The 43072-nt window shown below is 64.1% G+C and carries 44 protein-coding genes; 19 read left to right on the forward strand and 25 right to left on the reverse strand.

Annotated elements, in window-relative coordinates; all coding sequences use genetic code 11:
- The first annotated feature begins 151 nt into the window (after positions 1-151).
- Complete coding sequence (locus tag ADADO0_RS12225) at positions 152-583, forward strand: ANTAR domain-containing protein (protein ID WP_511305423.1); 432 nt, start codon at positions 152-154, stop codon at positions 581-583.
- Between the two features lie 54 nt (positions 584-637).
- Here the strand turns inward: ADADO0_RS12225 and ADADO0_RS12230 are convergent, their stop codons facing one another.
- The gene (locus ADADO0_RS12230) at positions 638-955 is read right to left on the reverse strand and encodes a cupin domain-containing protein (protein ID WP_511305424.1); all 318 of its coding nucleotides are present in this window, start codon (positions 953-955) and stop codon (positions 638-640) included.
- Between the two features lie 155 nt (positions 956-1110).
- Here ADADO0_RS12230 and ADADO0_RS12235 point away from each other — a divergent pair, with 155 nt between their 5' ends.
- Entirely contained in the window at positions 1111-2490 is a 1380-nt protein-coding gene (locus ADADO0_RS12235) for a M20/M25/M40 family metallo-hydrolase (RefSeq protein WP_511305425.1), read from the forward strand.
- Between the two features lie 80 nt (positions 2491-2570).
- Positions 2571-3554, forward strand: a complete 984-nt coding sequence (locus tag ADADO0_RS12240; RefSeq protein ID WP_511305426.1) for a zinc transporter ZntB — start codon at positions 2571-2573, stop codon at positions 3552-3554.
- 69 nt (positions 3555-3623) lie between these two features.
- Here ADADO0_RS12240 and ADADO0_RS12245 read toward each other — a convergent pair whose 3' ends face one another.
- Both ADADO0_RS12245 and ADADO0_RS12250 read right to left on the reverse strand, forming a co-directional pair.
- Positions 3624-5246 carry an ArnT family glycosyltransferase gene (locus tag ADADO0_RS12245; protein WP_511305427.1) on the reverse strand — a complete coding sequence of 541 codons (1623 nt, stop codon included), beginning with the start codon at positions 5244-5246 and terminating at the stop codon, positions 3624-3626.
- A 328-nt stretch (positions 5247-5574) separates the two neighbouring features.
- Complete coding sequence (locus ADADO0_RS12250; RefSeq protein WP_511305428.1) at positions 5575-6171, reverse strand: superoxide dismutase; 597 nt, start codon at positions 6169-6171, stop codon at positions 5575-5577.
- Positions 6172-6361: 190 nt separating this feature from the next.
- On the opposite strand from ADADO0_RS12250, the gene ADADO0_RS12255 reads away from it, so the two are divergent.
- Positions 6362-7174 (forward strand): hypothetical protein, encoded by an 813-nt coding sequence (locus ADADO0_RS12255; RefSeq protein WP_511305429.1) that lies wholly within the window; start codon positions 6362-6364, stop codon positions 7172-7174.
- A gap of 108 nt (positions 7175-7282) precedes the next feature.
- Positions 7283-8899, forward strand: a complete 1617-nt coding sequence (locus tag ADADO0_RS12260; RefSeq protein WP_511305430.1) for a hypothetical protein — start codon at positions 7283-7285, stop codon at positions 8897-8899.
- Positions 8900-8911: 12 nt separating this feature from the next.
- Here the strand turns inward: ADADO0_RS12260 and ADADO0_RS12265 are convergent, their stop codons facing one another.
- The 3 genes from ADADO0_RS12265 to msrB form a co-directional block, all read right to left on the reverse strand.
- A complete protein-coding gene (locus ADADO0_RS12265) occupies positions 8912-11821 on the reverse strand; it encodes a DUF4114 domain-containing protein (protein ID WP_511305431.1) in 2910 nt (969 codons plus the stop codon).
- 372 nt (positions 11822-12193) lie between these two features.
- Positions 12194-14287: a S9 family peptidase gene (locus ADADO0_RS12270; protein ID WP_511305432.1), complete on the reverse strand. Its 2094-nt coding sequence runs from the start codon at positions 14285-14287 to the stop codon at positions 12194-12196.
- The gene (gene msrB, locus ADADO0_RS12275; protein ID WP_511305433.1) at positions 14277-14720 is read right to left on the reverse strand and encodes a peptide-methionine (R)-S-oxide reductase MsrB; all 444 of its coding nucleotides are present in this window, start codon (positions 14718-14720) and stop codon (positions 14277-14279) included. Before msrB ends, ADADO0_RS12270 begins: the two co-directional genes overlap by 11 nt.
- A 442-nt stretch (positions 14721-15162) precedes the next feature.
- Here msrB and ADADO0_RS12280 point away from each other — a divergent pair, with 442 nt between their 5' ends.
- The gene (locus ADADO0_RS12280) at positions 15163-15576 is read left to right on the forward strand and encodes a Ros/MucR family transcriptional regulator (protein WP_511305434.1); all 414 of its coding nucleotides are present in this window, start codon (positions 15163-15165) and stop codon (positions 15574-15576) included.
- Between the two features lie 22 nt (positions 15577-15598).
- On the opposite strand, the gene ADADO0_RS12285 is transcribed toward ADADO0_RS12280, so the two are convergent.
- On the reverse strand, positions 15599-15919 hold the full coding sequence (locus tag ADADO0_RS12285; protein WP_511305435.1) for a hypothetical protein: 321 nt from the start codon (positions 15917-15919) through the stop codon (positions 15599-15601).
- Between the two features lie 286 nt (positions 15920-16205).
- Here ADADO0_RS12285 and ADADO0_RS12290 point away from each other — a divergent pair, with 286 nt between their 5' ends.
- The 3 genes from ADADO0_RS12290 to ADADO0_RS12300 are packed head-to-tail and all read left to right on the forward strand — an operon-like array spanning position 16206 to position 17521.
- A complete protein-coding gene (locus tag ADADO0_RS12290; RefSeq protein WP_511305436.1) occupies positions 16206-16508 on the forward strand; it encodes a helix-turn-helix domain-containing protein in 303 nt (100 codons plus the stop codon).
- Positions 16505-17086 (forward strand): DUF6456 domain-containing protein, encoded by a 582-nt coding sequence (locus ADADO0_RS12295; RefSeq protein ID WP_511305437.1) that lies wholly within the window; start codon positions 16505-16507, stop codon positions 17084-17086. Before ADADO0_RS12290 ends, ADADO0_RS12295 begins: the two co-directional genes overlap by 4 nt.
- Positions 17087-17146: 60 nt before the next feature.
- On the forward strand, positions 17147-17521 hold the full coding sequence (locus ADADO0_RS12300; RefSeq protein WP_511305438.1) for a DUF805 domain-containing protein: 375 nt from the start codon (positions 17147-17149) through the stop codon (positions 17519-17521).
- Between the two features lie 14 nt (positions 17522-17535).
- On the opposite strand, the gene ADADO0_RS12305 is transcribed toward ADADO0_RS12300, so the two are convergent.
- Both ADADO0_RS12305 and ADADO0_RS12310 read right to left on the reverse strand, forming a co-directional pair.
- Entirely contained in the window at positions 17536-17958 is a 423-nt protein-coding gene (locus tag ADADO0_RS12305) for a SufE family protein (protein WP_511305439.1), read from the reverse strand.
- 76 nt (positions 17959-18034) lie between these two features.
- Positions 18035-18457 (reverse strand): DUF5330 domain-containing protein, encoded by a 423-nt coding sequence (locus ADADO0_RS12310; RefSeq protein ID WP_511305440.1) that lies wholly within the window; start codon positions 18455-18457, stop codon positions 18035-18037.
- A gap of 234 nt (positions 18458-18691) precedes the next feature.
- On the opposite strand from ADADO0_RS12310, the gene ADADO0_RS12315 reads away from it, so the two are divergent.
- A complete protein-coding gene (locus tag ADADO0_RS12315; RefSeq protein ID WP_511305441.1) occupies positions 18692-19099 on the forward strand; it encodes a DUF983 domain-containing protein in 408 nt (135 codons plus the stop codon).
- Between the two features lie 6 nt (positions 19100-19105).
- On the opposite strand, the gene ADADO0_RS12320 is transcribed toward ADADO0_RS12315, so the two are convergent.
- Positions 19106-19591 (reverse strand): cupin domain-containing protein, encoded by a 486-nt coding sequence (locus ADADO0_RS12320; protein ID WP_511305442.1) that lies wholly within the window; start codon positions 19589-19591, stop codon positions 19106-19108.
- Between the two features lie 69 nt (positions 19592-19660).
- On the opposite strand from ADADO0_RS12320, the gene ADADO0_RS12325 reads away from it, so the two are divergent.
- The gene (locus ADADO0_RS12325; RefSeq protein ID WP_511305443.1) at positions 19661-20251 is read left to right on the forward strand and encodes a TetR family transcriptional regulator; all 591 of its coding nucleotides are present in this window, start codon (positions 19661-19663) and stop codon (positions 20249-20251) included.
- A 9-nt stretch (positions 20252-20260) separates the two neighbouring features.
- Here ADADO0_RS12325 and ADADO0_RS12330 read toward each other — a convergent pair whose 3' ends face one another.
- The 3 genes from ADADO0_RS12330 to purE all read right to left on the reverse strand — a co-directional run bounded on the left by ADADO0_RS12330 (position 20261) and on the right by purE (position 22635).
- Positions 20261-20965: an SDR family oxidoreductase gene (locus ADADO0_RS12330; RefSeq protein ID WP_511305444.1), complete on the reverse strand. Its 705-nt coding sequence runs from the start codon at positions 20963-20965 to the stop codon at positions 20261-20263.
- A gap of 90 nt (positions 20966-21055) precedes the next feature.
- Entirely contained in the window at positions 21056-22144 is a 1089-nt protein-coding gene (locus ADADO0_RS12335) for a 5-(carboxyamino)imidazole ribonucleotide synthase (protein WP_511305445.1), read from the reverse strand.
- 5 nt (positions 22145-22149) lie between these two features.
- The gene (gene purE, locus ADADO0_RS12340; RefSeq protein WP_511305446.1) at positions 22150-22635 is read right to left on the reverse strand and encodes a 5-(carboxyamino)imidazole ribonucleotide mutase; all 486 of its coding nucleotides are present in this window, start codon (positions 22633-22635) and stop codon (positions 22150-22152) included.
- A 339-nt stretch (positions 22636-22974) separates the two neighbouring features.
- Between purE and ADADO0_RS12345 the strand changes: the two genes are divergently transcribed.
- The gene (locus tag ADADO0_RS12345) at positions 22975-23943 is read left to right on the forward strand and encodes a GGDEF domain-containing protein (RefSeq protein WP_511305447.1); all 969 of its coding nucleotides are present in this window, start codon (positions 22975-22977) and stop codon (positions 23941-23943) included.
- 15 nt (positions 23944-23958) lie between these two features.
- Here ADADO0_RS12345 and ADADO0_RS12350 read toward each other — a convergent pair whose 3' ends face one another.
- From ADADO0_RS12350 to ADADO0_RS12395, 10 genes are all read right to left on the reverse strand, one after another.
- The gene (locus ADADO0_RS12350; RefSeq protein ID WP_511305448.1) at positions 23959-24897 is read right to left on the reverse strand and encodes a lipid A biosynthesis lauroyl acyltransferase; all 939 of its coding nucleotides are present in this window, start codon (positions 24895-24897) and stop codon (positions 23959-23961) included.
- A gap of 23 nt (positions 24898-24920) precedes the next feature.
- Positions 24921-25943: a zinc-binding dehydrogenase gene (locus ADADO0_RS12355; RefSeq protein WP_511305449.1), complete on the reverse strand. Its 1023-nt coding sequence runs from the start codon at positions 25941-25943 to the stop codon at positions 24921-24923.
- Positions 25944-25957: 14 nt separating this feature from the next.
- Complete coding sequence (locus tag ADADO0_RS12360) at positions 25958-26710, reverse strand: SDR family oxidoreductase (protein WP_511305450.1); 753 nt, start codon at positions 26708-26710, stop codon at positions 25958-25960.
- A 31-nt stretch (positions 26711-26741) separates the two neighbouring features.
- Positions 26742-28025, reverse strand: coding sequence for a beta-ketoacyl-ACP synthase (locus ADADO0_RS12365; RefSeq protein ID WP_511305451.1), 1284 nt, complete (start codon positions 28023-28025; stop codon positions 26742-26744).
- A gap of 117 nt (positions 28026-28142) precedes the next feature.
- Positions 28143-29318 (reverse strand): beta-ketoacyl-ACP synthase, encoded by a 1176-nt coding sequence (locus ADADO0_RS12370; protein ID WP_511305452.1) that lies wholly within the window; start codon positions 29316-29318, stop codon positions 28143-28145.
- Positions 29319-29322: 4 nt separating this feature from the next.
- On the reverse strand, positions 29323-29796 hold the full coding sequence (locus ADADO0_RS12375) for a 3-hydroxyacyl-ACP dehydratase FabZ family protein (protein ID WP_511305453.1): 474 nt from the start codon (positions 29794-29796) through the stop codon (positions 29323-29325).
- 15 nt (positions 29797-29811) lie between these two features.
- A complete protein-coding gene (locus ADADO0_RS12380; RefSeq protein WP_511305454.1) occupies positions 29812-30093 on the reverse strand; it encodes an acyl carrier protein in 282 nt (93 codons plus the stop codon).
- 196 nt (positions 30094-30289) lie between these two features.
- Positions 30290-31348 (reverse strand): histidinol-phosphate transaminase, encoded by a 1059-nt coding sequence (gene hisC / locus ADADO0_RS12385; RefSeq protein ID WP_511305455.1) that lies wholly within the window; start codon positions 31346-31348, stop codon positions 30290-30292.
- A gap of 380 nt (positions 31349-31728) precedes the next feature.
- On the reverse strand, positions 31729-32484 hold the full coding sequence (locus ADADO0_RS12390; protein WP_511305456.1) for an SDR family NAD(P)-dependent oxidoreductase: 756 nt from the start codon (positions 32482-32484) through the stop codon (positions 31729-31731).
- Positions 32481-33404 (reverse strand): beta-keto acid cleavage family enzyme, encoded by a 924-nt coding sequence (locus ADADO0_RS12395; RefSeq protein WP_511305457.1) that lies wholly within the window; start codon positions 33402-33404, stop codon positions 32481-32483. The genes ADADO0_RS12390 and ADADO0_RS12395 overlap by 4 nt, the downstream gene beginning before the upstream one ends.
- Positions 33405-33489: 85 nt before the next feature.
- Here ADADO0_RS12395 and ADADO0_RS12400 point away from each other — a divergent pair, with 85 nt between their 5' ends.
- The 5 genes from ADADO0_RS12400 to ADADO0_RS12420 all read left to right on the forward strand — a co-directional run bounded on the left by ADADO0_RS12400 (position 33490) and on the right by ADADO0_RS12420 (position 39138).
- Positions 33490-34239 (forward strand): TetR/AcrR family transcriptional regulator, encoded by a 750-nt coding sequence (locus tag ADADO0_RS12400; protein WP_511305458.1) that lies wholly within the window; start codon positions 33490-33492, stop codon positions 34237-34239.
- A gap of 89 nt (positions 34240-34328) precedes the next feature.
- Positions 34329-35303, forward strand: a complete 975-nt coding sequence (locus ADADO0_RS12405; RefSeq protein WP_511305459.1) for a cyclase family protein — start codon at positions 34329-34331, stop codon at positions 35301-35303.
- 197 nt (positions 35304-35500) lie between these two features.
- On the forward strand, positions 35501-36511 hold the full coding sequence (locus ADADO0_RS12410; RefSeq protein WP_511305460.1) for a Bug family tripartite tricarboxylate transporter substrate binding protein: 1011 nt from the start codon (positions 35501-35503) through the stop codon (positions 36509-36511).
- Positions 36512-36620: 109 nt separating this feature from the next.
- Entirely contained in the window at positions 36621-37643 is a 1023-nt protein-coding gene (locus ADADO0_RS12415) for a Bug family tripartite tricarboxylate transporter substrate binding protein (RefSeq protein ID WP_511305461.1), read from the forward strand.
- Positions 37644-37716: 73 nt separating this feature from the next.
- Positions 37717-39138 (forward strand): FAD-binding oxidoreductase, encoded by a 1422-nt coding sequence (locus ADADO0_RS12420; RefSeq protein ID WP_511305462.1) that lies wholly within the window; start codon positions 37717-37719, stop codon positions 39136-39138.
- 3 nt (positions 39139-39141) lie between these two features.
- Here ADADO0_RS12420 and ADADO0_RS12425 read toward each other — a convergent pair whose 3' ends face one another.
- Both ADADO0_RS12425 and ADADO0_RS12430 read right to left on the reverse strand, forming a co-directional pair.
- Positions 39142-40299 carry an enolase C-terminal domain-like protein gene (locus ADADO0_RS12425; RefSeq protein ID WP_511305463.1) on the reverse strand — a complete coding sequence of 386 codons (1158 nt, stop codon included), beginning with the start codon at positions 40297-40299 and terminating at the stop codon, positions 39142-39144.
- 4 nt (positions 40300-40303) lie between these two features.
- The gene (locus tag ADADO0_RS12430) at positions 40304-41152 is read right to left on the reverse strand and encodes a fumarylacetoacetate hydrolase family protein (protein ID WP_511305464.1); all 849 of its coding nucleotides are present in this window, start codon (positions 41150-41152) and stop codon (positions 40304-40306) included.
- A 177-nt stretch (positions 41153-41329) separates the two neighbouring features.
- Between ADADO0_RS12430 and ADADO0_RS12435 the strand changes: the two genes are divergently transcribed.
- Positions 41330-42208 (forward strand): polysaccharide deacetylase family protein, encoded by an 879-nt coding sequence (locus ADADO0_RS12435; RefSeq protein ID WP_511305465.1) that lies wholly within the window; start codon positions 41330-41332, stop codon positions 42206-42208.
- A 9-nt stretch (positions 42209-42217) separates the two neighbouring features.
- Positions 42218-42934: a GntR family transcriptional regulator gene (locus tag ADADO0_RS12440; RefSeq protein WP_511305466.1), complete on the forward strand. Its 717-nt coding sequence runs from the start codon at positions 42218-42220 to the stop codon at positions 42932-42934.
- Positions 42935-43072: the final 138 nt, after the last annotated feature.

Here is a 43072-nt window from a genome sequence, read left to right on the forward strand (position 1 = left end):
GACCCTGGTAACGGTTGCTTCGCGGGGACTATGACGTTAATCTTTAGTCGCGAGTCGAACGTGATTTCGGGGGGTTGCGTTCGGTCGGAGTCGCTCAATCAGCGGCCCGGCCGATTAAATGGCCGGTGCCGCTCTCAATCAGGAGCGCCCCATGAAGGTGTTGCCAACTGCCCGTATTCTAATCATCGATGCCGACGCTGATCGGCGACAGATGACTCGCCTGGGGCTCACCGCCCTCGGTGTCGGAGCTGTGACCGAGGTGTCCTCGGTGGCAGAAGCCCGTGATCTTCCGCGCGCATTCGATGTGCTGGTGGTCCAGGCAAGCTCCGCCGATGAAGTTCCCGATCATCCCTTCAGGGACACGGGCGATGCCATCCCCGCCGTGGTGGTGGCAGACGGAACGGCTTATGCGCTCGCTCGCGTCGCCGGCCGCGGCGGCTATGACGCCGCTGTGGGAATGCCACTTCTTCCACGCCTTCTCTATCGTCGTATCGGTTCGGTGCTTCAGCGCGCCCGCCGTGGGCAGCGCCCTGCCGTGGGCACCGCCGCCAGTGCCGCCGAAGGCGCCGTCGCAGCCAACTGAACGCGGCGTCGTATTCGATGTTTATTTCACCGTCCGGGCCGCATCCCGGACGGTTCAATCCATCGCCAGGGCAGACGTGCGCTTGACCTCGATTTCCACGAACGCGATGGGATGGTCGGAGCCGTTCATGACGTCATGCTCGACGCCCGCCTTGCGCAGATAGGTCTGACCCGCTTTCAAAGCCGTGTCCTTGACGTTCGTGCCATCGTGCATGCGCAAAGTGCCGTCCGTCAGCATCACTACGAAGTACGACCAGCCGTGCCGGTGCCAGCCGGTGACTGCGCCGGGGGCGAAATCCCAGCGGGTGATGCGCACGTCCGCATCGTCCTGCTGGAGGGTCGGAATGGCGGGAATGGTGCAAGCGAATGCCATGAGGGGATCTCGCGGGGACGGGGGGAGCAATGCACAGCGAACCCGTATGGCGACGCGAAATAAACCCGCCACCTTGACGCATGCGCCGGAGTGTTCCCCAAGATGGCGCACGCCAAGCCGAGATGGCGCACGCGACGCGAGCAACAGAGGACATCATGGCCGCACTGGACGACGTCTTGAACCAGGTGGACGGGCAACTGGACGAGAGCCTGCAGCGGCTGTTCGCCTTTCTCCGCATTCCCAGCATTTCCACCGACCCCGCCTACAAGGCCGAATGCCGGCGCGCGGCGGAAGTCGCAGCAGAGACCCTCACCGAGCTTGGGTTTTCCGCTGCCGTGCGGGACACCACCGGTCATCCCGTGGTGGTTGGGCGCACCGACACCGGCGCGGCGCGGCGTGTGCTGTTCTACGGCCACTATGACGTTCAGCCCGTGGACCCGCTGGAATTGTGGGAGAGCCCGCCGTTCGAGCCCCGGCTGGCAGAAGGCCCAGGGGGGCGCAAACGAATCGTGGCGCGTGGTGCATGCGACGACAAGGGCCAGGTCTTCACCTTCCTGGAGGCGCTGAGGGCCCATCGCGATGTCACCGGTCGCCTGCCGCTTGATGTGACGGTCCTGCTCGAAGGCGAGGAGGAGTGCGGCTCGCCAAGCCTGCCGGCGTTTCTGGCGGCCCATGGCGGGGAACTCGCAGCCGACGTCGCGCTGGTGTGTGACACCGGCATGTGGGACCAGGACACGCCCTCGATAACCACGTCTCTGCGCGGCATCATCCATAGCGAAGTGACGGTGATCGGGGCTGATCGCGACCTGCATTCCGGCTTGTTCGGTGGTGCCGCGCGCAACCCCACCCATGTGCTGGCGAAGATCATCGCCGACCTGCACGACGAGACCGGCCGTGTCACCCTGCCGGGCTTCTATGACGATGTGCGCGAGCCGACACCCGAAGTGCTGAAGCAGTGGGAAACTCTTGGTCTCACCGCCGAGGCGTTCCTTGGTCCGATCGGGCTCTCTATCCCCTGCGGTGAGGCCGACCGGCTGCTGATTGAGCAAATCCAGTCCCGCCCGACAGCTGAGGTGAATGGCATGTACGGCGGCTATACCGGGCAGGGGAGCAAGACCATCATCCCCTCCTCCGCCACAGCTAAAATCTCGTTCCGCCTCGTGGCGGATCAGGACCCGGTTGCAATCAGGGATGCGTTCGTCGCCTTCGTCACAGAACGGGTGCCAGCCGATTGCAAGCTCAAGCTGGAAGGCGGCGAGGGCAGCCGTGCCTTCCGCGTCCCCCCCGAAAGCGCGGACCTTGCCAAGGCCGCCGCCGCCCTGACGGCGGAATGGGGCAAGCCGGCGGTTGAGGTGGGGTCCGGGGGATCGATCCCCATTGTCGGCCAGTTCAAGAAGATGCTGGGAATGGACACGCTGCTGATCGGCTTCGGGCTAGACGACGATCGCATCCACTCTCCGAACGAGAAATACGACCTTAACTCCTTCAGAAAAGGCACGCGTAGCTGGGTAAGGATCCTTCAGGCCCTTGCGTGAAGCTCGATGACCCCGTGCTTGGCGCTTTCCCGCCTGCCGGCTTTCTGGCAGGAAGGCTCAGCCCAAGCGTGGGGGGGCAGATGTTGGATCACAACAGCGAGGGTCTGCTGGAGGCCTGGGCGTTCGACGGGCGCGGAGGCGGCCGCCGTCTGACCTGGGATGAGGCGCGGGCTGTGGGGCAGCCGGAGGATGGCTTTCTCTGGCTGCATTTCCGCTCGGCGCCCCGCCTTTCCCAGGATTGGCTGCGCCACGAAAGCGGCATCGACCACATCATCCTCGAAGGCATGCTGGACGACGAGAGCCGGCCGCGCTGCTCACTGTTCAACGACAGCGCCTTTCTGGTCCTGCGCGCGGTCAACCTGCACCGCAATGCCCTGCCTGAGGATCTACTCGGGCTGCATATGTGGGTGGACGCGCGCCGGATCATCACGCTCCAACATGAGCCGATTTCCGCCATCGCGGACTATGTGGATGCCCTCGGGCGTGCCCGTTGCCCCAGGACCCAGGGCGAGATGGTTGCCGAACTTTCGCTGCGCCTGGTGGATCGCCTTGACGCCGTGATCTCGGCGCTGATGGACGAGGCGGACGAGTTAGAGGATGCAGTTCAGACAGCGGAAGCGTCGGCTCTTCTTCCCAAGCTTGCAATCCTACGCCGTGTCTCCATCAAGCTGCGCCGTCACATCGCGCCGCAGCGCGAGGCGCTGAATCACTTCTCCACCGAGGACGACCCCTGGCTCGGCCCAAAGGACCGCACCCGCCTGCGGGATGCGGCCGACCGGGTGGCGCGCTTCACGGAAGAACTGGATTCCATCCGGGAGCGTGCATCGCTCATCCGCGACCAGATGGTTGATCGACGCGCCGAGCAGATGAACAAATCCATGCTGGTGCTGGCGGTGGTGACGGTGTTGTTCGCACCGCTTACCTTCGTCTCAGGCCTGTTCGGCATGAATGTGGGCGGGATTCCCGGCGTGGATGACCCGGAATCCTTCTGGCTGATCTCGGTGCTGCTGGTGGTTTTTGCGCTGAGCCTCACCTGGCTGTTCAAGCGCCTGCGCTGGATTTGACCCGCCTCGCGGACGGCGGGACCCAATTTGAAAGATCAGGAGCGGGCCAAAGCCCGCTCCGATCCAATCTCAGTGGCCGACTGCGAACACGCTCGGGAAGCTGCGGCCGCGGGTGTCGTACACGCGGGCATAGACCACGCCGTCGCGTTCTACCTTACCGATCACCGGCGCCTGCACGTTGGCGCAGTAGAACTCGCCCAGCATCAGCGCGAAATCGGCGTTGAACGTGTCGTAGGTGGTCTCGAAGCGCGGCCCCAGTTCGACCGCCGCCGCGCGATGCGGCCCGCAGACCGCCACGCGGAACTTGCGGCCTTGCGGCAGCGAGCGGCGGTGTTCGTCCACATACTCGTCCAATTGGGCGGCCGCCTGCTTGAAGGCGAGGCCCCAGTAGTCGAGCATGAACTTGTCGTCGGCGCCCTTAACCCCGCCCACGAGGTGATTGTAGTAGGTGTACTGATAAGGGTGGAGTTGGGCCAGTTCCGTGGCCGGCAGGGCCAGCGCTGCGACGAAGGTCGCCATGGCGCCGGCACGCACCGCACGATGCTGGCGCGCCAGCCAGCCCCAGGCCCAGGCCCCTGCAAGGCCGCCCAGGATGGCGAGCGCCGGGGTAACGAACACGAAGTGGCGGATGCCGTTGTACATGGCCGGGCGCGTCACGACCGTAAGCAGGATCGGAAACAGCGCGGCCGAAACGATGAGCATCAACTGCGCGCGGTGGGTCGGCTTTCCCTTACCGAACAGCGCGCCCACCAGAGCGCCACCGGCGCCGGCGATGGAGAGGCCCAGGAACACCTCGGGCATCTGGACCGCGAACAGCGTCGGCACATAGGTGCGCGGCATGTTGGGCACCAGGATCGGCTGGCCCTCGTAAAGCTCACTCCACGGCACTTCCCAGAAGTGGGAGTAATAGGCGAGCGCCCGCAGCGGGTTCAGCGGTTCCACCACCGCCCAGGGCCAGACCAGGCCGAGCACCAGATAAGCCAGCGGCAGGCCCATGGCCATGAGCGCAAGGCAGCCGCCCATGCGTGAAATCGTGCGGCGAAAACCCATCTCGCGCCATTCCAGGCCGGCGAGCAGCATCAGGGCGAGGCCGGCATAGGCCACCGTTATGACGCCGAGCACCCGCGTGCCGACCGCGAGGCCGAGGCTGAGGCCAAACAGCGCCACCGTGCGCCATGTGGGGCGTGGGTATTCGTCGAGCGCGCGGACCAGTGTGTAGACCAGTGCCGCGACGGCCACGGCGAAGGGGGCATCCTTCGCGTTCATGAAGATGTGCCCGTAATAGAGCGGGCAGATCAGGAGCAGGCAGACTGCCACAAGGCCGCAGGCGGGGCCGGCGATACGCCGCCCGGTGCGCCACACGATCAGCAGGCCGACGATGCCGACGATGCCACCGAGCAGGCGGCGGACGGCAAAAACGTCCACCGGGAACCATTTGGCGATCGCCGAGGCCACGACATCGAAGCCGCCGCCGTAATAATAGAGATTTACGAACGAGAAGACCCGCTGGAAGACCAAGCCGGACTCAAAGTAGCGATAAAGCAGATCGCCATACTGGGAATGGGTGAAATCATCCCATCCAAGGCCGTAATCGTGAAAAGTAAAGAGTGCCAGAACGCCGGCCACGGCGATGAGCACAAGTGTGCAGCGGTCCGCGAGAGCCGCGGGCAGGGAGATACGGGCGAAACGCATTTGTTGTGAGATCCAACTCGAACACGCTGCATCAGCCCCCTAAACATGTCCCCCCGGCGGCAGCGTAACGGCAGCAGCTGGTCACATATCCGTGAGCATTCTTATCATCGCTTTAACCTGGGCGATTGCAAGAAAAATATGCATTGCGGCGCAGCAAGCGGCACCGCAGCATTGGGCGTCGCAGCGTGTATTCGCGTATAGCGCGATGCGTGTGCAGTCCTGAGATTCAGCTATTTTTGATTGTAAAAGAAAAAACGCCGAGCACGACCTTCGTGCCCGGCGTTAACCATCAGCGTAAGGACCCGGCCTAAGTTGTGCCGGGCAGATATCAGGATGCGTTGCCGTAGAGTTCGGCGACGTATTCCCAGTTTACCAGATGCTCGACAAACGCCTTGAGGTAGTCCGGGCGGCGGTTGCGATAATCGATATAATAGGAATGCTCCCACACATCGACGCCCAGGAGCGGGGTGCCGCCGTGAACCAGCGGGTTCTCGCCGTTTGCGGTCTTGGTGACCGAAAGCTTGCCGTCCTTCAGAGTGAGCCAAGCCCAGCCCGAGCCGAACTGGCCGACGCCGGCAGCCGCGAAATCTTCCTTGAATTTCTCGACCGAGCCGATGTCTTCGATGATCTTCTTTTCAAGCTCACCGGGAATCGCGCCGCCGCCGTTGGGCTTCATCCACTTCCAGAAATGGAGGTGGTTGTAGTGCTGGCCGGCGTTGTTAAAGAGCCCCGGATTCTTGCCGAAGGACCCTTTCACGATCTCTTCGAGGGATTTTCCCTCGAATTCAGTTCCCTTTAGGAGATTATTGCCATTATTGACGTAGGCGAGATGGTGCTTGTCGTGATGATATTCGAGCGTCTCGCGCGACATATAGGGTGCGAGGGCATCGTAGGAGTAGGGCAGGTCTGGCAGCGTGAAAGACATGAGGCGTCTCCGCGTTCGATCCGGGAGGAGTCCGGCGACTTTCATTCCGAAGATCGAAACGGGCCACCTGAACTGCGATCTAGATAGGCCGGGCGAGGGGATCGGACAACCGTGGCGGCACCGATTTCTGAGGTAACCGGTGATTGGGTTGAACCGGACCGGGCTTGCCGGTCGTGTGCGGAGTGAGGCGATGTGGCGGTTCCTGGTGGCACTTGGTTTATTGCTCGCGCTTGCGGGCTTGGTCGTCGTGGCGCTGGGAATGGCGATCTTCGTCTCGTCCTTCGGCAACACGCTGGTGGCGACCGGCGCGATCAGCTTCTCGAGTGGCATCATCCTTTTTGCGGTGGCCATGGTGCTGCGCGCGGTGAGCGAGCTTTCCGCGCGGCTTGACGCCTTCATCGCATCCGGCGCCCTGCCGAGCGGCGCGCCGTTCGCCTTACCCGCCGAGCCTGATCTTGGCCCCGAGCCCGATTTGGAAGACGAGGCGGACTACGAGCCTGACCTTCCGCCAGAGCCCGAGCCCGTTCTCGAAGTGCCGCCGGCGCGGCCGCTTCCCCCGCCGCCCGCCTTTTCCCGCCCGAGCAGCTTTGAGCGCCCGGCCGCCCCGCCGCCGTTCGAGCCCACTGCTGCGATTCCCGAGGCGCTGCGGCGCGGTCGGGTGCTGGGGCGCACCCCCGAGGGAGAAGGGTTCGCGGCGCGCATGCGTCCTTCCTCCGATCTGCCGCCCTCCGTGCCCCCGGCGCCAGAGCCTGAAAGTGTGCCGTTGCCCACGGAGCGCGCGCCCGCGCTTCCCCGTGGCTTCGCCCCCCTCGCGCGCCGTGCCGAGCCCGCCCCTCCGGCGGCGCCGGAGCCTTCGGTGCTGAAGTCCGGCATCGTCGGCGGAATGGCCTATACGCTGTATTCGGACGGCTCGATCCAGGCGGAGCTTCCGGACGGCACGCTGCGCTTCGCCTCGCTGCAGGAACTGCGCGACCACGTCTCACGCTCGAACCAGCCGGGCTAAGGCAGGCCTTTTCCGCGATCCCTGGAGCCGCATGGGCTCCAGGGCAATGACAACGGACATGCGCAGGCCGCCGGCCTGTTTGGGATTCCTAGAGGTCGGCGAGGCCGGATGTCGAAAGCCTGGGTTCGTACGCAGGCCGCATCACGCGGTCATCAAATCATCGCAGCCTTTTGCCTGATCTGCGTCTTCATCACCGGGGCGTTTGCATGCCGCCGGTCGATCTTCCAGGATGAAGGCGCGATCATCCTGAATTTCGCGGCCGGCTATCTCGGCTTTTTCTCGCCGCTGCCCTATTACGATCAAGCCGCCCCGCCGCTCGCCATGGCGGTCCTCTCCGTGTTTTACACGCTCGCGGGCGGCGACATTTTCTTCACCCGCTTCCTGCTTCTGCTTTTGTGCTTGGCGGGGTTTGTCGCGGCCACCATCGCCGCCTTCCGGACGAAGGATGCGGCGATCTATTACGGGCTGATGATCACGCTGGCGATCCGGCCCATCATCCTGAACGCCACCGAACTCAAGCAATACGTCTTCGAGTTCCTCTTCACGATCCTGTTCGTGATGATGCACATCGCCCGGCGGGGAAATTACAATTGGCGATACGCCGCGCTGTTCTTAGCGGTGGCGCTGGGCTCGATCCTGTTTTCCTTCTCCAGCCTGATCATCGTCGTCCCGGTGATGTTCGACATCTTCATCACGCGGGAAACCCGCGGCCAGCGCAAATGGTGGGCGCTAGCTGCGGCGCTGTTCTGCGCCGTTTGGCTTGTCACCTATCTGGTGATGGTCAAGCCGATGATCGCCATGCAGTTCATCAATTACGGCAAGGAATACGCCGGCCTCACCCTTCTGAACGTGGTGATGAACCGGGACATGACCTCGCTGGCCATTATGGCGCGGGAGGTTCGGGGCATCTTCCCGCATCTGTTCCTGGTGGTGGCGGTTCCTGTGCTGGTCATCGCCTATGTCCGCGCAGCCAAGCCCCTGGTGGAGCGCATCGTGCCGAACTGGCGCGACTGGCTGGCGGCGGAACACGCCCCGGCGCGCCTCATGCTGTTCATCTGCGGCGGCCTGCTGGCGATGAATATGGTCGGCGCCTATCCTTTCTCCACCACGCGCCAGCTTCTCTATGTCTCGCCGATCATCGGCTTCTTCCTGGGCTGGCTGGTGCTGCGTCTGCTGCGTGCCTACGGCCTCAAGCCGCTCGCGCAGGTGGCGCTGCTCTGGCTGATGATCGCTCCGGCCATGCTCTACAATCTCGTGGTCGCGGCGCAGACCTCGTATGTGAAGACCGATGTCTGGGATCTCTACCAGTTCATCAAGACGCACAAATACAAGCATGTGGTGTCATGGGTGATCTTCGATCCCACCATCCATGTCTTCTATGGCCGTGACCCTGACAAGAATTTCGAGCTGAAGGGCCTGTTGAATATGGCCTCCGCACCGAACCTTCCGGTGGACGAACTGAAGCGGCGGCTGCTCGCCGATGACGACGATCTGCCCAACCAGCTTTGGTCGGTGCTCAAGCGTGAAGAGGACTTCCGGCTCTATGTGGACTGGGTGGTGCGCCGCGTCACGCGCGATGACACCACGCTGATCGCGACCGTGGAGATCTTCCCCTACCAGGAAATCCAACTCGATGATGCGCTTAAGGCCGCCGGTTGCTCGGGCAAGGCGGTGTTCGAGGAGAAGGCGGTGAAGGCCTACGAGGTGCATTGCACCCCGAAATGAGCGCGCCGGCTGTCACACCAGATAGCCACTTCCGGCGGCGCTGGTGAAATCGAGCTGGACGACGAGGTCGTTGTAGTCCCGGTCGCCACCGCCGTAGAGGTCTTCCCAACCGAACGTGTTCAAGCCGTAGTTCCAGATGTGGCCGACGCTCTGGCCATCCACCGTCTCGTTCGCCTGGGCGAAGGCGTAATAGGTGTGGCCGCCGCTGGTGAGCATCATGGCGACGAGATCCCCGGCATCCACCCCGATCAGTTCGGTCTGGCTGTATTGACCATAGCCGTTGCCCTTCACGGAGGTTGCCCCGGTATCGGTATGGTAGGCGCGAGCAGCGATCGCAGCGGCATAGCCGGCATCGCCAGGGTGAAGGCTGTCGATGTCCCCGTTGAAATCGTCCACCTTGTAGAAGGTAACGGTGCTGCTGTTCGTGCCGTTCTGGCGCATGCGCACCACCACATTCTGATCGTCCAGCCCGCCGGCGGTCTCTGCGATGGCAATGGGGCGGGCCACCTGGATGGCGCTATCGCCGCCGTCCGAAACGAAATCGACGAAGCCGTAGGGCGAGGTGAGGTTGATCTGCGGCTGGGTGGTGGCCGTGCCGCCGATGGCGATGTTAAGGCTCGCATCTGCCGCGACCCCGGCCTGATAGACCGAGCCATGCGCGCCGGCATCGAACATCGTCACGAGGCTGGACGAGAAGTCGGACTGCATGACCTGCTGGGCGAACTGGTTGGTCCAGGCGTAGTTGGCAGAGGCATTTGCCGCGAAGGAGACGAGACTGCCGCCGATTTCCACCGACCAGTCGTCGCTTGACGCGAAGATCGGCTGGAAGAGCAGGTTCTGGGTGGTTCCGCTCAGGTTGATGGTGGGCGAGGAGGGTTCGCTCGGGTCGATCGGAACGGCGACGATCACGTCCGGCTCAGACGCGAAATACATCTCCGAATGGGCGATCACGGTCAGAGCCCGCGCCAGCAGACTGCCGTTCGGAGAGCCGAGACCCGAGACGAGATCATAGCCTGCGGATGCCGAGAAGCCGAAGCCGGTGGGCGTTATCGCCTGCCCGTCGGAGGTGTAATCACCGCCCTCCGAGAAGGAGGATATGTTGTTGCCGTAGGTGATGTCGTTGAACGAACCGGGTGCGATCGCCGAAGCGATATAGAGCAGGTCGTTCATGTAGCCGAGCTGGGGCAGACCTTGGTCGGCGAAGATGGTGTTGATCTGAACCGCCAGAGACGCCCAAAGCGGCGTTGCGGCGCTGGTGCCGCCTTCGCCGGTCAAGCCCACCATGTTGCCGTTCGGAGTCAGGTAGAACATGTTGCCGCCCGCATTGGCCGCGACATCCGGCAGGCCGCGCCCCTGGCCGGTGTAAGGGCTGTTGTCGGTGGTGGGCGTGATGCCGTAATCGAGCTGGTAGGTGGGCGTTGCCTGGGTGGTGTCGACCCCGCCCGAAGTGGCGTTGTTCTCCTGGTAGGGCTCGGTGAGTGTGGTGCCCTCGACGTAATATTCGTTCCACGCCGCCTCGATGAAGGTGTTCGTGGACACGCCGCTCACCGGCATGGTGTTGAGGCCGCCCTGAATGAGGCGCCACAGCACCGCCTGGTCGCCCTGCATCGCCAATTGGAGCAGGGAGGTCAGGGTCTCATCAGTGGCCGCGGTTGATGGGGTCGAAACAGAGGTGCCGCCCACCAGCGTGGAATAAGGGCTGGCGTAATTGTAGCTGACATTGGTCAGTCCATTGCCCTGTTCGTTGCCCGAGCCACCATCGCCCAAGGCGGTGAACACGCTTTGCTGCATCAGGGCTGCATCGACGAACAACTGCATATACGCGCGGTAGAAGGGCGAGTCCGGGGAGGGGTTCTGGTCATCGCCCCATGAGGAGGAGACCACTGCCGGCTTGGTCCAACCGCTCGGCGCGTCATCCGGATCCTGCCAGATCGCGCTCTGATAGGCGGTGAAGGTGGAGGCGCTTGCATTGCCGTTGTAGCCGGAGCCGGCATAAATTGCGATGTCGCTATTGGGATTGATGGCGGTTGCTATGCCGACATCAAGGGAGCGTTCGCCGCCGCCGCCGTCGGCATAGGACTGCCCATCCGCACCCTGCGTATAGACGACACCGGTGCCGCTGACGCCCACATGCGTCTGATACTCTTGCAGCAGTTCCTGGAATGTCTGTGTCTGCGACGTCGGTAAGGCTGAACCGATGCCAGGTTCAACGAACGCTATGGTCCCGGTCGGTACGCTCTGTCCGTCGAGAGGGAAGTTGTAAATATCCGACGCGACGTTCTGCGGCCTGACGTTAGGCGTGGTTTCGCTGTCGTTGCCGATGCTCTGGTTGCCCTGCGGCAGCGTGACGGAAGCGCCTCCGGCCTGGTCGCTGGGCGGGACAACCTCGCCGCCGTCGATCCAGAGCCCCTGGACGTTCCAACTGGCGGGGAGGTTGAGGTTGCCGTCCCAGAACACGAATTCGCCGGCGGTGGTGGAGTCGACAAGCTTCAGTGTCTTGTTGAATAAATCGGAAAAGGCGTTGGCGTCGAGTTGTACCCAAATGGTGCGCGATTCCGCCGAGGTGACATAGTCGCCGTTGTTTCCGGTGTCGCTGAGGACCGTGTAGTGGCGGCTCTCCGGGTTGGCCCCGTTCAGATAGGCCATGACCTCATTGTAATTATTGACGTCTGCGCCGTATTGCGCCCACAGCTCGGCCTGGGTCATGGACCCCAGTCCCTGCGCCCGGCTCGCCCAATCCCGTGCCAGAAACTCGGTGGGATCATTGGCGCGGTCGAGAACGATGGCGACGTTGATCTGCCAGCCGGAACCCGCGTCGAATATCTCAGAATCGGTGAGGCCCCACGCATCCTTGACGGTTGTCGCAGTGGTGTTGCCGTATCCCGCGAAGTCGAGATACGTGGAATTCTGGATTTCAGCCATCTGGCCCCCGCCACCCTGTCCGCCATCTCCTGAAAACCCGCGGCAAACAGATTGCTGCACAAGGTAATCAGAGTGTGCTTTTTGTGAGCGCACTCAAGCACTCGCGGCGGCTCCTGACAAGATATTGAATCAATTTGCTCAAGCACCGAATGCGGGAGCGTGGGTGAAACCTGCTTGGTCTTATCGCCTAGACGCGGCGTCCTAAGGTAAGGTTACCGAAGTCTCGCGATCCCTTAGCGTTGCTTCAGGTTGTAGCGCGCCCTCTGGGCGCGACTTTGGAATACACGCGGGCGCTCACTCCCATCTCACCAAGGGCGGTCTGGTCTTTGCCAGGCTGCCCTTGAGAGGTCGTTTGGGGCATCGTGGTCAAGCTTATCCCGTCGCGGCGGTGCGGAGCGCGAAGATAAAGACAAGCGCCACCTCTTCCAGCCGGTCAAAACGCCCAGCGGCGCCGCCGTGGCCCGCGTCCATGTTGGTGCGCAATAGCAGCGGCGCTTCGCCCTGGTTCGCCTCCCGCAGGCGGGCCATCCATCGCGCGGGCTCCCAATAGGTCACGCGTGGATCGGTGAGGCCGGCCAGGGCAAAGATCGCGGGGTATGCGCGGGGTGCCACATTATCCACCGGGGAATAGGAGCGGATGCGCGCAAACGCGTCCGCGCTTGCGATGGGATTTCCCCACTCCGGCCATTCGGGTGGAGTGAGGGGCAAGGTGTCGTCCAGCATGGTGGCGAGCACATCGACGAAGGGCACCTCCGCGACGATGCCTGCGAACAACTCAGGGCGCATGTTGGAGACGGCGCCCATAAGCATTCCGCCTGCCGAGCCGCCGTGGGCGACGATGCGGTCCGCACGCGTGATGTTCTCGGCCACCAGATGCTCGGCTGCGGCGATGAAGTCGGTGAAGGTATTGGTTTTCTTGTCGAGCTTGCCATCGGCATACCAGCGCCAGCCCTTCTCCGTGCCACCGCGCACATGGGCGATGGCATAGATGAAGCCGCGATCTACCAGCGAAAGGCGGGTGGTGGAAAAGCTAGCCGGAATGGTGATGCCATAGGCGCCATAGCCATAGAGCAGGCAAGCCGCGGTGCCATCAAGCGGAGTGTCGGCGCGATACAGCAGCGTCACAGGCACTTCGGCGCCATCCGGTGCTGCCGCGTAGATGCGGCGGGTGACATAGGCGGCGGGGTCGTGTCCGCTGGGGATTTCCTGCCGCTTCAGCAGGTGGCGCCCGCGCGAGTGCATGTCGTAGCCCCACATCTCAGTGGGCGTGGTCATGGAGGCATAGGTGAAGCGAAGCTCTCCGGTCTCGAACTGGAAGCCCCCGTCCATTCCCAGGGCGTAGGCCTCTTCGTCAAATGCGATCGAGTGCTCCTCGCTGGAAAACACCGCGCGGACGATGATGCGCGGCAAACCGTTCTCGCGCTCCAGCCGCACCAGAAAGCCGAGATAGGCCACCTGGCTCAAGATCATCCGCCCCGCCCGATGCGGTACCAAATCCTGCCAGAAGGCGCGGCTTGGCGTGGCGCTGGGGGTTGTGACGATCTTGAAGTCCTCGGCGCCATCCGCATTGGTGAGGATGACGAGGCTGTCGATGCCGCCAAGATCAGGGTGGTGCTCCACCTCATAGCGCACGCCAATCTCGCGGGACGCGACCACCCGCAAGGGCATATCGGCATCCGCCAGATTGATGAGGTGCACCTCGGATGTGTCGTGATCGCCGCAAGCGAGCAGTCCGAAGGCACGGGACTGGGTCTCTCCGAGCGAGACGAAGAAGCCTTTGTCCGGTTCCTCATAGACCAGAACGTCGCTCAGCGGATCGGTGCCGAGCCGATGACGGAAGACCATGGATGGGCGGTGCTCGGCATCGCGCCGGATGTAATAAAGAACTGTGCCGTCCTGCGACCATAGGATGTCGCCCGTGGCGCCCTCCAGTCGATCCGGCAGGTCCTCACCGCTCTCAAGATCTCGTATGCGGATGGAATAAAGCTCCGAGCCTTGTTCGTCTGCCGCGAAGGCGAGGCGGAGATGGTCCGGCGTGTGGCGGATTTGGCCGAGACGGAAATAGGCCTTGCCCCGCGCTTCAGCATCGCCGTCGAGCAGGATGGTTTCCTCGCCCTCGGGCAGGAGCTTGCGGCAGAACAGCGGATGCTGCCCGCCCTGGCGGTGGCGGGAGTAATAGGCATAAGCGCCGTCGGGCGAGGGAACCCCCGCATCGTCCTCCTTGATGCGCCCGCGCATCTCAGTGAGCAGCGTGTCCTTCAGCGCCCCATCCGGGGCGAAGAAGTCGTCGGAATAGGCGTTTTCCGCCTCCAGATATGATCGGATGTCGGTACCAAGAACGGTAGGATCGCGCATGACGTCGCGCCAGTTCTCAGCCTTGAGCCACGCATAATCGTCGCGCAACTCAACACCATGGAGAGTTTGCGTGCTCGGCCGGCGCGGGGCGCGGGGTGGTTCAGACCGCATCGCTTCCCCCGCTGCCCGGCGTGGCGCCGAGCTTAAGGGAAAGTGCGGTGCCATTCATGCAGAAGCGCAGCCCCGTGGGCGCCGGGCCGTCGGGAAACACATGCCCGAGATGGCTGTCGCAACGAGCGCAGCGGATTTCCACCCGGCGCATGCCGTGGGAGACATCCTCGTGGCTGGCGATCGCTTCTGCGGAGACCGGCGCGAAGAAACTGGGCCAGCCGGAGCCGGATTCATACTTGGTATCGGAGGAGAACAGCGGTGCATCGCAGGCGACGCAGCTATAGAGGCCGGCGCGTTTCTCATCCCAATAGGGGCCGGTAAACGCCCGTTCCGTCCCGTGCTCGCGGGCGACACGAAACTGCTCAGGCGTGAGACAGCTTGCCCATTCCGCTTCGCTTTTCACGATTTTGCCTGAGGAAACGTTATCGGCCATCGGGGCATCCTCTCGCTTGATAGAACGCTAGCGCCATGCGCGCCACCGGGCGGGACGCGGCGTGTTCGGCAAGGCTAGCAGCGTCAAAATGGGGCACGGTCTCAGGAGTTAAGCATTGCTCAGCGCCACTGCAAGGCGCTCCGGCGCCAGAAAGGTGCATTATGCGGCGCAGGCATACCCTATTCAACAATGGTATGGACTTGAATGACGCTAGTGCACGCGCGCCGTTCCATCAGATTGCCTAAGAGCAGGAAAGAAGAAGTGTGATTACCCTGACTATGAACTTGCAATTCATATCCGAACAACATAACTAGCAAATGCGGCTTGGTCAGAGAATCCCTATACCGATGCCGTCCGGTTGAAGATAAAGCGTTCGTATGGAATGTGGTCTCCAATCCGGACTGGCCGCTTCGGTTTTCATTTCAAACCTGAAGAAAGTCTCATGAGCGAAGCAACGGAATCGACCTCCTATATCGAGCTGGCTGCAGAAATTGTCTCTGCGTATGTCAGCAACAATTCGGTCGCGGCGGGAGATCTGCCGGGTCTCATCAATGAAGTGCATGCTGCGTTGCAGCGCGTGTCGAAGGGTGAAGTCGAGGCTTCGCCCGAGCCCCTGAAGCCGGCTGTTCCGCTCAAGAAGTCCGTGACACCCGACTTCATCATCTGTCTGGAAGACGGTAAGAAGTTCAAATCGCTGAAGCGCCACCTGCGCACGCAGTACAATTTGAGCCCCGAGCAGTATCGTGAGAAGTGGGGCTTGCCGCCCGACTATCCCATGGTTGCGCCCAATTATGCGGCCGCCCGTTCTGAGCTTGCCAAGCAGATGGGTCTCGGCCAGCAGCGCCGCCGCCGCTGATCGAATTCGCGAGACATTTTCATTAGATTTTGGACTGAGGTCCGATCGCGCAAGGCGCCACCTCAACAGGTGGCGCCTTCATTTTGTGCAATCTTAGAAGCGCCGCGTGGCGTATCGGATCATAGCCGGAGCCGCGGACATGGCTTGCCCGGCGCATGGCACGCAACGCGGCCTGGATTGCCGCCGGTTCTCCCGAGGTGAGAAAGGCGAGAGCAGGCACCCTGGCGTCGATCTCCTCCTCCCGGTTCACGCTGGAAAACCCCTGTATCCTGTCCCGTCCTGCCGACCGGCCGTGTTTGCGGTTTGTGCGGCCTCGCGCGGCGTATGCTGGTGTCGTGTTCATGGCTGGCCCTCCTTCGAGAGGGCTCAATCATCAAGCTACCGGCCGGGGTGGCGGAAAAATATCCTAGGAAATTTTGGTTTCGCCTAGTTTATCAGCTCTAATGTCCTCTTATTAAAAGCATCTTGCGCACCACAGCCCCAAAGTGCGACCATGGCTTGCCAATCAAAATTTCTAGATCTAGGATATAAATCCTAGATCGGAGATTTTCATGTGTGACCTTGCTCACGCTTCCGCCCGTCCCGTTCAAAAGCAATACATGCGGCCCGTTACCCGTGAGGAGGCGTGTTTGGCCAACCTTGCGCGGTCCCTCGCGGCAAGCTGGGCTGACCTCCCGCCTCAGGTTATTCTCGCCCCGGCGCGGGCATCCCGGCGGGTCTCCCGGGCGCGCCATCTCGCGTTTTATCTGGCCCATGTGACCTACGGCCTTTCGCAGAACGAGGTTGCGCGGCGCTTTGCCCGCCATCGCGCCAGCGTCGCTTACGGCTGTGCGCGCATTGAGGAGGCACGCGAGCGTCCGGCGTTCGATGCCCTCGTGGACACCCTGGAAGCCAGAGCGCGCAGCGCCATTGCCGATCGGGTGCAGGCATGAATGGCAAAGACAGTCTGAAGGGTCGGGTGCGGACCAGATCGGCGCGCGAGGCGGCGCGTAGGCCGCTTTTTACGTGCCGGGTGATGGTGGACGGGCAGGAGCGGGTTCTGGAACTTGATCTTGCCGAGAGCCCCCTGGCCTGGCTTGCGAACCGGCGGGGACGCGATGGCGCGCCGCTCATAGATCCGGCTCAGTTCATGGCAGGTGAGCGGCTGCGGCTCGATTTCACCCGCGCGGGCCTGACGCCGCGTGTCACCACCAATTGGGCGGCCGCTGGGTCGGGCGGAGGCATCGAGGCGTTCAGCGACGTGGTGCTTGCCGCCAAGGCGCGCGTGGATGCGGCAATCCGCGCGGTGGGGCCGGAGCTTTCCGGCGTGCTGCTGGATGTCTGCTGTTTTCTAAAGGGCCTGGAACTGGTGGAGCAGGAGCATTGCTGGCCTGCGCGAACCGCCAAAGTGGTGCTGGGTCTCGGTCTCGACCGGCTCGCGTCCCATTACGGTTACGCCCGCGTTGCGCGGGGCCGGGCGCGAGCACCACTCCGTTCTTGGCACGCCCCCGACGCGGAGGTGGGGGAATGATCGCGGGTGCGCTATGCGGGCGCGTGCCGGTGACTATACTCGGCGCGGGAGGCTGGAAACATGAATGCTTATCTTGACGCGATGCGTCACTACACGACCTTCACCGGGCGCACGTCCCGCGCAGGGTTCTGGTGGTTCATCCTGGCGGTACTGATCCTCGAGATTGCCGCCGGAATTCTCGACTACGGCCTGTTCGGGCGCTCAGCGGAAGATGGCGGGCCGATCGGCGCCCTGGTCCATCTCGTGCACTTGATCCCCGGCATTGCGATCGGCGTGCGGCGGCTGCACGACATCGACCGCACCGGCTGGTGGATGCTGGCTTACCTGACCCTCATCGGTGGTCTGGTGATCTTCATCTTCAATCTGCTGCGCGGGACGCCGGGCCCAAATCGCTTCGGGCCGGATCCGCTCACCTACAGCGCCAGCGTTGCCTGACAGGCGACGCCTCATCACACCTGCGCCAGCGCCGCCTGTGCGTCGGCGCGGATGCGCTTCACCATGGAATTGAGGCCATTGGACCGCTGCGGCGTGAGATGGCCCTCAAGGCCGATCTCGCGGAACAGCTTGAGTGCGTCGGTGGTCAGGATGTCCTTGGCACTTTTCCCCGAAAGCAGACTCAGTAGCACCGCCACCAAGCCGCGCACGATGTGAGCGTCGGAATCACCCTCGAAATCCAGCACCGGCCCATCAGGGCCGGTGCGCTGGTGGCTCACCAGCCACACCTGGCTGGCGCAGCCCTGAACCTTGTTGTCTTCAGTGCGCTCGGAGTCGGGGAAGGGCGGCAGCGCGCGTCCCAATTCGATCACGAAGCGGTAGCGGTCTTCCCAGTCGTCGAGAAGCTGGAAGTCCGCGATGAGGCTTTCTACGTCCATGGTTCCGGGCGGGTAGGGGCCGCAGGATGCGGCCGACCCTCGCCATATAGGCGTTTGCAGGCTCCGGAGAAAGCGTTCAGACCGGTTTGCGCGGCGGGAACGGCACGCCATTCGCCGGCAGCAGAGCGGGTTTCGGCATTTCGCTGACCTCGCCACCCCATGCCGGCACGAGATCCTGCGGGGTCAGGGCATGGCCGCCCGGCAGCTTGTCCAGCACGGATGCGGCGACATTCGCTGCATCCTGCTTGGTGCCGACATTCTCGAACAGCCACTTGATTCCAGCTTGAGCCTTGTCCCCTAGGTGGCCCAGAAGCTGCCCGCCCACCGCGCAGGCATCAGGCTGGCGCTGGCAGAAGCCGCTTGCATCGGAGAGCGCGGATTGAGCGGCGCTAAGGGCCTGCCAAGCGCCGATCTGGCGCGTGCCGTCTTCCGCCGTAGAGAGCGGGAGCAGCATCAGCACCAGTCCGATCCAGAAAGCCATGCGTATCAGGAAAAACATGGACCCTCGCACTGCCCGGCCAGCCTCCCTCGCCGGGCTCTGCGAGAATAACAAACGCGGCGCCGGATCGCAGCGTCCCGCGTCGGGGATTTAAAGACATCGTTAACGTTGGCGGGGAGGTCCCGCTGACCCTGACCGCGTGTCGCACCGTCTGCGACAAGTGCACATCTTGTGAGCAGGCTGTGGCGGTCCAATATGCAGCCCAAGAAAGATAATAAAAAATAGGAGAAAATGATGCCCAATCCCAAGATGGAGCGGCAGTGGCCTCCTCTGTCGCCGATGCAGACTGGTATTCGCGGTCGCTGCCCCAGATGCGGAGAGGGCCATCTGTTCAACGGCTTCCTGACACTCGCGCCGAAGTGTGAGGTTTGCGGTCTCGATTATTCTTTCGCCGATCCTGCTGACGGTCCGGCATTTTTCGTCATAACGTTCGGGTGCTTGCCGCCGACGGTGTTCGCCCTCTGGATGGAAGTGGTCTGGCAGGCGCCATACTGGGTGCATCTTGTAACCACCCTGCCGTTGCTGCTGCTGACCTGCATTCCGCCCTTGCGGCCCCTCAAGGGCTGGCTGGTCTGTAGCCAGTATTTCTACAAGGCCGAGGAAGGCCGGCTTATCTACAAGACAGAGAAGCCGGTGCTCTGAGCGGCCTTACGACGGCGGCAGCATGCTGATGCCGTGCGCGGTCGCCGCCGCGATGATTTTCGGCAGATCCGGTGCGGCGGATGCGGGGAACGCGTCAGGCGCGGACACCGGATCGCCGGCCGCCAGGAAGAACCGCTCGTGCAGCCCGCCGGGCACATTGATGGTGAGCATGCGCGCTGGCGCGGCTCCGACATTGCGGAAGGCGTGCGGGCAGCCTTGCGGCATGTAGACGAAGCTCCCCGGGCCATGGATTCCGGCCTTGCCGTTCACCACGAACTCGTAGCTACCCTCAAGCACATAGAAGGCTTCGGCATCGTCGCTGTGCACATGCGCCGGTGTGCCGGCGCCCGAAGCGGTCGTGGTGTCCACCAGCGAAAAATGCCCCTCGGTCTGCCCCGCTGTGGCGCGAAAGGTGATGATTGTGCCCAGAAGATGAACCGATGAACCGACGGTTGGCGACGGCAAGGTGGGAGAGGGCGAAGCGGCCTGCATGTTTGAGCTTCCGGAGATAAATGATACAAATGTCTCTTAATGAGATATATGTCTCATAAAAGGATCGAGATGGCAGGTCAACAAGGATTTGAGCGGGTGGCGCAGAAGCAGCGCACCCGGCAGGCGCTGCTGGATGCGGCACGGGCGCTTCTCGACCAGGGGCGGCAGGCGAGCGTTGCCGAGGCGGCGGACAAGGCGGGCATCTCACGCGCGACGGCCTATCGCTATTTCTCCACGCCTGAGGCGCTTGCGCAGGAGGCGGTGCTCGACAGGTTGGCGGGAGAAGTGGACGGCGTCGTCTACGCCATGCCGGAGGGCGGGGCGCCGGAGGAGGCCGCAGCCGAGGCGGTTTCGCGAATTCTCGCCATGGTGATGCGCAACGAAGCCCTTTTCCGAACCTATCTGGCGCTCGCCATGGGTGGGGAGGGCACTGCCACCCGTGGCGCGCGGCGCGTGCGCTGGCTGGCGGCGGCGCTGGCGCCGCTCAAGGCCGAACTGCCGCCGGCGCGGTTCGAGCGGCTGGTGAATGCGCTCTCGGTGTTGGCGGGTATCGAGGCGTTGGTGGTTCTGAAGGATGTCTGCGCACTCGATCCCACGCGCACCGACGAAACGGTGCGCTGGATGGCGCGCGCCTTGGTGAAGGCCGCGCTGGAGGAATGAGCCGGCCGGTCACACCGAGCGGGTGATGCCCCCGTCGACCCGCAGGTTCTGCCCGGTGATGTAGCCAGCGCCGGGGGAAGCCAGGAAGGCGATGGTCTGCGCGATCTCCGCGCTTTTGCCATAGCGGCCCATGGGGATGCGTGCGCGGAACTCTTCCTTTTCCGGCAGACTGTCGATGAAGCCGGGAAGCACGTTGTTCATGCGCACGTTGTCGGCGGCATATTTGTCCGCGAACAGCTTGGTGAAGGCGGCAAGGCCCGAGCGGAACACGCCGGAGGTGGGAAACACCGGATCCGGTTCGAAGGTGGCAAAGGTCGAGATGTTGATGATGGCCCCGGCCTTCTGCGCCACCATGATCGGCGTCACGAGCCGCGTCGGCCGGATCACGTTCATCAGATAGACATCGAGTCCCCGGTGCCAGTCCTCGTCGGTCAGGTCGAGGATCGGCGCGCGAGGACCGTGGCCGGCGCTGTTCACCAGCACATCCACCCGCCCCCAGCGGTCCATGGTGGCGTCCACCAAGCGCTTGATGTCGTCGTTGGATTGATTCGAGCCTGTGACACCGAAGCCGCCCAACGCCTGCGCCAATGCCTCGCCCTTGCCTGAAGAAGAGAGGATCGCGACCTTGAAGCCGTCGGAGGCCAATTGGCGCGCCGCGTCCGCGCCCATTCCGCTGCCACCGGCGGTAACGATGGCGACTTTCTCAGCGGACATAGGAAGCTCCCGGCAACAAACGGGGCGCACTTTAGCCGAATGCCGGATGGGCGCTACCGCGCTGTGAGATGTCGTGATCCGGTGGGGCGGTCAGCAGCCGTCCGGCTGCCGGTCCAGCAGGCGGTTCACATGGCCCATCTTGCGGCCGGGACGGGCTTCATCCTTGCCGTAGAGATGCAGGTGGGCGCCGGGCTCGGCGAGAAAGCGCGGCCAGTCGTTCACATCATCGCCGATGAGATTGAGCATCTCGACCCGCCCGAGGCGAGCGGTATCGCCCAGGGGCCAGCCCGCGATCGCCCGCACATGCTGCTCAAACTGGCTGGTGAGCGCGCCATCCATGGTCCAATGGCCGGAATTGTGCACCCGCGGCGCGATCTCGTTGACGATCATCCGCTCGCTGATGCCGCGTTCGGCCACGAACAACTCCACCGTGAAGACGCCGACATATTCCAGCGCCCCGGCGATCTGGCAGGCGATACCCCGCGCCTGCTTCTCCGCCTCGGGTGAAATCGCGGCGGGGACGGTGGAGACGTGCAGAATGTGATCTCGGTGTACATTCTCGGTCACGTCGAAGGCGGCGAACGCGCCATCCTCGCGCCGCGCCGCAACCACGGACACCTCGCGCCGGAATGATACAAAGCCTTCAAGGATAGCGCTCTGCCGGCCGATGATGTCCCAGGCCGCGCGGATGTCGTCGCCGGGACGGATCGTAACCTGACCCTTGCCGTCATATCCGAAACGTCGGGTCTTCAGCACCGCCGGCAGGCCGATCCGCGCGACCGCTGCTTCCAGGCCGGAAAAATCGTCCACAGGCGCGAACGGCGCGGTCTCAATGCCAAGATCCCGCACAAAGGATTTCTCCACCAGCCGGTCCTGCGAAACCGCAAGTGCACGCGCGCCTGGGCGTACCGGCACGCGAGCTGCCAGGAACTCGGCGGTGGCCAGCGGCACGTTCTCGAACTCGTAAGTGACCACGTCGCTCACGCGAGCAAGTTCAGCCAGCGCCGTTTCATCGTTATAGGCCGCGCGGATATGGCCGGCCGCCACCTGGAACGCGGGGCTATCCGGCTCCGGGCACAGGATGTGGGTGTTCAGGCCCAATTGGGCGGCAGACAGCGCAATCATGCGGCCAAGCTGGCCGCCGCCGAGGATGCCGATGGTGCCGCCTGGCTTAAGCATGGAGGTCAGGACGGGCGCTCCGCGACGCTTGCGGTCCGCGCAGCGCGCCAAGCTTCGAGCCGCGCCGCGAGGGCAGGGTCGTGAAGCGCGAGAACCGCAGCCGCCAGCAGGGCGGCATTGGTGGCACCGGGCTTGCCGATGGCAAGGGTGCCCACCGGAACGCCAGCGGGCATCTGTACGATGGAGTGAAGGCTGTCGACGCCCGAGAGTGCCTTGGATTCGACTGGCACGCCGAATACCGGCAACAACGTCAGCGCCGCCACCATGCCGGGAAGGTGCGCCGCGCCGCCGGCGCCGGCGATGATTACCTGGAAGCCGGCCTCTTTCGCGCCCTTGGCGAACGCGAACATCCGGTCCGGCGTCCGATGAGCCGAAACGATGCGCACGTCGCAAGGCACTTCCAACGCGTCGAGTATCTCGACCGCGTGGCGCATGGTTTCCCAGTCGGACTGGCTGCCCATGATGACGGCCACCGGCCGCGATACCATCATTTTCATCCCTGAAATCGGAAAGCGCGGCTTTATAGGATCGTGGCCGCGCCGGCAAGGACAAGATTTTGCGCGCTTTTTCTCAACGCGATCGCAAAGGCGAATTTTGCAAGGCACAAACTGCCCAGTTGCAGCCGGCGCGCCTTTCTGCTCTTTTTGTAAAGCTTAAGCGAATTAATCAAATCCTAGTTAAATCTCCGTGGTTTCCTGAGGGCGCCGATGAATATCAGTCCTCCGAACCGCGGGACGCTCGCCTTCACATCGCCTCTTCCCGAGGATTTTGAAGCTCGCTCCTATGCGAGAAATATCGGTCGCCTGCTCGGTGCTGTTCAAGAATTGTCCTTGGCGAAGTCGCTGGAAGACATCCAGGGTATCGTGAGCGTTGTGGCGCGGGAGCTGACGGGCTGCGACGGTGCGACAATCGTCCTCAACGATAACGATGGCGAAAACTGTTTCTACGCGGATGAAGACGCAATCGCTCCGCTCTGGAAGGGAAAACGTTTTCCGCAGAGCATGTGCATCAGCGGTTGGGTGATGCGGAACAAGGCCCATGTGGTCATCCCGGACATCTACGAGGATGACCGAATTCCCGCTGACGCCTACCGCCCCACATTCGTGAAAAGCCTCGTCATGGTGCCGATCCGCACCCTCTCTCCGGTTGGTGCCATCGGCAATTATTGGGCGACCCGCCACGAGGCGACGACCCAGGAGGTTCAGCTTCTCCAGGCGCTGGCGGATGCGACGTCCCTGGCCATGGAAAACATCCGCGTTCGCCAGGAGGCGGATGAGCAGATGACCGACCTCTCCTTGCTGGCTCAGGCGAAGGCGGCAATGGAGCGCCGGTCAGTGACCGACGAATTGACTGGCCTGTATAACAGACGCGGTTTCTTTGAATTCGCCGAGAAGGCGGTTCAGGAAGAAACCCGCGTGCAGGTTCTGTTCATCGATTTGGACGGGCTGAAAACCGTCAACGACTCGCAAGGCCATGCGGCCGGCGACGCGCTGATCCGCTCCGCCGCCGACGTGCTGAGGGTCGTGGCGCGGATCGGCGATGTGGTCGCCCGGCTCGGCGGCGACGAGTTCTGCATGCTCATCCGCAACCCGGTGTACAACGAGGCGGTCACGCGCCAGCGCATCCAGGATGCCATCTTTGCCTGCAACGCGGGGCGGTCCGACGCCTTCCCGCTATCCTTCAGCGTCGGCATGGCAGAAGGCATGGTCAGTTCCCAGACCGGCATTGCCGACCTCCTCGCGACCGCAGACCGCTTCATGTACGACAACAAGCGTGTGCGCCGTTCGACGCGTCGCTGAAACGGTGCGGAGCGTTCACCGCCAGCGGCGGTGCAGCCAAAGCCATTGCGCGGGATATTCCCGAACCCAATCCTCGATCACCGACGTCACTGTCTGCATCGCGCCCTGAACGTCGATCTTCCCGTCCACGTCGCGGGGTAAGGTCAGTTCTTCGGTGATCTCGATGCGGAAGCGGCCTCGGGGTAGGCGTATCACCCGCATCCCATGCACCGGACAGTCGAACTGCCGTGCGAGACGCGCCAGGGTGGGATTGGTGGGGCAGGGGCGGCCGAAAAAGTCCACCTGCACGCCCTGTCCCCAATACTGGTCCACCAGCATGCCGAGATGTTGGCCCTCCTCCAACATCCGCGCCATCTGCCGGCCGGCGTTCCTGCCGGCCTTCACCAAACCCGGCATGGTCTCGGCGCGCATCTGGGTGATCAGGTCTGCCGCCTTCTTGATATTGGGCGCGCGGTAGAGCACGCCGCCCTCCACGCCGAGCTTGCCGCCGGTAATGGCGTTTAGCTCCCAGTTCCCGGTATGGGCGGTAAAGAACAAGGCGGGGAGGCCGTCATCGCGCAGCCGGGCCATGATGTCGGTGCCGACGATCTCGATGCGCCCGTCATTGGGGTGGTCGGGGTTGTAATCCCAGATCCGGTCGAGATGGGCGAATTCGGCCGCCATGCGTCCAAGGTTGTCCCATACGCCGACCACGATCCACCAGATCTCCGAATTGCTCTTTTCGGGAAAAGCGGCACGTAGGTTGCGCCGCGCGGTGCGGCTGACCACGAAGAACGGTCCGAGCGTCTTGGCTAACGTGGCGATGATGGCCGACGACCAGGAGATCGGGAACAGGCGCGACCACCAGACCAGCCCCTGCAGGAGCCCGACGACCAGCGTCTCCCACAGCGGCGCGATCAGCATGCGCGCGCGGCGGACCAGCCGCACTCCATAGGCGTTCAGCGGCGACACCATCTATTCCTTGGCCCCAACGCCGGTCAGAAGCCGACGACGATCTTGCCGAACACGCGGCGGCTTTCCAGCCGCTCCAGCCCGTCGTTGAATTTTTCCAGCGGCACCACTGTATCGATCACCGGCAGGACGCCACGCCCCATCTTTTCGAGGCCGTCTGCCACGTTGCGGATGGTGGCGCCGAACGAGCCGAAAATCTTGTACTGGCGCTGGAAGAGTTGCATCAGGTTCATGTTCACCGACACGCCTGAGGTGGAGCCGCAGGTGACTAGGCGGGCGCCCGGCTTCATTGAGAGCAGCGAGCCGTTCCAGGTGTCGGCCCCGACATGCTCGAACACCACGTCCACGCCCACTTTCTTGGTGATCTTGCGGACCTCGTGCTCGAAGCGGTCGACCCGGTAGTTGATGACGTGGTCGGCGCCGAGCGCCAGGGCTTTCGCTGCCTTCTCGTCGTCGCCCACCGTGGTGATGACGGTGGCGCCCACATCCTTGGCGAGGCGGATGGCGGCGGAGCCGATGCCCGAGCCGCCGGCATGCACCAGGACGGTCTCGCCCTTCTCAAGCTCGGCATTGTCGAACAGCATGTGCTCGACGGTGGAGAAGGTGATGCCGGCGCAGCCCGCGTCCTCGAAGGAGACCCCTTCGGGCGCCGGGATAACAAGGCGCTCGGGCATGTTGACGATTTCGCGGGCGAAGCCGTCGATATGGAAGCCGAGCACCCCGCCGACGCTCTGGCAGAGATTGTCTCGGCCCTTCAGGCACTGCTTGCAATGGCCGCAGGTCATCGCGCCGTACATGGCGACGGTCTGGCCGACCTTGAGGCCCTTCACGTCCGCGCCGAGGGCGATGATCTGCCCGGCGGCTTCAGCGCCCACCACCAGCGGCATCTTGCGCTTGGCGAATGCCATGCCGCGCCAGCCCCAGACATCGATATGGTTGAGAGCGACAGCCTTGACGGCGATCTGCACCTCGCCGGCACCTGGAGCCTCGGGCTCCGGCAGGTCGACGATCTGGAGGTTGCGGTCGGAAACGAGCTGAAGGGCGCGCATTATTGTCCTTAAGGTCAGCGGTGGGCGGCGAGCTGTGCCGAAAGGCCCCCGTCCACCGGGATCACGGCGCCGGTGATATAGCCTGCCCCAGGGGAGAAAAGAAACGCCACCACCTGCGCCACGTCGTCTGGCGTCGCGAAGCGCCCGGCGGGAATGGAGGCCATCATCTTTTCGCGATAGTCCGCGAACTTGGCGAGCATGGCGGTGTCGATGAAGCCGGGCGCGACGTAATTCACTGTCACGCCGCGCCGGGCGCTCTCGACCGCAAGGCCACGCGCATGCGCCAGCAAGGCCGCCTTGGAGGCGGCGTAGGCGACGTTTCCCTGGTTTGCCAGCAATGCCGCGACCGAGCCGATGGCGACGATCCGCCCCTGTCGCGCCCGCGTCATGGGACGCACCAGCGCGCGGGCGATGCGCACGAAGGTGAAGTGATTCACCTGCATCACCGCCTCGGCCTTGTCCTGGTCCACCATCGCGGCAAGCGTGTCGTAGGATTGGCCCGCGTTGTGGCAGAAGCCGAAATAGGGGTCGTCCTCGGCCTCCAGCCCTTCGGCGAAGGCATCCACCGCCGCCCGGTCGGCAAGATCCACGGCATGGGCGATGGGGTTGGCATCCGGGCGGGCGGCGCGCAGTTCGTCCAGCAGCACCTGCGCTTCCGCGCCCGCGCTGCGATAGGTGAAGGTGACGTCGAAACCCGCAGCACTTACCGCGCGCACGATCGCCGCGCCCAGCCCACGTCCGCCGCCGGTGATGAGGATGCGCTTCATGACGCCGTCCGCCGCAAGCCTCTCCCCGTCATCACGCCGGCTCTGCCGCCAGCACGAGGCTGACATTCTGTCCGCCGAAGCCGAAGGAGTTGGAAATCACCCGCCGCACCTGCTTGTCGCGGGCGACGTTGGGGACCACGTCCAAGGGGATCGCCGGATCGGGGAAATGGTAGTTGATGGTCGGAGGAATGCGGCCGTTGGCGATGGTGAGCAGCGAGAAGGCTGCCTCGATGGCACCCGCCGCCGTCAGCGTATGGCCGATCATGGACTTGTTGGACGAGCACGGGATGCCTGCCAGCAATTCCTCACCGAACGCCGCCTTGAGGCCCACATATTCCATGCGGTCGTTCTCGGGCGTCGAGGTGCCATGAGCGTTGATGTAATCCACATCCTCAGGCGTGACGCCGGCATCCGCGAGGGCGTTCTTCACGCAGCCGATGATGGGCTTGCCGTCGGGACTGGAGCGGGTGCGGTGGAAATTGTCCGCCATCTCGCCGCAGCCTTCCACGACGCCGAGTATGCGCGCGCCGCGCGCGACGGCGTGCTCCATGCTTTCCAGCACCAAAGCAGCCGCGCCTTCGGCCATCACGAAGCCGTCGCGGTTCTTGGCGAAGGGTTTTGCGGCTTCCCCGGGCTTGTCGTTGGCGGTGGTGAGGGCAGAGAGCAGCGAGAAGCGGATCAGCGCCTCGGGGTGCACCGACCCGTCAGTGCCGAGCGCGAGCGCCACATCGCAATCTCCGCGTCGGATCGCCTCGACGCCAAGCTGAATGGCAGTGCCGCCGGACGCGCATGCGGTGGAAAGCGAAATCGGCTGGCCCTGGGTGCCGAAGCGATCCGCGAGCCGGTCCGCCACGGAGCCGAACAGGAAGCGCTCGTGCCAGGGGCGGAATTTGCCGGTGGCCGCGGAGGCGAGCAGGTCGTGATAGACCAGCGGCCGATCGGGCACGTTTTCCGCGAGCTTGAACTTTTCCGGCCATTCCATCTCCACCGGCGGTACGGCGGCGAACAGCGGGCCCGGGAATGACCCCTTGCCGCCTATGCCGGCTTCGCTGATGGCTTCCTCGGCGGCGAGTGTCGCAAGGCGCTCGGAGAGGTCCGGGGCGGCCACGCGCTCGTCGAACAGGAAATCGACGGTCCCGGCGATGGTGGTGCGCATCCCCTCGATGGGGAAGCGGGTAATGGTGTGGATACCGCTTTCGCCAGCGGTCAGGCGGCGCCAGTTCTCCGCCTTGCCCTGCCCGAGGGATGAGACGATGCCGATGCCGGTCACGACCACGATAGGCCGGCCGAACTTGTCCGTATGCGCCTGCGCCATGCGCTGCTCCTGATGCTGGGGCGCCCCGCCCGGCGCGTCTTTCCCGCTCTATGTAGTTTATCGCGCGGAAAACGCGACCGTCACGCAGTCGCGGAGGGACGTTTTGTCAGCGAAAGATCAGCCGATCTTCTCGACCAGACCAGCACCCTCGCCACGCCAATGGCCGACGCCGGTCACGAGCACGCGGTCCACGGACCCTTCGCCGGTCTCGACGGTGTCGCCCGGAAGGGTCGGGAACAGGGTGCCGTTGGATACGGAAAGTGCCGCCAGAGCGATTGCGGCGGGGAACTGCGCCTCAAAGCCGTGGCCTATGCGGTTGGCAATGGCGCGCACCGGCAGCTTCGCGGCGCGCAGCACCTGGGCTTCCGCCTCGGTGGCGCCGTGTCCGCCAGCCGCGCCGGAGAAGACGACTGTGCCGGACGCTTTGCCGGCCTTATCCACCAGCCCGGCAATCTTCTCGGCAAGCTTACCCGGCTGATTGCGCTGGGCACGCTCGGACCATACGCCCGAGAGCTTGGCGATGGGCTTGGCGCCGCGCGCGGTGGCATGCTCGGGAGATTCCAGCACCAGGAACGCCCCCATGGAGCCGGACGGGATGCCGGGGGCATCGCCTTCGCCGAACACCGGGCGGAACGTGCCGGTCATGCAGAAGTCGTTCAGCGCGTAAAGGAGCAGCATGTCCTCCCGCTCGGCGTTGTAGGCGCCGCCCACGAGGCCGATTTCGCTCTGGCCGGCGGCGATGCGGGAAAAGCCCACGCGCACCGCGTCTACGCCGGAGCTTTCCTCACCCATGAAGGTGCGCGAGGAACCGGTTACACCATGGACAATGGAAATGTTGCCCGCCAGCAGGTTGGAAAGCTGCGCCAGCGACAGGGTGGGACGCAGGTCCGCCAACAGGCGCTCGTTGAGCTGGCGCCCGACATCGTTGGAGTTCAGCAGATCGTTGAGGATCGCCGTGTCCACCTGATGGTCGCGCTCGCCGCCGCCCGCGCCGACAATCATGTCGGTGTGGCCGAGGATTTCCGTGTTCTTGGAGATGCCCGCGCTGTCCAGAGCGAGCCCAGCGGTATAGGTGCCGATGCGCTGCCACGCTTCCATCTGGCGCTGATCCCCTTTCTTGGGGATCTGGCTGTCGTAGATGAGCTTGACCAGAGGATGCACCACGTAAGGGGCGAAACGCTCGGCATCGGTTATCGGCGCGTTGCCGGCCGACAGGGCCTCCCAATGGGCGTCAGGCCCCTCGCCAAGCGAAGAAACCAGGCCGATGCCGGTAATCCAGACATCGCGCTTCATGCCCTCATGCATCCACATAATCCGCGACGGGGAACTGGACGTGCTCGGCCACCTTCATCACGGTCGCCTTCATGCGGCCTTCCGGCCAGCTGAGTACGCGGAAGGTCAGGTCGGCGTTGCAGATCGGCTTGCCATCGAGCATGGCGTGGGTCTTGGCGACCACGAAGCCGGAGCCCTCATGGATGATCTCGGAGTACAGGTCGAGATTCTGCCCCGGCACCACGAAGGTGCGCAGCTTCGCTTCCTTGACGGTGGCGAGGAAGGGCATCTTTTCAAAGCGGTTGCGCGCCAGGATCAGCCAGCCTGTGGTCTGGGCCATGGCCTCGATCAACAGCACGCCCGGCATTATGGGATAGCCGGGAAAGTGGCCCTCGAAGATCGAGCTTTCCTGGGGCACGAGGCCCTGGCAATGGATGGTCTTGAGACCAGGGTCGATTGCCACGACCCGGTCCACCATCTTGAAAACTTCGGGACGCATCAGCTCCGTCCGACCTCAGGCCGACTTCGCAGCGACCAGATCGTCGATGCGCGCGCAGAGGTTCTTGAGCACGAAATACTGCTCGGTGGTGGCCTTGCCGTCATTCACTTCCTGGGTCCACTGCTCCAGAGGCAGCTTGATGCCGAACGCCTTATCGATGGCGAAGGCGATATCCAGGAAGTCCAGGCTGTCGATGCCGAGATCGTCGATGGCGTGGCTCTCGGGCGTGATGGTGTCCCGGGGGATGTCGCACGTTTCGGCGATGATGTTGGCGACCGTATCGAACGTGGAAGACATGAATGCGCCTCTATGGTGCTCGGCCACCTTTCGCGCGACCGGCTCGCGCTTGCGAGGGCTGCGGACACGGCCGAGGGTTGGCCGACCGGCCACTTCGGATAATCGTGCGCCCCTATAGCGAAGGTGGCCACAGGTTTCAATGGCAAGCCAAACAGGCGGCGCCTGGAAACATTGCTTCCATGCGGATTTTCGCAGGTCAGCGCGTCAGGATGTCCACAAGCGCCTCCACCAGCCGGTCGCATTCGCGGTCCGTGCCGATGGTGATGCGCAGATAGTCCTCGATGCGCGGGCGCCGGAAGTGGCGGACCAGGATCGCCTTCTCCCGCAGCTTGGCCGCGAGTTCCCCGCCGGGCGTACCGGGGTGGCGGGCGAACAGGAAGTTTGCGCTTGAGGGTAAAACCTCGAAATCCAGTCCCTCCAAGGCTTTCGTCAGCCTTTCGCGAGATGCGATGACCCGCCCGCGGGTCTCGTCGAACCACACCTCATCCTCGATCGCAGCGGCCGCGCCCACCAAGGCGAGGCGGTCGAGCGGGTAGGAGTTGAAGCTGTCCTTCACCCGCACAAGGGCCTCGATCAACTGCGCCTGACCGACGGCGAAGCCGACCCGCAGGCCGGCCAATGACCGCGATTTGGAGAGGGTTTGCACCACCAGCAGGTTGGGATGGCGGGCGACGAGGGGGATCGCGCTTTCCCCACCGAAATCCACATAGGCCTCGTCGATCACCACCACCCGGTCGGGCTGGGCGAGGAGAAGTGCCTCGATTTCCGCCGGCGTGAGACTGATTCCCGTCGGCGCATTCGGGTTGGGGACGATGATGCCGCCGCACGGCCGCTGATAATCCGAGATGCGGATGCGCAGGGCATCGTCCAGCGGGATTTCCGCGGGTTCGATGCCATAGAGCCCGCAATAGACCGGGTAAAAGCTGTAGGTGATGTCCGGGAACAGCAGCGGCGCATCATGCTTCAGCAGCGCCTGGAAGACGTGCGCCAGCACCTCGTCCGAGCCGTTGCCGACGAACACCTCGTCCACGCCGACCCCGAACCGGCGCGCGACGGCCTCGCGCAGAACCATGCCGGTTGGATCGGGATAGAGGCGCAGCGATTCGGCCTCGCGGGCGATCGCCTGTGCGACGCGCGGGGAGGGGGGATAGGGATTTTCGTTCGTGTTCAGCTTGACCAGCCCTTCGATGCGCGGCTGCTCGCCGGGCACGTAGGGGGTCAGCGATTCAACGATCGGGCTCCAGAAACGGCTCATGTGGGGGCTCTGAACTTCACTGCGCGGGCGGTGTAGCACGCCGGGGCGCAAGGTTGAGAGGTTTGTGTGCGGGGCGATGCATCACCATCGCCTTTCCCCGGCCAAGTGAGAGCGAAGCTCGAGCGCAGAGCCGGGGTCCAGCGCACAAATTCGGCGAAGCCGTCACCCCGCGACCAGCGCCTGGGCATTTCCGCCGCGCAGCGTCGAAAATGAGGAGAAACGCCTTCGGCGGTCTCTTGCGCTGGACCCCGGCTCGGCGCTCCGGCTGTGCCGTCGCTTGGCCGGGGAAAAGGAAGCGCATCCCCCCACATCCCCAAAAAACAAACCGGCCGCCCGCCTGAGGCGGACGACCGGTTGGGGTCCAGGTGCCTGAGGCAGTCCTACAGTGCCCGTCCGCCGTCCACCATGATGATGGAGCCGGTGGAATATTTGAGCGCGGTGGCGCAGGCGACGATAGCGTCCGCCACGTCGCCCGCCGTCGCGATGCGCTTCAGCGGGATGGTGGCCGAGACCTTCTCGTTGAACGAGGCGTCGCGGCCCGGCACGAAGTCCGTGTCCACCACGCCCGGCGAAACCGCCATCACGCGCACCGCCGGAGCCAGAGCCCGCGCCAGCGATTTGGTCATGACGTCGATGCCCGCTTTCACCGCGCAATAGGCGATGTTGCTGCCGATGCCGTTGGATCCGGCGATGGATGAGAGGTTGACGATGAGCCCGTCGCCGCTCGCCGTCAGCAGTGGCGCGAACGCCCGCACGGCGGCAAAGCTGCCGCGCCAGTTCACCGTGAACATCCGGTCGATGAGGTCATCGTCCAGCGCATCCAGGTCGGAATGCTTGACGGCCTTGGTGAAGCCGGCGGCATTGACCATGATGTGGAGCGCGCCGTGGCGCGCCTTCAGGGTTTCCGCAAGCCGGGCGAGGGATGCGCTGTCTTCGACGCTCGCCTCTTCCGCCGCATGCCCGCTGCCGGGCAGCCGCGCCACCAATGCCTTCGCATCCGCCCCGCGTGAGCGGTAGGTCACGATGACGCTGGCGCCGAGCGCGGCGAAGCGCTCGGCAGCGGCCGATCCGATCCCGCCGGAGCCGCCCACGATGAGGGCGACGCGTCCGGCGAGGGGAAGGGCGGTGGGGCTCACGTTTTAAGGCCGAGAATGGCGCGGGCTTCATCGGGGCTGGCAAGCTCGCCGCCCAGGTCGTCGATGATGCGCGCGGCCTTTGCCACCTGCTCGGCATTGCTCGCCGCGAGCTGACCGCGACGGATCTGCACGCCGTCCTCGAAGCCGCAGCGCACATGGGCGCCGAGCGCGTAGGCGGCGGCGACCATGGGGAACATCATGCGGCCGATGCCGAAGGCAGCCCAATGGGCGTTCTTGGGCAGCAGCGACTTGGCATACACCAGGGTCTCCACCGTGCCGGGGAAGCCGTAGCGGATGCCGGTGACGATCTGGAACAGCGGCGGCTCCTCCAGAACGCCTTCAGCGATCAGCACCTTGGCAAGCTGGATGTCGCCGCTGTCGAACACTTCGAGTTCTGGCTTTGAGCCGGCTTCCTTCATGGCGTTCGCCATGACGGTCACGTTCTTCGGGGAGTTGATGACCACCGAATCGCCCGACCACATGGTGTTGAGGTCGAGGGTGCAGATTTCCGGCTTGAGCGCGATGATGTGCTCGACGCGCTTTTCCGGGGCCATCAGGGTGGTGCCGGGGCCGAACACCTTGGGGTCTTCGGCGCCGGGAACGAATCTCTGGCCGGGGCCGGTGGTGAGGTTGATGATGAGGCCGCAGCCGGAATCGCGGATCCGGTCCACGACCTCGCGGTAATGCTCCAGCTCCATGCTCGGCTTGCCGTTGTCGTATCGCACATGGATGTGCGCCACGGCGGCGCCGGCCTTGCACGATTCGATCGCCGCATTGGCGATCTGCTCGGGTGTGCAGGGCAGGCCCGGATGCTGGGCCAAAGTTGTCTGGTTTCCTGTCACCGCAACGGTGAGGATAGTCTTACCCACGTTCAGCGTCTCCTGCTGAGCTGCCTCCGCGTTCGTACGGAAGCTTGACATATGTAAACGACTGTTTACGGTAAACATACGTTTGAATACGTCAAGGCCTCGCTTGTGGCGGGTGTGCGTTTGGGAGCCAAACCGGATGTCGACCGAGCCGCCGCGCCTGGTGGAAGTGGACGAGACGCAGCCGCAAGATCGGTTCGCGGATATCCGCTCGGTCCTGGCCGGCCTGACCCCGCGCGAGCGCATGCTCATGGTGGCCGAGCGCATGTTCGCGGATGAAGGTCTGGCGGCGGTCAGCGTGCGCGGCATCACCGCCGCCGCGCAAGTGAACCTCGCTTCGCTCCACTATCATTTCGGCTCCAAGGAAGGGCTGCTCGAAGCGATCTTCGAGGCGCGCGCCAAGCCCATCGCCGACGAGCGCATGCGCATGCTCGGCGAATGCCACGCCGCGCCGGATCGCTCGCCATTGCTGGAGCAATTGCTCACCGCTTTCCTCTATCCCGCCCTAACGCTCGGGGTGGAGCCGCGCTTCGGTGGGCCGGCCTTTGCCCGGCTGCGCGCCCGGCTGGGCTCGGAATCGGAGAAGGTCTCCAAGCGGATTCTCTCCAAGGCGTTCGACGAGAGCAGCAAGGCGTTCATGGCGGCGCTCGCCGATGCATTGCCGGATTTGCCGCGCGCGGAACTGGCGTGGCGCTTTCATTTTCTGCTCGGCACCATGGTCTACACCATGGCTGACAGTGGGCGGATCCAAAGCCTGACCAGCAATGCTTGCGACCCGAGCGACGGGCGCGGAGCCCTGGCGCATCTCATCCCGTTCCTCGCGGCGGGCTTTCGGGCTCCGAGCATCGCGGACGACGCGCCGTCCCTGGCGGGGAAGGCCGGCGATTAGGATTTTTTCAGTGCGGGCGGTCTCGCACCCGGAGAAGGGGCGGGGCCGCACGCGGTTTAATCAAGAGTTCAAGGAAGGAACGTCCAAGCATGACTAAGACAGTTGCCGCCCCCATCACCCTGAAGCTCGTCGAAGAGGCCGCTGAAGAGCTGAAGAATTGGGGAAAATGGGGTCCGGAAGACCACATCGGGACGCTCAACTATGTGCAGCCCGAGGACGTGGCGCGCGCTGCCACCCTGGTGCGCACCGGCAAGGTGTTCTCCCTCGCGATCGATTTCGACAATAAGGGCCCGCAAGGCGGCAAGACCAAATTCCCGCCGGTTGGCCGCTTCAATCCCGTGCACACCATGCTGCGCACTGGAACGGACGCCTATTCCGGCGTGCTCGACAAGCGCGGCATCCGTTCCGCCGACGATCTGGTCCTGCTGCCGCTCCAGTCCGCGACCCATTGGGACGGCCTCGGCCACATTTTCTACAAAGACTATATGTGGAACGGCTATGATTGCCGTGAGGTGTCGTCCTTCGGCGCTGCCAAGGGCGGCATCGAGCATGTGCGCGATAGAATGGTCGGCCGTGGCGTTCTGCTCGACATCGCCCGCCATATGGGCGTCGAGTATCTGGAAGACGGCTTCGCCATCACCAACGAAGTGCTGGACGCCGCCTGCAAGTCACAGAATGTGACGGTAGGGCGCGGCGACTTTCTGCTGATCCGCACCGGCATGATGGCCAAGCAGAAGAAGCTGGGCCATTGGGACGGCTACCCCGGCGGCGACGCCCCCGGCCTCGCCTTCGAGACGCTCTACTGGCTGCACGAGAAGCAGGTCGCGGCGATCGCCACCGATACCTGGGGTGTCGAGGTGCGTCCGAACGACAGCGAGGTCAACCAGCCCTGGCACTGGATCTGCATCCCCATAATGGGCCTGACCATGGGCGAGATTTTCTTCCTCGACGACCTCGCTGCCGCTTGCGCGGAAGACAAGGTCTATGAGTTCATGTTCGTCGCCCCGACGCTTCCGATCACGGGCGCGGTGGGTGGCCCCGTGAATCCCATGGCGATCCGCTGAGCGAAAGCGGATGATCCCGTGCCGCTAGGTCATGCCGAGCGGTACGGTTCAAACGTTCAAGAACATCGACCGGAGCCGGCGCGCATCTTGGTGCGCGCCTCAAACCCGGCGGCGGGCAAGGCCTGCCTCTAAGGGATGGAACGTGCTCCGGCGCATGGATGACACCATTGTGCCTGTACATACAAGGAGGGGAAGACGTGTCCTCGAACAACAACCGGCCTGATTCCGCGACCGGCATCACCCGCCGCCGCGCCCTTACGCTTTTCGGCGCCGCTCTGGCGACACCGGCGCTTATGCGTTCCGCATACGCGGCGTATCCCGAGCGTTTCATCACCTTCATCGTTCCGTTCGCCCCCGGCGGCCCCACGGACGTCATGGCGCGCATGGTCGCGGGTCCTCTCGGCGAACTGCTCGGCCAGTCGGTGATCATTGAGAACCGGGGCGGAGCCGGCGGCAATATCGGCATCGGCGCGGTCGCCCGCGCTACGCCGGACGGCTACACCATGCTGCTGACATCCAGCGCCTATGTGGTGAACCCGAGCCTCTATAAAAACGTGCCGTACGACGTCAAGAAGGACTTCAAGCCGGTCTCGAACCTCGGCTCGTCGCCCAACGTGTTCGTCGCCAACCCGCAGGCCGGCATCAAGACGCTTGGTGATCTCATCAAGCAGGCCAAGGCAGAGCCGGGCAAGCTCGCCTATGCCAGCCCCGGAGCAGGCACGACGCCGCATCTGGCGATGGAACTGTTGAAGAAGCGCGCGGGCATTGACATACTGCACGTTCCCTTCACCGGCGCGGGCCCGGCGATGCAAGCCGTGCTCGGCAATCAAGTGCCGCTGGCCTCCACCGCTTTGCCGCCCGCCCACCCGCAGATCAAGTCCGGCAAGGTCATCGGCCTCGCCGAGACCGGTTTGCAGCGGTGGTTCGATCTCCCGGACCTGCCGACCGTGATCGAGTCGGGCTTTCCGGATTTCGAATCGGAGACCTTCCAGGCGCTGTTCGCCCCGGCCGCCACTCCGCAGCCGGTGATCGACCGGGTCTCTGCCGCCGTGATCGAGGTGCTCAAGCGCCCTGACATCAAGGAAAAGCTCGCCAAGGTCGGCTTCGGTGTCCTCGCCCAGGGGCCGGCTGAACTCCAGGCCGTGGTGGACAGGGAAGTGCCCATGTGGCGCGAACTGATCCAGTCGTCCGGGATTTCCATCGACTGAACGACAGCAGGCTCACCCTCTCCCGTACGCGGGAGAGGGGACTACCGATAGCTCCGCAGCAAAAAACAACGGCGCGGTGTCCCGGTCTTGAACAGGAAGGAAACGCCAAATGAGAACGCTTACGCCGGCGGTCATCCGCCGCAGCGGCCTAGGGACGGTTTCGCGGCGCTTTGCCATCGGCATGGCGGCAGTGTCCTTCGCATTGCTCGCTGGGGCTCCGGCGGGTGCCCAATCGAATTTCCCAACCCGTCCGATCACCCTCATTGTCCCTTTCGCGCCAGGCGGACCGACAGACCTGATCGCGCGGGTGCTCGGCGAGGGCCTCCAGAAGCGCCTTGGCCAGGCGATCGTCATCGACAATCGCCCCGGTGCCGCCGGGAACACCGGCATGGGCCTCGCCGCGCGTGCCACGCCGGACGGCTACACGCTGCTGCTCACCTCCACCTCGATCGCGGTGAACCCGGCGATCTTCGACAAGATTCCCTACGATCCGATCAAGGATTTCATCCCGATCTCGGAACTGGTGAACTCGCCCAATACGTTCATCGTGCGTGAGGATTCCGGCATCAAGACGCTCCCCGAACTGATCGCGCGGATCAAGGCGAAGCCGGCCACGTTCAATTATTCCAGTCCCGGCGCCGGTACCAAGTCACAAATGTCAGGGGAATGGCTGAAGCTGCTGGAAAACCTTGATTCAACCCACATTCCCTATCGTGGTGCCGGTCCGGCGACCACTGCAGTGCTACAAGGCGATGTGCAATATGCCTGCGTCGCGCTGCCGCCTGCCGAGCCGCTCATCAAGTCGGGCAAGCTCGTGGCGCTGGCTGTGACCGGCGCGAAGCGGTGGTTTTCGCTGCCCGACGTCCCCACCATGGTGGAGCTTGGCTATAAGAGTTTCGTGTCGGACACGTTCCAGGCCCTGTTCGCGCCTGCCGGCACGCCGCCGGATATCGTCGCCCGCATCATCAAGGAAACCCGCGAGGTCATGGCCGAGGCCTCGACCATCGAGCACGCCCACAAGCTAGGTTTCGAGGTGGTCAACAGCACGCCCGAACAACTTGCCAAGCGCGTTGCCGAGGAGATTCCGGCGGTGAAGGAGATCGTCACGAAGGCCAACATCAAGGCCGAATGACTTTTCCCTCCTGGATGCAACACCGGACGCGCCGTGCCACACACGGCGCGTTTATTTTTAAGGGAGTCGCGTGATGGCCACCACCGACGGGATCGGCGCATTCCGTGATCTGCTGGGAGACGCTGGTGTCCTCACAGATACCGACCTCACCTCGCGTTATGTGGTGGACCATCGCGACCTTCTGAAAGGCGTGACGCCTGCCGTATTGCGGCCCCGCACGACGCCGGAAGTGCAGGAGATCGTGCGCCTTGCCCGCCGGCTCGGCTTCGGCCTCGTACCCCAGGGCGGCAATACCTCCTATGTGGGGGGCGCGACCCCGGACACAGGCGGGCGCCAGCTTGTTGTGAGCCTTGAGCGCATGACCCGCATTCGCGCGGTGGACGCCGCCGGCTTCACCCTCTCGGCGGACGCCGGGGCAATTCTCGCGGACGTACAGGCGGCGGCCGATACCCATGGGCTCATGCTGCCCCTCAGCCTGGGATCGGAGGGAAGCTGCCGGCTCGGCGGCAATGTCGGCACCAATGCCGGCGGCCTCAACGTGCTGCGCTTCGGTATGGCGCGCGACCAGATCCTCGGCATCGAGGCGGTGCTGGCGGATGGTTCGCTCCTTTCTGACATGCGCACCTTGCGCAAGCACAATGTGGGTTACGACCTGAAGCAGCTTTTCATCGGCGGGGAGGGCACTCTCGGCATTGTCACCGGCGTGGTGCTGAAGCTGGTGCCCAAGCCCGTCGCCCACGCCACCGCCTGGGTGCAGATATCGGACGCTGCCGCCCTCTCCGGCATGCTCGCTGACGTGCGGCGGGAAAGCGCTGATCTCGTTTCATCCTTCGAGTTCGTCACCCGCAATTCGCTCGATCTTGTTGCCGCTCTCGGCCAGGGGGATGCGGGCCTGCGCACTGGTGCGGGCGGCGCCGTCATCATCGAACTCTCGGCCTCATCGCACCGGGTGCCGCTGGACGATCTTCTGGGCGCGATCATCGAGGCGATGATGGAGAAGGGCTGGGTCGAAGATGCTTTCCTCGCCCAATCTGAAAAGCAGCGCCTTGATATGTGGCGCATCCGCGAGACCATCCCAGAGGGCGAGAAACACGCCGGGGGTTCGGTGAAGCTGGATATTTCCGTGCCGCTCTCCAGGCTTGCGGATTTCCTCGCGCAAGGCGGCGAGGCCGTGCGGCGCCATGATCCGACATTGGTGCTGTCGGTGTACGGGCATGTGGGCGATGGCAACATCCACTACAACATCATGGTGCCAAGGGGGGCAGACCGGCTCGCCTTCACCCGTGACATCAACGACGGGCTCGCCCACGCGCTTTACGCCATCGCCGGATCGCTCGGCGGCAGCTTCAGCGCGGAATACGGCATCGGCCGCATCAAGCGCGACCTGCTGGAGCGTTACGCCGACCCGGTGCGGCTCGCCCTGATGGGCCGCGTGAAGGCGGCGTTCGATCCGGACAATGTGATGAACGCCGGCGCCATGGTGGACCCGGCGTGACCCTCAGACCATTACGCCCTGGAACAGCTTGAACAGTTCCGCCTGACGCTCGAAGCCGAGGCCAGGCCAGTCGCCGGCGGCGATGTAGCCGTCTTCAACCTTGAGGTCATCGCAATAGCCGGAGAAGACACCGAAGGCGTCGGGGTAGGATTCGCACATGCCCAGCCCAAAGCCGGCGCTCTGGTTGAACGACATCTGGTTGCCGCCGTGCGGCAGCACTGAGGATGCCGACCAGCCGTGCTCGGCCAGCATGGCGAGAATGCGCGCGGCGGTGCCGATGCCGTAGGACTGGGGAATGTCGGACTGGATGATGTCCACGCCCGGCCGCATGCCGCCGTGCCGCACGAGGTTGCGCACGTCTTCCAGGGAGAACAGGTTCTCGCCGGTGGCCACCGGGTTCTGGTAGGAGGCGATGAAATCCGCATTGCCCTGGAAATCGCTGGGGTGCGCGGCTTCCTCGAACCAGCGCAAGCCGAGGGGGCGCATGGCCTGTGCATAGGCCGGCCGGAGCGCCGGGGGGATGCCGCAATTGGCGTCGACCGCGAGCATGGAGGGATCGCCGAGCAGGCCGATGACGGCTTCCAGGCGCTCCAGGTCTTCCGCGAGCGGGGCGCCGCCCACCTTCACCTTGATGAGGGTGTAGCCCATGTCCAGATAGCGCCGCACCTCGTCCAGCAGGTCGGCGACGCTTTTGCCGGGGGCGTACCAGCCGCCGCCCACATAGCAGAACACTTTCTTCTGCACTTCGCCGCCGCGATAGCGGTCGGCGATGAGCTGGTAGGCCGGGACATCGGCGATCTTGCCGACCGCATCCCAAAGGGCATGCTCGATGGTGCCGATGGCGACCGAGCGTTCCATGTCGCCGCCGGGCTTCTCGCCGAACATCATGGCCTTCAGCCACAGGTCCGGATCGAAGGCGGCGGGGTCCAGCGTCAGTGCGTCCTCGCGCAACAGGCGCGGGATCATGCGATCCCGCATCTGCGCGCCGCAGGCATAGCGGCCGGTGGAGTTGAAGGCATAGCCGATCACCGGCTTGCCCGACCGAACGACATCCGTGACCACCGCCACGAGGGAGGTGGTCATCTCGTCGAAGGAGAAGGCCGCGTTGCGCAGCTTGCTCTGAAGCTTCACCGCCTTCTCGCGGATCTCCACCACCCGCATGGGATCAGACCTCGTCGATGACGGGATTGACGAGGCGGCCGATGCCCTCGATCTCGATCACGACTTCGTCGCCGGCCTTCATGAACACGGGGGGCTTGCGGGGATAGCCGACACCGGCCGGGGTGCCGGTGGCGATCATGTCGCCGGGTTCAAGCGTCATGATCTCGGACAGCGTGGAGACCACCTTGGCGACCGAGAAGATGAAGTCTGACGTCGTGCCGTCCTGAAGCAACTGGCCGTTGATATAGGAGCGGATCTTCAGGCCCTCAGCGCCGGGGGGCAGTTCGTCTGTGGTCACGACAACCGGGCCGACCGGGCCGGTCTTGTCGAAATTCTTGCCGGCCGTCCACTGTGTGGACTTGCGCTGGTAGGTGCGGACGCTGCCATCGTTGAAGATGGTGTAGCCGAACACGGCGTCGAGCGCCTCGTCCTCGGGAATGTGCCGGCCGCCCTTACCGATGACGATGGTCAGCTCGGCCTCGTAGTCGAAGGTGGGAGACGCCTTCGGGGCAACGAGGGGCTCGCCGTCGGCGATCAGCGAGGAATGCACGCGCATGAACAGCGCGGGATAGTCGGGGATCGGATTCCCGCCTTCTTTCGCGTGGTCGGTGAAGTTGAGGCCAATGCAGATGAACTTGCCGTGGTTCAGGAACGGCTGTGCCGCCCGAACGTCGGCGAGCGGAAGCGTCGCGCCAGGAGGTGAGTCGGCCGCGGCGTCGATTACCTCGGCCTGTGCGGCAGCGCCGCCGGCGGCAACGTCAAGCAGCGTCCTGCCGGGGAGTAGTGTCACTTCTTCGCCGTTCACGAGGCCAAGAACGTCGCCGTCGTCAGTCTTCACCATCATGAGCCGCATGAACCGTCTCCCTTGGAAAATCGATATTGACGGCGTTCATAATGTGTCGCGATCCACCCGTCCATGAGCTTTCCAAAGGAAACATGGGTTTGGGGTGGATAATCGATTTTATGTTGACGGCTTCTTCCGGACGTGGTGAGGCGATGCGCAGAGAGTGAACACAAGGGAGTAAACGCTATGTCGTCGGCCGCCGCCTCGTCCTTCCCGAAAATTCGCAAGCTTGGCCGCGATTTCCGCTGGCCGGGCGGTCAGCATGTGGCTGTGGTGTTCAACGTCGCCTACGAGGCATGGTCGGACGGCAATGCGCCGGGCATTGGCCCGATGGGCAACCCGCTCCCGCCGGGCACCTTCGATGCCAATGCGCTGTCGTGGGGCACATATGGCGCCATCACCGGCATCGAGCGGCTGCTGCGCGTCCTCGACCGGCAGAAGGTGACGGCCTCCACAATGATCTCCGGCGTGTTCGCCGAGCGCAATCCCGACCAGGTGCGCGCCATCTTCAATGCGGGCCACGAGATCGTCGCGCATTCCTACGCCCAGGACATCATCCCCGCCGGTCTCACCGAGGCGCAGAATAAGGACAACGTGAAGCGCACGACGGAGGCGCTGGCATCCATCACCGGAACCCGCCCGCGCGGTTGGATGAGCCCGCGCGGCACCGCCGGCCTCGACACCATGCGTTTCCTTGTGGAAGAGGGATACGACTGGCAGGGCGATGTGCTGGACACTGATGCCCCCTACCTCCAGATTTTCGAGAACGGGGACATCGTTGCGGTGCCGTTCAACATGGAAATCAACGATCTGCCGCACGCCATGCGCTTTGGCCGCACGGCGGCGACATTCGTTTCGATGTTCGAGGATTTCCTGTCGCACACCCTGAAGGTCGACGACGGTGCGCTGATCATCGACGTGACGGCGCATGCCCATTGCTATGGCCGCGCCGCCGGGGCATGGGCGTATGAGGAAATCGCCCGCCGCGTCGCCGGCCGCGACGACATCTATGTCGCGACCCGTGGCGAGATTGCCGCGCACACCCGTGCGTCGCTGAAGGGCTGAGGAGAAGGCATGCGCAAGCCGCTGACCGAGAGCCGCCTGACATCGGCGTTCGACGCGCCGGTCGCCCCGGTGCGTTCGCTCACATCGGCGGTGCATGCCTCGCTTCGGGCCGACATTCTCACCTGCCGCCTCGCGCCCCGCGAGAAGCTGCCGGTGGCGGTGCTGGCGAAGCGGTTCGACGTGAGCCTCTCCGCGGTGCGCGAAGCCCTGTCGCGGCTGGTGGCGGACGGGTTCGTCACCAGCGAGGACCAGCGCGGGTTCCGCGTAACCCCGCTGGATATCGACGATCTGGAAGACCTCACCAACACCCGCATCGAGATCGAGGCGCTGGCGCTGCGCCGCTCCATCAAGCAGGGCGATGCGGCATGGGAGCGTCAGGTGCGCGACGCCTGGGATGCGCTGCGGCAGGTGCCCTATGCGCTGGCCCGACAGACCGCGCCCCATGACGGCGACTGGGCCAATCTGCACTTCGCCTTCCACGAGGCGCTGGTCTCGGCCTGCGGTCTGACGTGGCTGATGCGTTTCCGGCGCTCTCTGTTCGAGCAGTCGGAGCGTTACCGGGCGCTGGCCCGCACTGTCGCGGGCGGGGAGCGCGATGTGAACGCAGAGCATCTCGCCATATTCGAGGCGACCATCGCGCGCGATACGGACGCCGCCTCCGCCGCCATCGACGCCCATTTCCGCCTCACCATGGAATTGGTGCGCGACGCGGTCGGGCGGGGATAGGCTGGTTTTTCTTTAGCGCCGCTCTCTCGCTGGCAGGACAATGGCGGTGCCCGTCGCTGGCGTGTGCGTTCCAAGTTTCCTGTTCTGAAACCATCCGCCGTTAAGCTGCGATCCATGCCCTTGTTTGCCACCATCTGG

The sequence above is a fragment of the Aquabacter sp. genome (assembly GCF_965279295.1).
In the GTDB taxonomy this organism is placed as follows: domain Bacteria; phylum Pseudomonadota; class Alphaproteobacteria; order Rhizobiales; family Xanthobacteraceae; genus Aquabacter.

What these genes read in the sequence shown, in the direction of transcription:
- ADADO0_RS12225 (WP_511305423.1), top strand. Translation starts at nt 152, where the DNA reads ATGAAGGTGTTGCCAACTGCCCGTATTCTAATCATCGATGCCGACGCT.
- ADADO0_RS12230 (WP_511305424.1), bottom strand. Translation starts at nt 955, where the DNA reads ATGGCATTCGCTTGCACCATTCCCGCCATTCCGACCCTCCAGCAGGAC.
- ADADO0_RS12235 (WP_511305425.1), top strand. Translation starts at nt 1,111, where the DNA reads ATGGCCGCACTGGACGACGTCTTGAACCAGGTGGACGGGCAACTGGAC.
- ADADO0_RS12240 (WP_511305426.1), top strand. Translation starts at nt 2,571, where the DNA reads ATGTTGGATCACAACAGCGAGGGTCTGCTGGAGGCCTGGGCGTTCGAC.
- ADADO0_RS12245 (WP_511305427.1), bottom strand. Translation starts at nt 5,246, where the DNA reads ATGCGTTTCGCCCGTATCTCCCTGCCCGCGGCTCTCGCGGACCGCTGC.
- ADADO0_RS12250 (WP_511305428.1), bottom strand. Translation starts at nt 6,171, where the DNA reads ATGTCTTTCACGCTGCCAGACCTGCCCTACTCCTACGATGCCCTCGCA.
- ADADO0_RS12255 (WP_511305429.1), top strand. Translation starts at nt 6,362, where the DNA reads ATGTGGCGGTTCCTGGTGGCACTTGGTTTATTGCTCGCGCTTGCGGGC.
- ADADO0_RS12260 (WP_511305430.1), top strand. Translation starts at nt 7,283, where the DNA reads ATGTCGAAAGCCTGGGTTCGTACGCAGGCCGCATCACGCGGTCATCAA.
- ADADO0_RS12265 (WP_511305431.1), bottom strand. Translation starts at nt 11,821, where the DNA reads ATGGCTGAAATCCAGAATTCCACGTATCTCGACTTCGCGGGATACGGC.
- ADADO0_RS12270 (WP_511305432.1), bottom strand. Translation starts at nt 14,287, where the DNA reads ATGCGGTCTGAACCACCCCGCGCCCCGCGCCGGCCGAGCACGCAAACT.
- msrB (WP_511305433.1), bottom strand. Translation starts at nt 14,720, where the DNA reads ATGGCCGATAACGTTTCCTCAGGCAAAATCGTGAAAAGCGAAGCGGAA.
- ADADO0_RS12280 (WP_511305434.1), top strand. Translation starts at nt 15,163, where the DNA reads ATGAGCGAAGCAACGGAATCGACCTCCTATATCGAGCTGGCTGCAGAA.
- ADADO0_RS12285 (WP_511305435.1), bottom strand. Translation starts at nt 15,919, where the DNA reads ATGAACACGACACCAGCATACGCCGCGCGAGGCCGCACAAACCGCAAA.
- ADADO0_RS12295 (WP_511305437.1), top strand. Translation starts at nt 16,505, where the DNA reads ATGAATGGCAAAGACAGTCTGAAGGGTCGGGTGCGGACCAGATCGGCG.
- ADADO0_RS12300 (WP_511305438.1), top strand. Translation starts at nt 17,147, where the DNA reads ATGAATGCTTATCTTGACGCGATGCGTCACTACACGACCTTCACCGGG.
- ADADO0_RS12305 (WP_511305439.1), bottom strand. Translation starts at nt 17,958, where the DNA reads ATGGACGTAGAAAGCCTCATCGCGGACTTCCAGCTTCTCGACGACTGG.
- ADADO0_RS12310 (WP_511305440.1), bottom strand. Translation starts at nt 18,457, where the DNA reads ATGTTTTTCCTGATACGCATGGCTTTCTGGATCGGACTGGTGCTGATG.
- ADADO0_RS12315 (WP_511305441.1), top strand. Translation starts at nt 18,692, where the DNA reads ATGCCCAATCCCAAGATGGAGCGGCAGTGGCCTCCTCTGTCGCCGATG.
- ADADO0_RS12320 (WP_511305442.1), bottom strand. Translation starts at nt 19,591, where the DNA reads ATGCAGGCCGCTTCGCCCTCTCCCACCTTGCCGTCGCCAACCGTCGGT.
- ADADO0_RS12325 (WP_511305443.1), top strand. Translation starts at nt 19,661, where the DNA reads ATGGCAGGTCAACAAGGATTTGAGCGGGTGGCGCAGAAGCAGCGCACC.
- ADADO0_RS12330 (WP_511305444.1), bottom strand. Translation starts at nt 20,965, where the DNA reads ATGTCCGCTGAGAAAGTCGCCATCGTTACCGCCGGTGGCAGCGGAATG.
- ADADO0_RS12335 (WP_511305445.1), bottom strand. Translation starts at nt 22,144, where the DNA reads ATGCTTAAGCCAGGCGGCACCATCGGCATCCTCGGCGGCGGCCAGCTT.
- purE (WP_511305446.1), bottom strand. Translation starts at nt 22,635, where the DNA reads ATGATGGTATCGCGGCCGGTGGCCGTCATCATGGGCAGCCAGTCCGAC.
- ADADO0_RS12350 (WP_511305448.1), bottom strand. Translation starts at nt 24,897, where the DNA reads ATGGTGTCGCCGCTGAACGCCTATGGAGTGCGGCTGGTCCGCCGCGCG.
- ADADO0_RS12355 (WP_511305449.1), bottom strand. Translation starts at nt 25,943, where the DNA reads ATGCGCGCCCTTCAGCTCGTTTCCGACCGCAACCTCCAGATCGTCGAC.
- ADADO0_RS12360 (WP_511305450.1), bottom strand. Translation starts at nt 26,710, where the DNA reads ATGAAGCGCATCCTCATCACCGGCGGCGGACGTGGGCTGGGCGCGGCG.
- ADADO0_RS12365 (WP_511305451.1), bottom strand. Translation starts at nt 28,025, where the DNA reads ATGGCGCAGGCGCATACGGACAAGTTCGGCCGGCCTATCGTGGTCGTG.
- ADADO0_RS12370 (WP_511305452.1), bottom strand. Translation starts at nt 29,318, where the DNA reads ATGAAGCGCGATGTCTGGATTACCGGCATCGGCCTGGTTTCTTCGCTT.
- ADADO0_RS12375 (WP_511305453.1), bottom strand. Translation starts at nt 29,796, where the DNA reads ATGCGTCCCGAAGTTTTCAAGATGGTGGACCGGGTCGTGGCAATCGAC.
- ADADO0_RS12380 (WP_511305454.1), bottom strand. Translation starts at nt 30,093, where the DNA reads ATGTCTTCCACGTTCGATACGGTCGCCAACATCATCGCCGAAACGTGC.
- hisC (WP_511305455.1), bottom strand. Translation starts at nt 31,348, where the DNA reads ATGAGCCGTTTCTGGAGCCCGATCGTTGAATCGCTGACCCCCTACGTG.
- ADADO0_RS12395 (WP_511305457.1), bottom strand. Translation starts at nt 33,404, where the DNA reads ATGTCAAGCTTCCGTACGAACGCGGAGGCAGCTCAGCAGGAGACGCTG.
- ADADO0_RS12400 (WP_511305458.1), top strand. Translation starts at nt 33,490, where the DNA reads ATGTCGACCGAGCCGCCGCGCCTGGTGGAAGTGGACGAGACGCAGCCG.
- ADADO0_RS12405 (WP_511305459.1), top strand. Translation starts at nt 34,329, where the DNA reads ATGACTAAGACAGTTGCCGCCCCCATCACCCTGAAGCTCGTCGAAGAG.
- ADADO0_RS12415 (WP_511305461.1), top strand. Translation starts at nt 36,621, where the DNA reads ATGAGAACGCTTACGCCGGCGGTCATCCGCCGCAGCGGCCTAGGGACG.
- ADADO0_RS12420 (WP_511305462.1), top strand. Translation starts at nt 37,717, where the DNA reads ATGGCCACCACCGACGGGATCGGCGCATTCCGTGATCTGCTGGGAGAC.
- ADADO0_RS12425 (WP_511305463.1), bottom strand. Translation starts at nt 40,299, where the DNA reads ATGCGGGTGGTGGAGATCCGCGAGAAGGCGGTGAAGCTTCAGAGCAAG.
- ADADO0_RS12430 (WP_511305464.1), bottom strand. Translation starts at nt 41,152, where the DNA reads ATGCGGCTCATGATGGTGAAGACTGACGACGGCGACGTTCTTGGCCTC.
- ADADO0_RS12435 (WP_511305465.1), top strand. Translation starts at nt 41,330, where the DNA reads ATGTCGTCGGCCGCCGCCTCGTCCTTCCCGAAAATTCGCAAGCTTGGC.
- ADADO0_RS12440 (WP_511305466.1), top strand. Translation starts at nt 42,218, where the DNA reads ATGCGCAAGCCGCTGACCGAGAGCCGCCTGACATCGGCGTTCGACGCG.